Origin of the sequence: Pannonibacter indicus (assembly GCF_001418225.1) — a bacterium.
Lineage (GTDB): Bacteria > Pseudomonadota > Alphaproteobacteria > Rhizobiales > Stappiaceae > Pannonibacter > Pannonibacter indicus.
Genome location: NZ_LIPT01000020.1, coordinates 1 through 41622 on the forward strand (window position 1 = coordinate 1; position 41622 = coordinate 41622).

At 64.1% G+C, this 41622-nt stretch carries 34 protein-coding genes and 1 pseudogene; 23 read left to right on the top strand and 12 right to left on the bottom strand.

What is annotated here, in order from left to right; all coding sequences use genetic code 11:
* Positions 1–16 precede the first annotated feature (16 nt).
* The 4 genes and pseudogenes from ASC48_RS17990 to ASC48_RS18005 form a co-directional block, all read right to left on the bottom strand.
* A pseudogene (locus tag ASC48_RS17990) lies at positions 17–286 on the bottom strand (transposase); the annotation flags it as partial.
* 60 nt (positions 287–346) lie between these two features.
* Positions 347–700 carry a hypothetical protein gene (locus tag ASC48_RS17995; protein WP_244270106.1) on the bottom strand — a complete coding sequence of 118 codons (354 nt, stop codon included), beginning with the start codon at positions 698–700 and terminating at the stop codon, positions 347–349.
* A gap of 110 nt (positions 701–810) precedes the next feature.
* Entirely contained in the window at positions 811–2043 is a 1233-nt protein-coding gene (locus ASC48_RS18000; protein WP_244270107.1) for an ABC transporter substrate-binding protein, read from the bottom strand.
* A 249-nt stretch (positions 2044–2292) separates the two neighbouring features.
* Positions 2293–3312, bottom strand: coding sequence for a LacI family DNA-binding transcriptional regulator (locus ASC48_RS18005; protein WP_055457066.1), 1020 nt, complete (start codon positions 3310–3312; stop codon positions 2293–2295).
* 269 nt (positions 3313–3581) lie between these two features.
* On the opposite strand from ASC48_RS18005, the gene ASC48_RS18010 reads away from it, so the two are divergent.
* Positions 3582–4652 carry a sugar phosphate isomerase/epimerase family protein gene (locus ASC48_RS18010; protein ID WP_055457094.1) on the top strand — a complete coding sequence of 357 codons (1071 nt, stop codon included), beginning with the start codon at positions 3582–3584 and terminating at the stop codon, positions 4650–4652.
* Between the two features lie 14 nt (positions 4653–4666).
* Positions 4667–5839: a Gfo/Idh/MocA family protein gene (locus ASC48_RS18015; RefSeq protein WP_055457067.1), complete on the top strand. Its 1173-nt coding sequence runs from the start codon at positions 4667–4669 to the stop codon at positions 5837–5839.
* 178 nt (positions 5840–6017) lie between these two features.
* Here ASC48_RS18015 and ASC48_RS18020 read toward each other — a convergent pair whose 3' ends face one another.
* The gene (locus ASC48_RS18020) at positions 6018–7133 is read right to left on the bottom strand and encodes a Gfo/Idh/MocA family protein (RefSeq protein ID WP_055457068.1); all 1116 of its coding nucleotides are present in this window, start codon (positions 7131–7133) and stop codon (positions 6018–6020) included.
* Between the two features lie 98 nt (positions 7134–7231).
* Between ASC48_RS18020 and ASC48_RS18025 the strand changes: the two genes are divergently transcribed.
* The 10 genes from ASC48_RS18025 (at position 7232) to iolB (ending at position 18133) form a co-directional block, all read left to right on the top strand.
* The gene (locus tag ASC48_RS18025) at positions 7232–8053 is read left to right on the top strand and encodes a MurR/RpiR family transcriptional regulator (protein WP_055457069.1); all 822 of its coding nucleotides are present in this window, start codon (positions 7232–7234) and stop codon (positions 8051–8053) included.
* Between the two features lie 117 nt (positions 8054–8170).
* Complete coding sequence (locus tag ASC48_RS18030; RefSeq protein WP_055457095.1) at positions 8171–9112, top strand: sugar ABC transporter substrate-binding protein; 942 nt, start codon at positions 8171–8173, stop codon at positions 9110–9112.
* Between the two features lie 96 nt (positions 9113–9208).
* Complete coding sequence (locus ASC48_RS18035) at positions 9209–10306, top strand: ABC transporter permease (RefSeq protein ID WP_055457070.1); 1098 nt, start codon at positions 9209–9211, stop codon at positions 10304–10306.
* Entirely contained in the window at positions 10306–11085 is a 780-nt protein-coding gene (locus ASC48_RS18040; RefSeq protein ID WP_055457071.1) for an ATP-binding cassette domain-containing protein, read from the top strand. Before ASC48_RS18035 ends, ASC48_RS18040 begins: the two co-directional genes overlap by 1 nt.
* Before the next feature lie 31 nt (positions 11086–11116).
* Positions 11117–12121, top strand: a complete 1005-nt coding sequence (gene iolG / locus ASC48_RS18045; protein WP_055457072.1) for an inositol 2-dehydrogenase — start codon at positions 11117–11119, stop codon at positions 12119–12121.
* A gap of 13 nt (positions 12122–12134) precedes the next feature.
* Entirely contained in the window at positions 12135–14045 is a 1911-nt protein-coding gene (locus ASC48_RS18050) for a bifunctional 5-dehydro-2-deoxygluconokinase/5-dehydro-2-deoxyphosphogluconate aldolase (protein ID WP_055457073.1), read from the top strand.
* Entirely contained in the window at positions 14042–15868 is a 1827-nt protein-coding gene (iolD, locus tag ASC48_RS18055; protein ID WP_055457074.1) for a 3D-(3,5/4)-trihydroxycyclohexane-1,2-dione acylhydrolase (decyclizing), read from the top strand. The genes ASC48_RS18050 and iolD overlap by 4 nt, the downstream gene beginning before the upstream one ends.
* A 3-nt stretch (positions 15869–15871) precedes the next feature.
* On the top strand, positions 15872–16774 hold the full coding sequence (gene iolE / locus ASC48_RS18060; RefSeq protein WP_055457075.1) for a myo-inosose-2 dehydratase: 903 nt from the start codon (positions 15872–15874) through the stop codon (positions 16772–16774).
* Positions 16775–17117: 343 nt separating this feature from the next.
* Entirely contained in the window at positions 17118–17324 is a 207-nt protein-coding gene (locus tag ASC48_RS18065; RefSeq protein WP_055457096.1) for a hypothetical protein, read from the top strand.
* The gene (gene iolB, locus ASC48_RS18070) at positions 17321–18133 is read left to right on the top strand and encodes a 5-deoxy-glucuronate isomerase (protein ID WP_055457076.1); all 813 of its coding nucleotides are present in this window, start codon (positions 17321–17323) and stop codon (positions 18131–18133) included. The genes ASC48_RS18065 and iolB overlap by 4 nt, the downstream gene beginning before the upstream one ends.
* A 21-nt stretch (positions 18134–18154) precedes the next feature.
* Here iolB and ASC48_RS18075 read toward each other — a convergent pair whose 3' ends face one another.
* The 4 genes from ASC48_RS18075 to ASC48_RS18090 form a co-directional block, all read right to left on the bottom strand.
* Positions 18155–18511 (bottom strand): DUF1850 domain-containing protein, encoded by a 357-nt coding sequence (locus ASC48_RS18075; protein ID WP_055457077.1) that lies wholly within the window; start codon positions 18509–18511, stop codon positions 18155–18157.
* Positions 18508–20619 (bottom strand): TRAP transporter permease, encoded by a 2112-nt coding sequence (locus tag ASC48_RS18080; RefSeq protein WP_055457078.1) that lies wholly within the window; start codon positions 20617–20619, stop codon positions 18508–18510. Before ASC48_RS18080 ends, ASC48_RS18075 begins: the two co-directional genes overlap by 4 nt.
* Before the next feature lie 102 nt (positions 20620–20721).
* The gene (locus ASC48_RS18085) at positions 20722–21675 is read right to left on the bottom strand and encodes a TAXI family TRAP transporter solute-binding subunit (RefSeq protein ID WP_082440184.1); all 954 of its coding nucleotides are present in this window, start codon (positions 21673–21675) and stop codon (positions 20722–20724) included.
* Between the two features lie 210 nt (positions 21676–21885).
* The gene (locus tag ASC48_RS18090; RefSeq protein ID WP_055457079.1) at positions 21886–23031 is read right to left on the bottom strand and encodes an ROK family transcriptional regulator; all 1146 of its coding nucleotides are present in this window, start codon (positions 23029–23031) and stop codon (positions 21886–21888) included.
* A gap of 225 nt (positions 23032–23256) precedes the next feature.
* On the opposite strand from ASC48_RS18090, the gene ASC48_RS18095 reads away from it, so the two are divergent.
* From ASC48_RS18095 to ASC48_RS18110, 4 genes are all read left to right on the top strand, one after another.
* Complete coding sequence (locus tag ASC48_RS18095; RefSeq protein WP_055457080.1) at positions 23257–24396, top strand: CobW family GTP-binding protein; 1140 nt, start codon at positions 23257–23259, stop codon at positions 24394–24396.
* A gap of 3 nt (positions 24397–24399) precedes the next feature.
* Positions 24400–24672 (top strand): hypothetical protein, encoded by a 273-nt coding sequence (locus ASC48_RS18100; RefSeq protein ID WP_050475242.1) that lies wholly within the window; start codon positions 24400–24402, stop codon positions 24670–24672.
* 89 nt (positions 24673–24761) lie between these two features.
* Positions 24762–27371, top strand: coding sequence for an ATP-binding protein (locus ASC48_RS18105; RefSeq protein WP_082440185.1), 2610 nt, complete (start codon positions 24762–24764; stop codon positions 27369–27371).
* A complete protein-coding gene (locus ASC48_RS18110; RefSeq protein WP_055457082.1) occupies positions 27371–28057 on the top strand; it encodes a response regulator transcription factor in 687 nt (228 codons plus the stop codon). The genes ASC48_RS18105 and ASC48_RS18110 overlap by 1 nt, the downstream gene beginning before the upstream one ends.
* A 51-nt stretch (positions 28058–28108) precedes the next feature.
* On the opposite strand, the gene ASC48_RS18115 is transcribed toward ASC48_RS18110, so the two are convergent.
* Together ASC48_RS18115 and ASC48_RS18120 are read right to left on the bottom strand one after the other, a co-directional pair.
* The gene (locus ASC48_RS18115; protein ID WP_141659013.1) at positions 28109–29086 is read right to left on the bottom strand and encodes a hypothetical protein; all 978 of its coding nucleotides are present in this window, start codon (positions 29084–29086) and stop codon (positions 28109–28111) included.
* 39 nt (positions 29087–29125) lie between these two features.
* Positions 29126–30082 carry a GNAT family N-acetyltransferase gene (locus ASC48_RS18120; RefSeq protein ID WP_055457084.1) on the bottom strand — a complete coding sequence of 319 codons (957 nt, stop codon included), beginning with the start codon at positions 30080–30082 and terminating at the stop codon, positions 29126–29128.
* 262 nt (positions 30083–30344) lie between these two features.
* On the opposite strand from ASC48_RS18120, the gene ASC48_RS18125 reads away from it, so the two are divergent.
* The gene (locus ASC48_RS18125; RefSeq protein ID WP_055457085.1) at positions 30345–30692 is read left to right on the top strand and encodes an NHLP leader peptide family RiPP precursor; all 348 of its coding nucleotides are present in this window, start codon (positions 30345–30347) and stop codon (positions 30690–30692) included.
* Between the two features lie 168 nt (positions 30693–30860).
* Here the strand turns inward: ASC48_RS18125 and ASC48_RS18130 are convergent, their stop codons facing one another.
* Positions 30861–31874, bottom strand: coding sequence for a hypothetical protein (locus ASC48_RS18130; RefSeq protein ID WP_055457086.1), 1014 nt, complete (start codon positions 31872–31874; stop codon positions 30861–30863).
* Between the two features lie 435 nt (positions 31875–32309).
* On the opposite strand from ASC48_RS18130, the gene ASC48_RS18135 reads away from it, so the two are divergent.
* The 6 genes from ASC48_RS18135 to ASC48_RS18165 form a co-directional block, all read left to right on the top strand.
* On the top strand, positions 32310–33848 hold the full coding sequence (locus tag ASC48_RS18135; protein WP_167345156.1) for an efflux transporter outer membrane subunit: 1539 nt from the start codon (positions 32310–32312) through the stop codon (positions 33846–33848).
* Between the two features lie 15 nt (positions 33849–33863).
* Positions 33864–35168, top strand: coding sequence for an NHLP bacteriocin system secretion protein (locus ASC48_RS18140; RefSeq protein WP_055457088.1), 1305 nt, complete (start codon positions 33864–33866; stop codon positions 35166–35168).
* Positions 35169–35176: 8 nt separating this feature from the next.
* Positions 35177–37351, top strand: coding sequence for an NHLP family bacteriocin export ABC transporter peptidase/permease/ATPase subunit (locus ASC48_RS18145; protein ID WP_055457089.1), 2175 nt, complete (start codon positions 35177–35179; stop codon positions 37349–37351).
* Positions 37352–37358: 7 nt separating this feature from the next.
* A complete protein-coding gene (locus ASC48_RS18150; protein ID WP_055457090.1) occupies positions 37359–40055 on the top strand; it encodes an ATP-binding cassette domain-containing protein in 2697 nt (898 codons plus the stop codon).
* 17 nt (positions 40056–40072) lie between these two features.
* On the top strand, positions 40073–40594 hold the full coding sequence (locus ASC48_RS18155; RefSeq protein WP_055457091.1) for a cyclic nucleotide-binding domain-containing protein: 522 nt from the start codon (positions 40073–40075) through the stop codon (positions 40592–40594).
* A gap of 750 nt (positions 40595–41344) precedes the next feature.
* A partial coding sequence (locus ASC48_RS18165) for an IS3 family transposase (protein WP_017998925.1) occupies positions 41345–41622 on the top strand: 278 nt, incomplete at its 3' end.

A 41622-nucleotide genomic window follows, 5' to 3' on the forward strand; every position in this document is an offset into this window, starting at 1 on the left:
GAGGGGCTCAGAAGTTTCCCCGCGCAGCCTCCGTCAGGATCAGCTTGTCCAGCGTCAGATCCGCCACCGCCTTGCGAAGCCGTTCGTTCTCCTTCTGGAGATCCTTCAACTGCCGAAGCTGGTCACGGCTCATGCCGCCATATTGCTTACGCCACCGGTAGAACGTCAGCTCGGAAACGCCGATCTGGCGAACGGCATCCGCCATCGCCATGCCTTGGCCGCGCAAAACCTCAACCTGCCGAAGCTTCGTGACGATCTCGTCGGGCTTGTGTCGCTTGTTTGCCATTGTGGTCCTCCTTCAGGGTCAAAACCATACTTCAAGGTGGACCCGTTCAATGGGGGTGGATCAGGTGCGGAACACCGCCTCGCCACGCACATTCTGGTCGATGAAAATCGCCAGCAGAAAGCCGAGGATCAGGCAGCCGGCGATGAAGAGCAGGCCGAAGACGGCGATGTTTTCGACCGAGAGCAGGAAGCGTTCGTTGGCGAAGAGGCGGAAATATTGCTGCAGACCCACCCAGTCCAGCACAGGCAGAAGCTTGGAACTGGTGAAGGACAGGCGGATGGTCCAGAGCAGGCAGCCCACAAAGACCACCAGAACGATGAGTGCCGTGGGAACGAGGGCCAGCGTGGCTGCCAGATTCCGCCGCCTGCGCATGCGCACCCGTTCCGGCCGGCTGGCCGGTAGAGCTATGGTCATGACGAGTACCCCTTGATGGGCTCCGGTTCACGGCTCCGGAGGATGGGCTCCGGCAGTGTCAGGGTGACATGCCGGAGCCCTGGCCGGGAGCCTTGGGAGCCTGTGCCGGTTCAGCCGGCGGATTGCATCGCGGAAATGAACCGGGCGATGAAGTCATCCGGGGTCATGGACGGGGTGCTCCAGAACTGGGTCACCACATCGCGGGTCGCGCCGACAAGGTCGGGTGATGCGATGAAGTTGATGCTGGGCACCTGCTGCTCGGGATCCTTCAGGGCGGCCATGCCGGTCTGTGCGCAGCTGTCCATGCCGCTCACATCCACATCCAGCCGCACCGGAACCGAGCCTTTTTTCATGTTGAAGGTGATCTGGGTTTCGGGATCCAGCATCAGCGCGGCCATGACGGCCTGTGCTTCCTGGGCGCCCTTGTCACTGACCTTGGGGAAGACGAAGACGTCGCCGCCCATGACATAGCCGCCGGGCATGACTGTGCAGCCGAAGTCCTTGCCAGCTGTAAGCCCTGCGGCCGTGAATTCACCCTTGGCCCAGTCGCCCATGACCTGCATGGCTGCCTTGCCGGTGATCACCATGCTGGTGGTGTCGTTCCAGTTGCGGCCCGGGCTGCCTTCGTCAGTCAGTGCGCGCAGGGCGGCGAAGGTTTCAGCTGCCTTGCGGAAGCCTTCGCTTTTGGCGGCCTCCGTATCGCGGTCAGCATAGACCTTGTGGAACACGTCCTTGCCCGCTTCCGCCACCAGGACGGCATCGAACAGCAGATGGTCCTGCCAGTTCTGGCCGCCATGCCCGAAGGGGATGATGCCTGCCTCGCGCAGCTTGGGGCCCGCTGCAATGACTTCGGCGAAGGTCTTCGGCGGTTCGACGCCGGCCTTGGCGAGAGCTTCCGGATTGTACCAGAGCCAGTTCTGGCCATGGATATTGACCGGGACAGCATAGAAACTGCCATTGCGCGTCGTCGCGGTGACAATGTCCGGCGGCAGCACGTCGCGCCACTTGTTGGCTTCCGCGACCTCGTCCATCGGGCGCAGCATGCCGGTTGCGACCAGCTCATCGAACTGAAGGCCGGTGTTGAACTGCATCACGGTCGGAGGATTGCCGCCGACAATGCGGTTGATGCCGGCAGTGCGGGCATTGGGGCCGCCGGCAATGGCGGAATCAATCCACTCACCGCCCTTGGCCTTGAAAGAATCTGCAAAAACCTTGATGGATTCGGACTCTCCCCCCGATGTCCACCAATGCAGCACTTCCGCCTTCATCTCGGCGGCCTGACCGGCCGCGGGCATAACCAGGCACATCGCCGTGGCCAGAAGGGCATGACGAAACTTTTTCATATGGTCTCCTCCCAGTGAAACGATTTCATGGCCTCTTTGGATCTTTTGTAATCGTTTACATTGAAATTCATAGCACAGGCTTACGGCGCTTGAAAAGGGTAAATTTTCGGAGGGCAACCGGGAGGGCTGCGGGGCAGGAAGGACGTAGCGCCGATTTCCCGGGTGCTGCCCTGATGCGCCCTCGTGCAGAGACAGCCTCTGCGCGGATGGAGGTCTGGGGCCCCTACATGAGCCTGCCTGCTTGCGCGCTCACCTTGTGCCGGCGGGCATCCCCGTGCTGCCGCGTACGACAAGTTCGACCGGCAGGAGCCGGTGAAGGCTGGGCGGGGTGCCGGTTTCGATCAGGTCCAGCAGCACGCCCATGGCTTCCTCGCCGATTTCGCGGCGGGGCTGGCGCACGGTGGTCAGCGGCGGAGTGGTGCAGCTGGAGAACTGGATATCGTCAAAGCCCATTACGGCCACATCTTCCGGCACCTTCAGGCCGCGCCGGGTCAGTTCCATAATCACGCCGATGGCCATTTCATCATTGGCGCAGAAGAAGGCCGTCGGGGGCTCCTCCATGCCATCCATGCTGGCTGCGGCCCTGACACCGCTTTCGATGGAAAAGTCGCCGGGCAGCAGCAGGCCCGGGTCGAGCGGAATGCCCGCTGCCGCTAGCGCAGCAGCATAGCCGTCCTGCCGCTGGCGCGTCAGGATGTTGCGCGCCGGGCCTGCCACATAGGCAATGCGGCGGTGGCCGGCGGCGATCAGATGTTCCGTGGCGAGCCGTGCCGCGGCCTGATTGTCGATGCCGATGAAGGGCAGCCCGGGCATTTCGATTTCCTCGCAGACCGAAATCATCGGCGGCGGATTGGCCGGAATGCTGCCCGCGGGCCAGGGCAGGCGGCCCGAAAGCAGCACCAGCCCGTCCACCTTGCCCGAGCGCAGGTAGGAAACATAGGTTTCCTCGATGGCTGGATCATTCTCGCTGTTGCCGATGAGCAGACCATAGCCGCGCTGCTGGGCCACGGCCTCCAGCCCGCGCAGGATGCTGGCGAAGAAGGTGTTGCCGATATCAGGCACGATGACGAGAATCATGCGCGTGCTTTTCAGCCGCAGGCTCTGCGCCATGGCGTTTGCGGTGAAGCCAGTGCTGTCGATGGCCGCCAGCACTTTCTTGCGCGTGGCCTCCGCCACCTTCGCCGGATGGTGCAATGCGCGGCTGACGGTGGCGATGGAAACACCGGCGAGGCGCGCAACGTCCTCGATCGTGGCGGTCTTGCTCTGCATGCTGTTCCCTGTCTCTGCCTTGATGCAAGCCTATATGCAACCTCTGACCTATGCCTTGCCAAGCTGTGTCTGTAAATGTTTACATCAACAGTAAAAAGGTTTACATATGCCATGTAGGCCGTCTGGAGCATGATAATCCACGGCTTGCATCCGCGTTACCCCTGCCGGATGAAATGCAGAAACATGTTCCAGCACGCCAGACCCGGCGCCTCTCCTCGCAGCAGGAGAAGCCCGGACCAGGGGATTTTGTCATCGCTCGGGAGGTGCGCATGAAAACGATGAAGGGTCCGGGACTGTTTCTGGCCCAGTTCGCCGGGGATACGGCGCCGTTCAACTCGCTCAGGTCCATGGTGACCTGGGCGGCGAGCCTCGGCTATCGCGGGGTTCAGATTCCAACCTGGGACATCCGCCTGTTCGATCTGGACAAGGCCGCAGACTCTGCTGGTTATTGCGAGGACGTTGCCGGCATCTGCCGGGAAGCGGGTGTCGAGATCACCGAGCTTGCAACGCATCTTCAGGGCCAGCTCGTGGCCGTTCATCCGGCCTATGACGCGCCATTTGATGGATTTGCCCCGGCGGCGGTGCATGGCAATCCGGCTGCGAGGCAAGCCTGGGCGGTGGATCAGATGCTGAAGGCGGCCAAGGCTTCGCGCCATTTCGGCCTCAATGCCAGTGTCAGCTTCTCCGGTGCGCTGGCCTGGCCCTATGTCTATCCCTGGCCGCAGCGGCCTGCGGGCTTGATCGAGACGGCCTTTGATGAACTGGCCCGGCGCTGGCGGCCGATCCTTGATGCCTATGACGAGGCGGGCGTTGACCTGTGCTACGAAATTCATCCCGGCGAGGACATCTTCGATGGTGCAAGCTTCGAGATGTTCCTGGAGCGCGTTGGCGGCCATCCGCGCTGCTGCATCAACTATGACCCCTCGCATTTCGTGCTGATGCAGCTCGATTATCTGGCCTTCATCGACATCTATCACGAGCGTATCCGCGCCTTCCATGTGAAGGATGCCGAGTTCAATCCGGACGGGCGGCAGGGTGTCTATTCCGGCTATCAGCCGTGGATCAACCGCGCCGGGCGTTTCCGCTCGCTGGGCGACGGACAGGTGGATTTCGCCGGTGTCTTCTCCCGCCTCACGGCCCATGGCTATGACGGCTGGGCCGTGCTGGAATGGGAATGCTGCATCAAGCACCCGGAAGACGGCGCGGCCGAAGGGGCGCCCTTCATCGCGGATCACATCATCCGGGTGACGGAAAAGGCCTTTGACGACTTTGCCGCCAGCGGTGCGGATGACGCTGCCAACCGGCGGATGCTGGGCCTTGCCCCGGCTGCGGCCGGCTGAGGGAGGACGGGAACATGGCAATTGAAGCAAGGGGCGATGCGGGGCAAGGCGCCCGCGTGCGCCTTGGTATGGTCGGCGGCGGGCAGGGCGGCTTCATCGGCGCCGTCCACCGCATGGCCGCGAGGCTGGATGGTGACTTTGACCTCGTGGCCGGCGCCTTCTCTTCGGATCCGGAACGGGCACGCCAGTCCGGCCTTGAGCTGGGCGTCGATCCGGCCCGCTGTTATGACAGCTTTGACGCGATGGCGGCGGCGGAAGCGGCCAGGCCGGACGGCATCGAGGCGGTGTCCATCGTCACGCCCAACCATCTGCATTTCCCTGTGGCCCGCGCCTTTCTGAACGCTGGCATCCACGTGATCTGCGACAAGCCGCTGACCTCGACGCTGGAGGATGCGGAAGAGCTGGTGAAGCTGGGTGAGGCCAGCGGGCGGCTGTTCGTGCTCACGCATAACTATTCCGCCTATCCCATGGTGCGGCAGGCGCGGGAAATGATCGCCAGTGGCGAGCTCGGCACCTTGCGCCTGGTTCAGGTGGAATATCCGCAGGACTGGCTGACCGAGGCGGTGGAGGAAAGCGGCCAGAAACAGGCCGCCTGGCGTACCGATCCGGCCCGTTCGGGCGCAGGCGGCTGCATTGGCGACATCGGTACTCATGCCTTCCAGCTGGCCACCTTCGTGACGCAGCTTGCCCCTTCGCAAGTTCTGGCCGATCTCAGCACCTTCGTTCCGGGCCGCCGGGTGGATGACAATGTCAACGTGCTGCTGCGGTTTGCCGGCGGGGCGCGCGGCATGCTCTGGGCCAGTCAGGTTGCACCGGGCAACGAGAATGGCCTGCGCCTGCGTGTCTATGGAGACAAGGGCGGGCTTGAGTGGGAGCAGGAGAATCCGAACCATCTGTGGTTCACCCCCTTCGGCGAGCCGCGCCGCCGCCTTACACGCGGCGGGGCAGGCACGGGGCCGGCGGCCGCAGCCGTAACGCGGGTGCCCTCGGGCCATCCGGAAGGCTATCTGGAGGCCTTCGCCACGCTCTACCGAGAGGCGGCGGGTGCCATCCGCACGGCACGCGACGGCGGACCGGTGGCCCTGCCGGAGCATCTGCCGGGCCTCAGCGACGGGCTTGCCGGCCTGCGCTTCATCGATGCCTGCATCCGCTCGTCCTCTGCGGGCGGGGTGTGGACGGAGCTGTAAGCCGTTGAAAAATAGGGGCCGGAACATCTGCTGTTCCAGTCCACGCTGGAGGAAAAACCTCTCCTTCGCCATCCCGGCTCGCGCCCCGCTTGGCCGGAAGACGACGGAGAGGGGAGGGGCGGAAAGATCGCATCCAAGCAAGGCCGGAGCAGGTGTTGCTCCGGCCTTCTTGCTGATCTTAGACACGCACCCGCGTGCCGCTGCGGGCGGCTTCTGCGATGGCGTGGATGACCTTTTCGAATTCCAGTGCCGCTGCGAAATCTGGCCAGGGACGGGTGCCGGTTTCGATGGCGCGCAGGAAATCGGCGGCCTCGATGATCTTCAGGTCGTTGAAGCCGATCTGGTGGCCGGGGGCGGGGCAGAAGGCGCCGTAACCATCGTGATCCGGCCCAGTGAGGATGGTGCGGAAGCCCTGTTCGGCCTTCGGGCCCTCGTTGACGAAGAGCTGCAGCTCGTTCATCCGCTCCTGATCATAGATGATCATGCCCTTGGTGCCGTGGATCTCGAAGCCGAGGCGGTTTTTGCGGCCCCAGGCGGAGCGTGAGGCGGCAAAGGAGCCCTGTGCGCCATTGGCAAAGCGCAGGATGGCCGTAGCCGTATCCTCGTTTTCCACCTTCCCCCGGCCGGTGCCATCAGGCAGGGGGCGGGTTTCATGCACGGTCTGCATGTCGGCGATGAGGCTTTCGATGGGGCCGCAGATGCCGCAGAGCAGGCTGATCAGATGGCAGCCGATATCCCCCAGCGCGCCAAGACCTGCTTCACCCAGCTTCGCCCGCCAGGTCCAGGGCAGGTCCGGGTCGGCCTGATAATCCTCGTCCACCGCGCCGCGCGCATGCACGATGCGGCCAATGCGGCCTTGCCTCACCAGCTTCTGCGCATGACGGTAGGCGGGATTGCGGGTGTAGTTGTAGCCGGTCATGGTCAGCTTGCCGGTGCGGGCGGCGGCCTCGGCCATCTCTTCGGCTTCGGTCAGCGTCAGCCCCATCGGCTTCTCGCACCACACGTGCTTGCCCGCTTCAAGAGCGGCGATGGCCATCTCCTTGTGGAAACGGTTCGGCGTGGTGATCGACACCACATCAACTTTCGGGTCAGTGACCAGCGCCTGCCAGTCTCCGGTGGAACGGGCAAAGCCGAACTGGCTGGCGAAGGCGGCGGCCTTGTCTTCCGGCGTGTCGCACAGCACCTCCAGCCGCACGTCCTGCACATCACCCATGACGGCACGGGCATTGCGCCAGGCAAGCGCATGCGCCTTGCCCATGAAGCCTGTTCCGATCAGGCCAATCCCCAGGGTCATTGATTTCCTCCCGAAATCAAATAGAATTTTTATTCCATTATTGTCATCCTGCGGCTATCCTGTTTTGTCAAGCAGGATCAACGAACTGGCAAACCGCAATGTCGCACCTCTCCGCCCCGCGCAACATCGAAGCCTTCCATGCCCGTCTGCTGGAGGCGGCGGAAACCCTGCCGAAACGCCTGCGCCAATGCGCGGAATATCTGGCGGCAAACACGGACCGGATCGCGGTTTCGACGGTGGCCGAGATGGCGCTGGCGGCCGGAGTGCAGCCCTCGGCGCTGATGCGATTCTGCAAGATCCTCGGTTTTTCCGGCTATTCGGAGATGCAGCGCCTGTTCCGCGATGCTTATGCGCAGGGCTGGCCGGACTACGCGACACGGCTCAGAAACCTGCGGGAAAGCGGTGCTGGCAGCCCCTCTGCCTTGCTGGCGGAGTTCATCGATGCGGGCCGCATGTCGCTGGAAAATCTCGCCAGCAGCGTCGACAGCCGTAATCTGGACAGGGCGGTGAAGATCCTTTCCGGGGCTGGAATGGTGCATCTCGTGGGTCTGCGCCGTGCCTTCCCGGTGGCGTCCTATCTCGCATATGCCTTTGAAAAAATGGATGTTCCGGCGTTTTTGCATGATGGGGTGGGCAAGCTGGATCACCGCCATGCCATCCGTCCGGGCGATGCGCTGGTGGCCATCACCTTCTCGCCCTACAGCGGGGAAACGGTGGAACTGGCGGAGTTTGCCCGCAGCCAGGAGGTTCCGGTCATCGCCATCACCGACACGGTGATGAGTCCGCTGCAGAAACTGGATGCCACAGTGCTGAGTGTGGCGGAAGTTGACTTCGGTGCCTTCCGTGCGCTGTCGGCGACGCTCTCGCTTGCCATCACGCTGGCGGTGGCCGTTGGTGCGGGACGAAAAGCCGCGCCATAAAAAAACTGTTGCATCAAACTTAAAAATGGAATAAATATTCCATACCCGAAGTCCGGACATATCCGGGCCGGGTGGCCGCCGGGGGGAGCCGGCGGATCCGCACTCTGGGAGGTTATGATGAGAAAAGCGCTTACCGCCGTCGCCGCTGCGGCCATCGCCGTGGCAGGCCTGTCTGCTCCGGCTTCTGCCGAAGGTGAAAAGTTCGTCCTGGTCAGCCATGCGCCGGACAGTGACAGCTGGTGGAACACGATCAAGAATGCCATCGCCGTTGCCGGCGAGCAGATGAAGGTCAGCGTCGAATACCGCAACCCGCCGACCGGTGATCTCGCCGACATGGCCCGCATCGTCGAGCAGGCGGCTGCATCCAACCCGAATGGCATCATCGTCACCATCGCTGACTATGACGTGCTGTCCGGCCCGATTTCCAGCGCTGTGGCCAAAGGCATTCCGGTCATCACCATCAACTCCGGCACCGTCGAGCAGTCCAAGAAGCTTGGCGCGCTGCTGCATGTGGGCCAGCCGGAATATGACGCAGGCTTCGGCGCGGGCGAAAAGGCCAAGGCAGCCGGTGCCAAGTCGTTCCTGTGTGTGAACCACTACATCACCAACCCGGCCTCCGTGGAGCGCTGCCAGGGCTTTGCTGCCGCGCTCGGCGTGGAGCTCGGCAACCAGATGATCGACGCCGGTCAGGATCCGTCCGAAATCCAGAACAAGGTCTCGGCCTATCTGCAGACCAACCCGGACACGGGCGCCATCCTTGCCCTCGGCCCCACCTCGGCGCATCCGACTCTGGCGGCGCTGGAGCAGTCGGGCAAGGCTGGCCAGATCTTCTTCGGCACCTTTGATCTGTCGCCGGAAATCGCCAATGCCATCAAGGCTGGCACCATTGCCTTCGCCATCGACCAGCAGCCCTATCTGCAGGGCTACCTGCCGGTCGTCATCCTCACCAACTACGCCCGTTATGGCGTCGTGCCGGGCAACTCGATCAACTCGGGCCCCGGCTTTGTCACCAAGGACAACATCGAACTGGTTGAGAAATACGCCGGTCAGTACCGCTAAGCGCCTGACTCGAGCTGAAATTCCAGCCCCGGCCGGGGCGGTGTGAAAGCGCCCCGGCCCCTTGCAACTGACGTTTCCTGAAAATCGAGGCAACTCATGACGGACGAGCGCATCAAGCAGGTCTCGGCCCTGCGCCGTGCCATGATCCGGCCCGAGCTGGGTGCGACCACCGGCACCGTTCTGGTCTTCCTTTTCTTCCTTCTGATCGCGGGCAACTCCGGCATGTTCGCGCCGGAAGGCATCTTGAACTGGACCGTGGTGTCCGCCCAGTTTGCCATCATCGCCGTGGGCGCCTGCCTGCTGATGATCTCCGGTGAATTCGATCTTTCCGTCGGCTCCATGATCGGCTTTGCCGGCATCGTGATCGCCATTCTCAGTGTCAAGATGGGCTGGCCTATCTGGCTGGCCATCATCGCTGCATTCGTTATCTGTGTGTCGCTGGGCTGGCTCAATGGCATGCTGGTGATCAAGACCGGGCTGCCATCCTTCATCGTGACGCTCGCCTTCCTCTACATTCTGCGTGGCCTCACCATCTGGCTGTCGATCCTTACCACCCGTCAGACCATCATCGGCGGCGTCAAGGAACTGGCCGCAAACGACTGGCTCGCCTTCCTCTTCGGCGGCGTCATTCTGAAGGATCTCTTCGTCTGGTTCGCGGATCTCGGCCTTGTTGGCAAGTTCGTGGCCGGTCCCAAGGCCGGGCTGCCAGTGGTTGAAGGCGTGCCGATGCTGGTGGTCTGGGCGATGGTTCTGGTCGCCTTCGGTCACATCCTTCTCACCCGCACCAAGTTCGGCAACTGGATTTTTGCCTCCGGCGGAGATGCGCAGGCGGCCCGCTATGTGGGCGTGCCGGTCAACCGTGTGAAGGTACTGATGTTCATGTTCACCGCCTTCTGCGCCACCGTGTTTGCCACCTGCCAGGTGATCGAATTCGGCTCGGCGGCGGCAGACCGTGGCCTGTTGAAGGAGTTCGAGGCGATCATCTGCGTGGTCATCGGCGGGGCGCTGCTCACCGGCGGCTATGGCTCGGTCATCGGCGCGGCGCTGGGCGCCATCATCTTCGGTGTGGTGCAGCAGGGTCTGTTCTTCTCGGGCGCTGAAAGCTCGCTCTTCCGGGTGTTCCTCGGCACGATCCTGATCCTCGCCGTGATCCTCAACACCTACATCCGACGCATGATCACGGGAGAACGCTGATGTCCGCCCCGCTCATCGAACTGCGCAACATCGAAAAGCATTTCGGTCCCGTGATCGCGCTGGCAGGCGTCAGCTTCGACGTGAAGGCCGGAGAATGTCACTGCCTGCTGGGCGACAATGGCGCCGGCAAGTCCACCTTCATCAAGACCATGGCTGGCGTGCACAAGCCGACCAAGGGCGAGATCCTGGTGGATGGCAGGGCTACGGCCTTCAACAGCCCGCGTGACGCGATGGGCGCAGGCATTGCCACGGTCTATCAGGATCTGGCGATGATCCCGCTGATGTCGGTCACCCGGAATTTCTGGATGGGCCGCGAGCCGGAGAAGAAGTTCGGCCCGTTCCGCTTCATCGATTTCGAAAAGGCCAACCGGGTGACTCTGGAGGAAATGGCCAACATGGGCATTCACCTGCGCGAGCCGGAACAGGCGGTCGGCACGCTTTCGGGCGGCGAGCGCCAGACGGTGGCCATCGCCCGTGCGGTTTATTTCGGCGCGAAGGTGCTGATCCTCGACGAGCCGACGTCCGCGCTCGGTGTGCGTCAGACCTCCAACGTACTGGCAACCATCGACAAGGTGCGCAAGCGCGGGATTGGTGTCGTCTTCATCACCCACAATGTGCGCCATGCCATGGCGGTGGGGGACCGGTTCACCGTGCTGAACCGCGGCAAGACGCTGGGCACCGCAAAACGCGGGGAAATCAAGCCGGAAGAATTGCAGGACCTCATGGCAGGGGGCAAGGAACTGGCTGAACTAGAGGGTTCGCTCGGCGGCACGATCTAAGGTGTTGCGGGTTAATTTAGGAAAGACCGACATGACAATGCGTTTCGCAGTATTGGGGGCAGGGCGGATTGGCCGCGTCCATGCCAAGGCGATCGCTGCGACGGAAGGAGCCACGCTGATTGCCGTGGCCGATCCCGTCGCTGCGGCGGCTCAGTCGCTGGCGGCGGAGCATGGCTGCTCCATCCGCACCATCGGCGAGATTGAAGCGGCAAAGGATGTGGATGCGGTCATCATCTGCACTCCGACAGACACCCACGCTGACCTGATCGAGCGCTTTGCCCGCGCCGGCAAGGGCATCTTCTGCGAGAAGCCGGTGGATCTGAACGTCCAGCGCGTCAAGGACTGCCTGAAGACGGTGAAGGAAACCGGCGCCACGCTGATGGTCGGCTTCAACCGCCGCTTCGATCCGCATTTCGCCGCGCTCAAGGCCACCATCGACAGCGGCCGCATTGGCGATGTGGAGATGGTGACGATCACCTCCCGCGATCCTTCGCCCCCTCCGTATGAGTATATCTCCCGGTCGGGCGGCATCTTCCGCGACATGACCATCCATGACTTCGACGTGGCCCGCTGGCTGCTGGGCGAGGAAGTGGAAACGGTGATGGCCTCTGCTTCCGTTCTGGTCGATCCGGAAATCGGCAAGCGCGGGGATTTTGACAGCGTCAACATCATCCTGCGCACCGCGTCGGGCCGTCAGGCGATCATCACCAACACCCGCCGCGCGGTCTATGGCTATGACCAGCGCATCGAGGTGCTGGGGGCCAAGGGCATGGTGGCTGCTGAGAATCTGCGCGAAGCCAACATCGAGGTGGCTGATGCCAGCGGCTATCACAAGCCGCCACTGCTCGACTTCTTCATGACCCGCTACACGGCAGCCTATGCCGCTGAAATCACCGCCTTCATCAAGGCCGTGACGGACAAAACCGTGCCGCCGACCACGGGCGAGGACGGGCTGAAGGCACTGGCTCTGGCGGAAGCGGCGTTGAAGTCGGTTGCGGAAGGGCGGGCCGTGCGCCTCTCGGAAATCACGGGCTGAAGGACCAACGCGGATGAGCAAGACCCTCGATCTCATCACCATCGGCCGGTCCTCGGTCGATCTCTATGGCTCCCAGGTGGGTGGCCGTCTCGAGGATATGGGCAGCTTCCAGAAATATATCGGAGGCTCGCCAACCAACATTGCCGCCGGTTCCGCGCGGCTTGGCCTCAAGGCTGGCCTCATCACCCGCGTGGGGGATGAGCACATGGGCCGCTTCATCCGCGAACAGCTGGTGCGCGAGGGCGTGGATGTGACGGGCGTGAAGACCGACCCGGAACGCCTCACCGCCCTCGTGCTGCTGGGCATCCGTGACGACAAGCAGTTCCCGCTGATTTTCTACCGTGAGAACTGCGCGGACATGGCGATCTGCGAGGACGACATCGACCCCGCCTTCATCGCCAGCGCAAGGGCTATTGTGGCCACAGGCACGCACCTGTCCCATCCGCGCACTGAAGCTGCCGTTCTGAAGGCCCTGCGCCTTGCCCGCGAAAGCGGCGGCCAGACGGCGCTCGACATTGATTACCGCCCCAACCTCTGGGGCCTGTCCGGCCATGGCGATGGCGAAAACCGCTTCATCGCTTCGGCCAAGGTGACGGCCCGCCTGCAGCAGCACCTGCCGCTGTTCGACCTGATCGTCGGCACGGAAGAAGAGTTCCATATTGCAGGCGGCTCCACCAACACCATCGAGGCGCTTCGTGCTGTGCGGGCGCTGACGGGGGCCACGCTGATCTGCAAGCGCGGCCCCATGGGCGCAGCTGCCTTTGCCGGGGCCATTCCCGATACGCTGGATGAAGGCGAGGCGGGGCCTGGCTTCCCCATCGAGGTGTTCAACGTGCTGGGCGCGGGCGACGGCTTCATGGCGGGTCTGCTGAAGGGCTGGCTCGACGGTGAGACCTGGCCGCGTGCGCTGACCTATGCCAATGCCTGCGGTGCCTTTGCCGTGTCGCGCCACGGCTGCACGCCGGCCTATCCGTCGTGGGAGGAGCTGCAGTTCTTCCTGAAGCGCGGTGTCGTCACGCCTGCGCTGCGCAAGGATGCGGAACTGGAACAGGTGCACTGGTCTACCAACCGCTCCTATGACTGGCCGTCGATGCATGTCTTTGCCTTCGACCACCGCCGCCAGATGGAAGAGCTGCCGGGGGCAACGCCGGAGAAGATCGGCGCCTTCAAGAAGCTCTGCCTTGCTGCCGTGGAAGAAGTGGCCGCCGGCAAGACCGGGTACGGTCTTCTGTGTGACAGCCGCCTGGGCCGCGATGCGCTGTATCAAGCGGCCGGCAAGGGGCTGTGGATTGGCCGTCCGGTCGAGTGGCCCGGCTCGCGTCCGCTGACGCTGGAGCCGGAGTTGGGGCCGGATTATGGCGGGCTCACCGAATGGCCGCTGGAGCATGTGGTCAAGGTGCTCTGTTTCTGCCACCCGGAGGATGACGCGGGGATGTGGGCCGAGCAGGAAGCCGTGATCCAGCGCCTGTTTGCTGCTGCCCGCCGCAACCGGCTGGAATTCCTGCTCGAGGTCATCCCTTCCAAGGTTGGCCCGGTGGATGATGACACGACCGCCCGCATCATCGAACGTTTCTACAAGCTCGGGATCTATCCGGACTGGTGGAAGCTGGAGCCAATGCGCTCGGATGCCGCCTGGAAGCGCACCTGTGACATGATCAAGGCCTATGATCCGCGTGTGCGCGGCATCGTGGTGCTGGGTCTTGATGCGCCGGAAGACGAGCTTGCGGCCTGCTTTGCCACGGCGGCGCAGCATGATCTGGTCAAGGGCTTTGCCGTGGGGCGCACCATCTACAGCGAGGCGGCACGCGGCTGGCTTGCCGGAACGATGACGGATGCTGAGGCCATCGCGCAGATGGCCGGAAAATTCGCCCGCCTGTCCGCCACTTGGGATGCGGCACGCGGTTCAACGGGAGTTGCGGCATGAGCAAGGTAAGACTGACCGCCGCCCAGGCCATGGTGCGCTGGCTTTCCAGCCAGATGACCGAAGACGGTGTGCCCTTCATTGCCGGGGTCTGGGCCATCTTCGGCCATGGCAATGTGGCCGGCATTGGTGAAGCGCTGTACGGTGTGCGCGATACGCTGCCCACGTGGCGCGGCCACAACGAGCAGGGTATGGCCCATGCGGCCATCGCCTATGCCAAGCAGCTTGGCCGCCGCCGTGCCATGGCAGTGACTTCTTCCATCGGCCCCGGTGCCACCAACATGGTGACGGCGGCAGCGCTCGCCCATGTCAACCGCCTGCCGGTGCTGTTCGTGCCGGGCGATGTCTTCGCCAATCGCGGGCCGGACCCGGTGCTGCAGCAGATTGAGGATTTCGGCGACGGCACCATCAGCGCCAACGACTGCTTCCGCCCAGTCTCGCGCTATTTCGACCGCATCATGCGGCCCGAACAGCTGCTGACGGCCCTGCCGCGCGCCATGGCGGTGATGACCGATCCGGCCGATTGCGGCCCGGTGACGCTGGCTTTCTGTCAGGATGTGCAGGCGGAAGCCTATGACTGGCCGGAAGAGTTCTTCGCCCCGCGTGTCTGGCGCCAGCGCCGCCAGCGCCCGGACGAGGCGGAACTGGCCGAAGTGGCGGCCCTGATCCGCGCCGCGAAGAAGCCAGTGCTGATCGCAGGCGGCGGCGTGCATTATTCCGGCGCCACGGAAGCGCTGAAGGCCTTTGCCGAGGCGCATCAGATTCCGGTGGTGGAAAGCCAGGCGGGCAAGTCGGCCTTGCCGTGGGATCATCCGCTCAACCTTGGGCCCGTCGGTGTTACCGGATCGGAAAGCGCCAACAGCACCGCGAAGGATGCCGATCTCGTCATTGGCGTTGGCACGCGCTTTCAGGATTTCACCACCGGCTCCTGGGGCCTGTTCCGCAATCCGGCGCGCAAGCTCGTCTCCATCAACGTTGCGGCCTATGACGCCATGAAGCATGGCGCAGTGCCGTTGCAGGGCGATGCCCGCGTTTGCCTTGGCGAGCTGTCGGCGCAGCTGGGTGCCCACAAGGGCCCGGCCATTGCCGCAAGCCTCAAGGCGGACTGGTTCGCCAAGGTCGATCCGCTGACGGCTGCTCCGGAAGCGGATGCAAACGGCCTGCCCACGGATCAGCAGGTCATCGGCGCCGTGCAGCGTGCCGCTGGTCCTGATACGGTGGTGATGTGCGCCGCCGGCACCATGCCGGGCGAACTCCACAAACTCTGGAAGGCGAGCCGCCCGATGTCCTATCACATGGAATACGGCTTCTCCTGCATGGGCTACGAAATCGCCGGGGCGCTGGGCATCAAGATGGCGGAGCCGGAGCGCGATGTCATCTGCATGGTCGGTGACGGCAGCTACATGATGATGAATTCCGAACTCGCCAGCGCCGTGATGCTGGGCCAGAAGATCACCGTCGTCATCACTGACAACCGGGGCTACGGCTGCATCAACCGGCTGCAGATGGGCACCGGTGGGGCCGAGTTCAACAACCTTCTCGACCACACCAACCACACCAACCCCAGCCATATCGACTTCGTCGCCCATGCAGGCGCCATGGGGGCGAAGGCGGTGAAGGCTGGGTCTATCGCCGAACTTGAGGCAGCTCTTGCCGAAGCGAAGACGGCGAGCGGCCCGTTTGTGGTGGTCATCGACACCGATCCCTACCCCTCCACGCCCCATGGCGGCCACTGGTGGGATGTGGCGGTGCCGGAAGTTTCCGCCCGTGCCGAAGTGCGGGCGGCGCGCGAGTCCTACGAACGTTCGCTTCAGGAAAGAAACTGAACCATGATCCTCTACGGCACCAACCCCATTGCCTGGTCCAACGACGACGACCAGACCCTCGGCGCCCATATTCCGCTTGAGCAGTGCCTCGACGAAGCCGCCAAGATCGGTTTCGACGGTATCGAGAAGGGGCACAAGCTGCCCGCGACGCCGGAAGGCATCGCCAGGGAACTGGGCGGGCGCGGCCTGAAGTATATCTCCGGCTGGCATTCGCTGAACCTTCTGACCAACTCCATCGAGGACGAGAAGGCCGCGATGCAGCCCTTCCTCGACCTGCTGAAGGCGGTCGGCTCGAAGGTGATCATCACCTGCGAAACCTCCAATGCCATTCATGGCAATGACGGCGTGCCGGTGAACAACAAGCCGGTGCTGGCCGCCTCCGAGTGGGCTGACTTTGGCCGGGGCGTCGAGGCGCTGGCGGCCTTTGCGGCAGAGCAGGGCATCACGCTGGTCTATCACCACCACATGGGCACGGTGGTGGAGAGCGAGGCGGAAATCGATCTGTTCATGCAGCACACGGGACCGGCCACCAAGCTGCTGTTCGACACGGGCCACTGCTATTTCGGCGGCGGCAATCCGGCAGCCGTGGCCGAGCGTCACATGGCACGGGTGCGCCATATCCATGCCAAGAACGTGCGCCCGGACATCATGCGTCAGGTGCGTGAGGAAAACCTCTCCTTCCTCGAAGGCGTGCGCCGCGGTGTCTTCACCGTTCCGGGCGATGCGGAAGGCGGCGTGGATTTCCTGCCCGTGCTGAAGAGCGCAGCGGCACAGGGCTACGAAGGCTGGCTCGTCATCGAGGCCGAGCAGGACCCGAGCGTGCGCAATCCTTTCGAATACCAGAGCATGGGCTTCAACGCCCTGCGCAGCTTTGCCCGCGAGGCTGGTCTCGACAAGGGAAGGTGATGGAGGGGGCGGATCTACATATCAGGTCCGGGGATTGCCCGCAGTGATGCGTTTGATCTATGGCAGGGCCTCTCCGCCCCCCCCCCCCCCCCCCCCCCCCCAAGGGGGAGCGGAGAGGCCCCGCCTGAGTGATCAGGCTTCAGACTTTCACCGAAGTTACCTTCGGCTTCAGGTACGATGTGTGCATGCAGTAAAAGGGGGGAGAGGGGTGCTGCGGCAAAAGGCAGAGCGAGGGAAACATGGCATGAAGCTCCGGACGGGATATGTTTCAGCACAGGCCCCGGACATCTGCTACCCTCGGCGCACCCGCTTTCCCCTGATCCCAGGCAGCAAAGAGACCTTGATGAAGATTATCGACCCGACCCATTCCTTCTATGGTCCGCTGTGGCGGCGTATTGCCATTGTCGTTGTCACGGCTGGTTGGGCCGGGTTTGAATACTGGAACGGCTCCACGGGCTGGGCGCTGTTCTTCACAGCCATTGCGGTCTATGCCGCGTGGGCTCTGATCATCACCTACAAGCCGCAACAGGGCGGAGACGGAACGGCATGAGCAAGCTTCTGAGAAAGCCGCAAGGCACCCACGGCAAGACCCACGCCATCACGCCGGAAAGCGCCGGCTGGGGCTATGTGGGATTTGATCTTTACCGCCTGAAGGCGGGCGAGACTGTTGGCGAAGCGACCGGCGGACGTGAAGTCATTCTTGTGCTGGTCGAGGGCAAGGCCCGTCTTTCCGCATCGGGCAAGGACTTCGGCGCGATGGGCCTGCGCATGGACGTGTTTGAGCGCCTGCCGCCCGCCTGTCTCTATGTGCCGGACCAGTCGGACTGGTCCGCCACCGCCACCACGGACCTGACGCTGGCCGTCTGCTCGGCACCGGGCAAGGGCACTCATGAAGCGCAGGTGCTGGGGCCGGATGGCATCCAGCTCGATCAGCGCGGGCAGGGCACCAACACCCGCTACATCCACAACATCGCCATGGAAGGGCGGGATGTGGCCGGCAGCCTGCTGGTGACGGAAGTCTTCACCCCCTCCGGCCACTGGTCGTCCTATCCGCCGCACCGGCATGACGAGGACAACTATCCGGACATGACCTATCTGGAAGAGACCTATTACCACCGGCTCAATCCGGCGCAGGGCTTCGGCATCCAGCGTGTCTTCACCGAAGACGGCTCCCTCGACGAAACGATGGCCGTTTCCAACCACGACGTGGTTCTGGTCCCCAAGGGCCACCATCCCTGCGGCTCGCCCTATGGCTACGAGATGTATTATCTCAACGTCATGGCCGGCCCCTTGCGCAAGTGGCGCTTCAAGAACCACCCGGACCACGACTGGATCTACCAGCGCGACATGGTGAAGTGAGGAATAGGGGGGCAGCCGCTCCTACTCACACGGCGCAATTCTGACCGGTTCCGACGCATCTGCCCCGATCACGTGGCAGGTGCCGTCTGCGCAGAGGGTCCAGCCGGAGACGGTGGCGCCGGAGGCGGCGAGCAGGAGTTCCGGTTGCGGTGGCAGGGTGGGTGTCCAGATCCACCAGCCGTCCTGAAGCCGGGCGCCATCGCCCGGTTCCATGCCCGCGCCCGAGCCGCGCACACGGGCCTCCTGAAGTTTGAGGCCGTCCTGCGTCACCACCCAGGTTTCCTGCCACTGCGTTTTCTCGACGGAGTGGGTCCATTCCAGCGTGAAGGGGCCGGAGAGGCTGAGCGTCAGCGCTCCGGCCAGAAGGCAGGCGCTCATGCGCCTGCGTTCGGGGTGGCCTTGTTGCCTGCCGCCATGTTGGCCCTCCAGACGAGGAAGGCGAAGAGGGCGAAGAGCCCCAGTCCCACTTCATCCGTGACCGGCAGGGCCGCCACCAGCGTGAAGGCGGAAGCCATGGCAAGTGCGCGCATCCACAGGGGCAGCGGCACGCCGAGCCAGCCGATGACGGCTGCGCCCCACAGGCTGATGGCGATGGCGACCTTGAGGACGATGTAGACCACCGCCGGGACATAGCCGATGCTTTCTGCCAGCGCCCCGCCATCCTGCAGCATCAGGGCCGGGGTATAGACGGCCATGAAGGGGATGACGAACCCGGCTGCCGCCACCTTCACCGCCTCGAAGGAGATCTTCAGCCCGCTTTCCTTGGCAATGGGGCTTGCGGCAAAGCAGGCGAGCGCCACGGGCGGGGTGAGGTCGGCGAGGATGCCGAAATAGAACACGAACATGTGGCTGACGATCAGCGGCACGCCGAGTTCCAGCAGGGCAGGGCCTGCGATGGACGAGGTGATGATGTAGTTCGGGATGGTCGGGATACCCATGCCCAGCACGATGCAGGTGATCATCGTCAGAAGCAGCGAGAGGAACAGGCTGTTCTGGCCGACGCTGACAATGAACTGGCCGAAGGTGGTGGCTGCACCCGTCAGCGTCATGGTGCCGATGATGATGCCGACGAGGGCACAGGCGACGCCGACGGGCAGGGCGGTGCGGGCGCCTTCTCCAAGGCTGTCGCGGCACAGGGCCAGCGTGTTGCGCCCGCCCTTGGTGAAGATGTTGAGGAGAATGAGCGCCGAGATCGCGATCAGCAGCACCTTGATGCCGAGGGAGAAGAAGGCAGCCCCCGTCAGCCCGAGGCCGATCCAGAAAATCGTGCGGATGACACCCTGCGGCAGGCCGAGGGCAACGGAGCCGCCGAGGATCAGCAGGACGGTCAGTCCCAGACCAATGGTACCGGCAAACAGCGGCGTGTAGCCGCCGAAGAGGAGATAGACCAGCACGCCGAGCGGCAGCAGCAGGAACCAGCCTTCCTTCAGCGCCTTCACGGCGGAGGGCAGTTCGTCCTTCGGCAGGCCGCGCAGGTTCCGCTTGCCCGCTTCCAGATGCACCATCCAGAAGGCAGAGGCGAAATAGAGCACGGCAGGAATGAGGGCCGCCTGCACCACCTCGTAATATTCGACGCCCAGCGTTTCGGCCATGATGAAGGCCACCGCACCCATGACCGGCGGCATGATCTGACCGCCCATGGAGGAGGTGGCCTCCACACCACCGGCAAAGGCCGGGCGGTAGCCGAAGCGCTTCATCAGGGGAATGGTGAACTGGCCGGTGGTGACCACATTGGCAACGCCCGAGCCGGAAATCGTGCCCATCAGCCCGGAGGAAATGACCGACACCTTGGCGGCCCCGCCCGTGGCATGGCCGACGAGGCCGAGGCTGACATCGGTGAAAAGCTTGATCATCCCGGCCCGCTCCAGGAAGGAGCCGAAGAGGATGAACAGGAAGATGAAGCTGGAGCTGACATAGACCGGAATGCCGTAGATGCCTTCCGTGCCATAGGTCATGTGCTCGACAACCTGCGCAAAGTCATAGCCGCGATGGTCCAGCGGCGCGGGCAGATACTGGCCGAAGAGGCAGTAGGCGAGAAACAGCCCTGCAATGATGGGCAGCGCCAGCCCCATCATGGCCCAGGCGGCGGCAAATACCGTCACAAGCGCGATGACACCCATGACCAGATCCCGCGGCAGCGGGTCACCGGAACGGATCAGAAGGTCCGTATAGTCCCACCACTGATAGGCCGCGACGGACACTGCCGCAAAAGCCATGAGCCAGGCCAGAACGCGCACCGGCAGCTTGTCGTGCCGGGCGGCGGCGATCAGGGGAAAGGTGAGCAGGCCGAGAAAGCCGACATGGACAGCGCGCACGATCTGGCTCGGCAGGTCGATCACATGGGCGGCCGTGGCGATCTGGAAGGCGGAAAAGGCAAAGGCGATCCAGAACAGCAGGCGGCCCTCGAAGCCTTCCTGAAAACCGGCACCATGCGGGTCTTCCTGAGGGGGGGGAACCTGTGTCTGCGGTGATGGGGCTGTGCTCATGCGCGGCTCGAACTTTCGCGGAGGGGCGTTAAGGCAACGGGATAAAGGGGCAATAAGAACGAAAGGGAGCGCAGATGCTGCGCTCCCCCGTCAGCCGGGGCCTTACATCAGGCCCTTTTCCTTGTAGAAGCGCTCTGCACCCGGATGCAGCGGAACGGGCATGCCGGTCAGCGCCTTGTCGAGGCTGATGGCCTTGGCAGCCGCATGGGCAGCGACCATTTCCGGCAGATTTTCGAACAGCTGCTTGGTCATCTGGTAGGCGGTCTCTTCCGGGACATCCTCATGGGTGATGAGGAAGTTGACGACCGCGACCGTCGGCACATCGGCGCTCTGGCCGTCATAGGTGCCTGCCGGAATGGTGGCGGCGATATAGGGGGCACCCAGTTTTGCGACCACGTCTTCCGGGACGGCCACCATGTTGACCGGAACCGAGGTGGCAAGGTCCTTCAGCGAGGCAACGCCAAGGCCTGCGGACTGCAGGGTGGCGTCGAGCTGGCGGTTCTTCATCAGTTCCACGGACTCGGCGAAGGGCAGGTATTCTGTCTTGGACAGATCCGAGTAGCCCATGCCTGCGGCGGCAAAGATGGCGCGGGCGTTCAGCTCGGTGCCGGACTTGGCTGCACCTACGGACAGGCTCTTGCCCTTCAGACCGGCCAGATCGGTGATGCCGCTGTCCTTGGAGGCAACGATCTGGATGTAGTTCGGATAGATGGCGGCAATGCCGCGCAGCTTGGTCAGGGGCGCCTTGAAACCGGCCTCGGCATCGCCTTCCCAGGCGAGCTTGACGGAATCACCGAGGGCAAAGCCGATCTCGCCCTTGCCCTGCTGCAGCAGATTGAGGTTTTCGACCGAGGCCTTGGTGGCCTGCACCTGCGGGCGGGCGCCTTCGATCTTGTCGCCATAGATTTTCGACAGGGCAACGCCCAGCGGATAGTAGACGCCGGATGTGCCGCCCGTGAGCACGTTGATGAATTCGGCCTTGGCCGGGGCCATGGCAACGCCCATGGCGGTGGCAGCGATGGCAGCAGCGCCAAGCGAACGCTTGATCAGGTTCATGAATATGCCTCCCTTTTGGTTCCGGTCTTTTCGTCCGGCATGCAGCGCGGCTGGGGCCGAAACTGCCTTCTGGCTCATGGCCACACGGGCACAAGGTCTCCTCCCGTGAGCCTTACCGGCAGCAAACGTAGCGGGGGAAACGGCGCAAGAGCAACCGTGTTTATACCGAGACCATCCGGGGGAGGGTGCCTGTGGAACGAGGTGCGTTGCTCAGCCGCCGAGGGCTGTCTCGATCAGCCGGGGAAGGCCCAGCCTTGCGGCGCCTGTCAGCGGGGCGACGCCGCCGAGCTGCGAGCGGCGGATTTCCGGCGGAGCCGGATGACACAGCGGCAGAAGCATGCTGACGCGGGCGATGAAATCCGGCCTTGCGCCGATCGAGCCGCCCAGCACCACAAGGGCGGGGTTGGTGATGGCGGCAAGGGCGGCGATGGCGCGGGCGGCCAGCCGGGCCGTTTCGTCCAGAACGGCTTCGGCGGCGGCATCGCCTTGTTCTGCCCGGGCGAAAATCTCCGGCACGGTGATGTCTTCACCGCTCAGCGCATGGTAGCGGCGGCGCATGCCGTGCGAGCCTGCTTCCTGCTCCAGCGCACCGCAGTCCCGCGAGTGCGGGTCGAACGGATCAGCGCCGAAGGGCAGGAAGGCGATTTCTCCGGCCGCATGCGCGGCGCCGCGCAAGAGACGGCCATCGCAGATGAGGCCGCAGCCGATGCCGGTACCGATGGAGACATAGGCCATGTCCAGAACAGGAGCGGCGGCGGACAATGCCCACCGCTCGCCTTCGGCGGAGAGGTTCACGTCATTTTCCAGTTGCACGCTGCACCCAAGCGCTTCGGCAAAGGCGGTACGCACGTCGAATGTATCGAAGGCCGGAATGTTGGGGGCCATCATCACCCGGCCGGTCGTGAGGTCCGGTGCGCCGGGCACACCGATCACGGCATGGCGCACCCGGCTCCAGTCAAGCCCTGCAGCCGCAGCCGCTTCCCGGCACAGGCGGGCGATCTGGGTGATGACGTGCTGGCCGCCCCGCCCATCCGTTGGCTCCGTCATGCCGGGCAGAAGCTTGCCGGCGAGGGTTGAGAGCGCAACCGCCACCTTGGTGCCGCCCAGATCCACCACGGCGCAGCAGGCTGCGTCCGCAATGGGCGCGAAAACGCAGGCGCGCCGCCCGATATGACCTTCGGTCTCGCCGGTCTGGCAGATGAGGCCTGCGGTCTCCAGCGCCCGGCAGATGAGCGTCAGCGTCTGTTTCGACAAGCCGCAGCGGCGCGCCAGTTCAGCCCGGGACATGGGGCCATCCGAGAGAAGCTGCCGGAACACGGCGTGATGCGTGGCCGGATGTTGCGGGAGTGGTGACATATTAGGTGCTTTTTAGTTCGTCAGGCTGACGAACTAAATTCCTGCGCTTCCTTGTTGTCAAGCGCCTGACCGTCTTGCAGCGCTGGAACGCATGTAATAATGTAACGCCGTCGCGCGCGCTTGCCAGCACGTTCCAGATGCTTATCTCTAACCGGGTTCTTGGCCGATTGCCTCAAGGCAGGACAGGATAAAGTGCAGCCGCCGGTGCGAGGAATTGGGGACGGAATGCCAAAGATCACGCAGAAAATCCCCGTCATCGTCCTCACCGGCTTTCTGGGCTCAGGCAAATCCACGCTCTTGCAGGAGTTGCTGACCCGGGAGAACGGGCAGGACACGGCGGTCATCATCAACGAATTCGGCGAGGTGCCGATTGACCATGATCTGGTCCGGGTGGGCCGGGGTGAGCTGATGCGCACCTCCACCGGCTGCCTGTGCTGCACCGCCGGGGCCGATGTGCGCGCAACCCTTTATGAGCTGTATGAAGCGGTGGAGAGCGGTGATGTCGGCCCGTTCTCCCGCGTCATCATCGAAACCACCGGCCTTGCCGATCCCGCACCGCTGGTCAACCAGCTGGTGGCCGGGGCCATGCCTGCCATGGGGCTGCGTGATCATGTGGTGGCGCGGCACTTCGTGCTCGCAGGTGTCGTCACCACGGTAGACATCATCACCGGCGAAATCACGCTGGAGAACCATTTCGAAGCGGCCAAGCAGGTGGCCTTTGCCGACCGGATCGTGCTGACCAAGACGGATCTGGCGCAGGATCCGGCGAGCAAACACGATATCGCTCTGCTGGCAGAAGGCCTGCGGCAGCTGAACCCTGCGGCTGAACTCATCGACCGGCACGGGGAGGGTGTTGATCCCGGCAGCCTGTTCGTGCCGCGCAACTATCAGCCGGCCAGCCTTGGCGAGGATGTGCTGGGGTGGCTCGCCATGGATCAGGCGGTCAGCGCCGAAGGCGGCCATGCGCATGGCAAGAGCGGCCTTTCCCGCCACGCCGCGCGGGTGAACAGCTTCGTGCTGACCTCCGATACCCCCTTTGCCGAGGCCAATTACAGGCGCTTCATGGATGTGCTGGTCAAGGCAGCCGGGCCGCGCCTCCTGCGCGTCAAGGGGCTGATCGCGCTGGAAGATGCGCCGGACAAGCCGCTGGTCATCCATGCGGTGCAGCATGCGGTGTTTCCGGCCGTGCGGCTGGAGGCCTGGCCGAGCGAAGACCGCCGCGGGCGGCTCGTCTTCATCACGGATGAGCTGGAGGAAAAGCCCGTCCGTGAGTTGTTTGAAGCGGTGCTCGTCGGCCGTCCCTCGGCCATGGAGCGACTGCGCAATGCAATCGGGCTGGGGCCCAAACCAACACGGGACGCCTGACACATGACGGCATTCATCAATCCGCTCAAGCCGCGTTCGCGCGGTATTCCGCAGAAGATCGCCGAGATCAAGGGCTGGGTCCGCACGGCCTTTGCCCTTGAGGAGGGCGTGGCCATTTCCTTGTCTGAGCTGAGCTGCCGCGATGAGGGCTGTCCGGATGTGGAAACGGTCATTGGCCTGTTGCGCGAGGGGCATCCCATCGAAGTGCACCGTCTGCACATGCCGCTGACGGAGGTGAGCGAAGCGGATGTGCTGAAACTGGCGGCAGGTGGCTGAACTTCCGGCGTTTTTCGGGTTGACGTCGCACGAGGGCGAATAAGGCGGTATGTCTTTGGGAAACCAAAGACCTGCGCAGGCTCGATTCGATGAGTACGCAACCCGCCCACGGCCTTCCTGCATCACGGCTGTTCAGATGGACCGGTGAATTCCGGAACCGTGAGCAGGAAGACGCCTATTGCACGGCGTCTCTCCGCGAGACGCTGGGGACGGCCAAACTCTGCGTCGGGGCAACAACGATAGCCAGTCTGGCCTTCGCGCCGATGGATATCATGATGCTTGAGGAGCCGCGCCTGCTGCTCTTTCTTGGCATCCGGGCGGTTCTGGGCGTGCTCTGTGTCGTGGTGCTCTACTTTCTGGTCAAGGCGGAAAACCATCACCGGATCGTTGTGCTGACCTATGCGCATATCCTGCCGTTCTTCTTTCTCAATGCGCTGATTTTCGACCATCCGGCGCTGACCCGCCATGGCGGTCTGCTGCTGCCGCTGATCGCCATGTCCATGGCAATGTATCTGCCTGGGCGCTTCCGGGTTGTGGCACTGACCAGCGCCTATGCGCCGCTGGTCAGCCTGCTGTTCTGGGGCGTGTTGCGGCCGCAGCCTGAAACGCCGCTGGATCTGGCCTCCATCGTCCTGGTGATCACGGTGGCTTACGTGGCGGGCAGCGTGGCCAGAGTGCAGCTGAACAGGATGCGCCGCGAGGAGTTTCTGCATATCGAGCGGGAGCGGCAGATCAATGAGGAGCTGCGCCAGGCCAAGGACGCGGCGGAGGCCGGTGCCCGTGCAAAGGCTGACTTCCTTGCAGTCATGAGCCATGAGATCCGCACGCCTCTCAATGGCGTGCTTGGCATGGTGCGGCTGGCGCAGGCCGAAGAGTTGCCGCCGGTCGCCCGCACGCGGCTGGAAATCCTGCAGCAATCCGCCGAGGCTCTGGCCACCATTCTGGATGACGTGCTGGACCTGTCCAAACTGGAGACGGGAACGGCGGAACATGAAAATGTGCCGCTGGACCTGCATCAGATCCTCAAGGATGTGGTGACGCTGGTCAGTTCCAAGGCGCAGGAGAAGGGGCTTTCCGTCCGTCTGGATTTCCATCCCGATGTGCCGCGCAAGGTGATGGGGGATCCGGCAAGGCTGCGCCAGATCCTGCTCAATCTGGCCGGCAATGCGGTGAAGTTCACGGAGCAGGGCTTTGTCACCATTACGGTGGACCTGCAGGGGCAGCTGTCCGGCGGAACACAGGCGGGCTGCGGGATTCTGCCGCTGCGCTTTTCCGTCCGGGATACGGGCATCGGCATTTCGGAGGAAGAGATGCCTCGCCTGTTCCAGCCCTTCTCGCAGGCCGATGCTTCGATCCGCCGCCGCTATGGCGGCTCGGGGCTGGGCCTTGTCATCTGCCGCCGGCTGGCCGAGGCCCTGGGCGGCAGCATCTCAGTGACCAGTATCAAGGGAGAGGGCAGCTGTTTTCAGCTCAATCTGCCCATGGCACGGGCGCCTGAAGGAGCGCTGGAGGCAGCGGCAGCAGAGCTGGGTGCCGGCACTCATGCCGGGCTGGTGCCGCTGCACAGCCTGGCGATCCTTCTGGTGGAGGACAATCCGGTGAACCAGCTGGTCGCCAGCGGGTTGCTGGAACGCGAGGGGCATGCCTGCACTGTGGCAGACAGCGGCGAGGAGGCACTGAAGCTGGTGCAGGCACGGCCCTTTGATGTGGTGCTGATGGACCTGCAGATGCCGGGCATGGACGGATATGAAACCTGCCGCGCCATCCGGGCGCTGGGCGGGGCCTTCCGCCATCTGCCCATCATCGCGCTGACGGCCAATGCGCTTCCGGAGGACCGCCAGCGGTCGCAGGAGGCGGGCATGGACGGGCACCTGGAAAAGCCAGTGCGGCCGGAGATTCTGAACGATACGCTGCACCGGGCCGCCAGCCGCAGACAGGCGCAGGAGCGCTCCTTGGCGGAGCGGCGGCCCATGCGGCCGCTCAACATCCTGCCGGGTGCCGATATTCTGATTGCAGGTGACGTTCCCCCCGGCCTGCCCGAGGGCCTCACGGGCCTTGGTTACCGCGTGTTTCCGCTCCCGGACATCAAGGCAGCCCAGCATATCCTGGCTGTCCGGCCGTTTCCTGTGATGATCCTCTTCCCATGCCGCATGGGCGATGTGGCGGCGGCGCAGAAGCTTTGTGAAGGCGGCATGCAGCTGGTTATCTGCGCTTGCGGGCCTGCGGCGCTGGATGAACTGCAGCGGCTTGGGGCCGACGCGGTCTTCGATTGCGGCCGTGCGGAAGGCAAGCGCGTGCAGAATCTGGCTGAAGACCTGGGGCAGATGCTGAGCGGCCCTGTGGTGTCCGGGGAGGCGGAACATATGGTCACAGCCCCAGCCCAGCTTCTGGGGCCTGACCGGCTTGCGCAGCTCAAAATCCTGTTCCTTGAGAACTTGAAGGAGCAGCTTCAAGCTTTGCGTAAGGCGGATGGTGATAGCGTGAAACTGCAGCGTGTTGCTCACCGCGTGAAGGGCAGTGCGGCCAACATGGGTTACACTGGCCTTCAGCATGCTGCCGGGCTCTTGTTGACAGAAAGAACCGCGCCAAGTAACGGCGCTATTGAGAAGCTTTCAACTGCACTTAGTGCGGCGATTGCAGAGCTTGAAACGAATACAGGCGCCAAGGCAACTGAAGCGCCCGGGAAGACAGCACGCTGATGACCGCAACAGTCCTTGTCGTTGAAGATGCCCCCGAAAGCCTAGAGATGATTTCCGGCTTCCTCAAGGATAATGGCATGACGGTGATCGCTGCGCGCAGCGGTGCAGATCTGCGGGCCCGGTTGCAGGGTTTGCAGCCGGATATCATCCTGCTCGATGTCAATCTGCCAGACGAGGACGGCATCGAACTGGCGCGGCAGCTGCGCCTCGGCGAGCGGTTCGGTCTCATCTTCGTCACGGGGCGGGATTCCGATGATGATGTTCTGGCCGGGCTCGATGCGGGCGGGGATGACTATGTCACCAAGCCGATCAACCTGCGCACGCTGCTGGCCCGCATCCGCAGCGTGCTGCGCCGCTCGCGCGAGCCGGTGATCACCTTTGACGGGTGGATCCTGGACGTGGTGCGCCGCGAATTGTTCCGCCCCAACGGTCAGCTGGTGGAGCTGACGGCCGGTGAGTTCAATATTCTCGTGGCGCTGGCCTCCCGCCAGATGCAGCCGCTGAGCCGTGATTTTCTGCTGGATGTGATTTCCAACCGCGACCCGCGCGATATCAGCGGCCATACGGTGGATAATCTCATCGCGCGCCTGCGCAAGAAGATGCAGCATGAAGGAAAAGACGCGCCGATCGTCACCATCCGCGGTGTCGGCTATGCGCTGATGCCCTCGCAGCACAAGGTGGACTGAGGGAAGACGGGCCTCCTTGCAGAGTTCCGTGCTGCGTTGAGACCCGCCCGCTCAATCGAGCAGAGGCTTGTGGCTTTCCAGGATGCTGTCGGCCCACATGGCATAGGGGCGGAAGCGGCGGTCGAGAAGGCGGCAGACCTTGGCGCCTTCCGTTGTGGTGGGCTGCAGGATGAGGCTGGACTGGGGGCCGCGTATCTCTTCCAGCCGGGCCAGAAGCTCACCCATCCCGGCAATCAGAGCAACATGCCAGTGGACGGACGGCGACAGCCAGCCGCAGGGCAATGTCCAGCGCCCGGGCGCCGAATGATGTTGCGCCAGAAGCCAGCCCAAAGGCTCTCCGGCGGTATCGAGCAGGACTTGCGAAACTTCCCGGTCCAGCCCCTCCTGCCACAGCTGCGGATCGGCCCAGGCGGGCGGGGCGTGCAGGGCGGTGAGCCGGGCCGTGGCGGCGGAAAGGCCTGCCTCCTCGCGAGCGTCCAGACTGGCCAGAGATTTCAGAACGAGGCCCCGGCGCTGAAGCTGCTGCATCAGCAACCCGTGCTGCGGCAGGGCATCGTGCCTTTCGCCTACGTGAAAGGCCATGCGCAGCCGCGCCTTGGCCGCAGGCTGCCAGCCGGAGGCGGTCAGCAGACCGGCGAAGGCCTCGCCCTGCGGCAGCCGTTCGGACCATTGGGTGGCGAGCTGCGTGCGCCCTTCCGCCTTCATTCTTGCGGCAAAGGCTTCCAGCAGGCGGAGCGCCAGATGCCGGCGGCGCAGAAGCGGCAGCACCATCACGGACAGAAGCTCCTGCTCGCCGGGCACCATGCTGCTGCGCCGGGACAGTAGCAGTCCTGCGGGAATGTCGCCCAGCCACAGGCCGAGATGGCAGTAGCGGTCCTGCTCCGCGCCGGTGATCCCGTCACGCAGCGCCGGCGAAAGGCCCTGCGCCGTCAGCGGCGCGAAGCGGGGCAGGTCGTCCGGCCTGCAAGGTCTGATCTCAATCGGCTCCGTCAGATGCATCGATGGGGGCCTGGCTGGTGTCGGGGACATGCACGTGCTCACAGTGGTGTTGTACGGGCTCCGGAGCATTCAGTCTGCGCTGAATATGTATTCGCTCTCGAAGAGATAATCGGTGGAAGCTGTGTGGCTGCCGAAGTGCTTGTAGAGCATCTGCTCCATGCCGCCGGGCACATCGGCGGGCGGTTGGCAGATGAGGAGGGTGTCGGGCCCGGCCTCTTTCTCCAGCACCTGCACCAGCCGGGCAATGCCGCCCAGAAGCCAGCCCTGCTGGATCCGCTCGGGCACGACCCAGCCCTGCGGAATATACCAGCGCTGGAAGGCGGATTGCTGCACGCACACAAGCCAGCCCTGCACCGCGCCCGTTCCATCAAACAGGATCTGGCTCAGGCCTGCCCCTTCGCTTTGCGCCCAGTATGCGGGATTGGACCATTCCGGGGCGCGTCCCTGCGCAATCAGGTCCTGCCCCTCCTGCACAAGCTGCCGGCGTCCGGCGTCATCCAGAGCGTCGAGGCGGGTGCAGCGCAGCCCCTTGGCCTCCAGCCGCGTGAGGATACGGTCGCGCGAGGGAAAGCCTTTGGGCCAGTCACGAATGCGCCAGGACATGCGGCGGCGCGAGACTTCGGGCTGGCCCCATCCGGAGGAGGCCAGCAGCCGGGCAAATTCGGCTGCGCGCGGCAGGCGGCTGGACCAGCGGGCATAGATGCCGCGCCGCCCGCCCTTGCGCAGGATCTGGCTCAGCCGGGCCAGCAGCATCATGGCGATGCCCCGGCCACGCCACTGTGGTGCCACCATGATGGAGGTGAGCTCCTGCAGGCCGCCTTCGCCAGCACAGGAGAGGATCAGTCCGGCGGGCTCATCGCCGATGAAGGCGGCAAGGCGCAGCACACGCATGTCCTCCACGGGTGCGGCAAGCATCCACTGCAGCGCGCCTGCGGTCAGCGCGGCAAGGGCCGGTGCTTCTTCGGGTCTGGTTTCGCGGATCTGCGGCACATGCGTCTCCAGATCCTGTGCTGTCATGGTGTCCATTCGGGCCTGCCGCCATAGACCGGCCGCCCCGCGGCAGCCCGGTTTGTCTGCCCTCTTACTAGCGCAGGCGCGGCGGTTTGTTTTGGCACTTTTGAGGTCCAATCCGTCTCTGTGCCATCCGCCGCGCCTATAACAGCGATCAGATGATTTCTGCACTCTGGGCGCCTTCCGAGGGCCCTGAAGCCCGGCATGCAGGATGACTGCTTGGCCCGCCGCAACGGCAGGCCCCTGATTGTCTTTCCAACGCAAAGGCGGAGTGAAAATGTCCCACGTTCCCGATCCCATGACGCAGGCCCGTCAGCATATCGAGCGCGCGCTGATCGAGCAGGCGCAGTCCGACGAGGCCTTCCGCAAGCTGTTGCTGCAGGACCCGCGCGCGGCGCTGAAGCAGCTGATCGGCGTCGATCCGATCCCCGGTTTCAAGATCCGTGTGCTGGAAGAAGTGCCGGGCGAAGTGGTTCTGGTGCTGCCGCGCGCCATCGCGCAGGACGAGCTTCCGGATGAAATGCTTGACTATGCAGCCGGCGGCTCCGAGGGCAACCCCTGCCCGGACCCGCGCGGCGGACAGCGCGGCACCATCGTCAAGATCCGTCCTGCGTCCAGCAACTGACGGAAGCTTTCTTCTCCTTCGTTATGGCCGGGCTTGTCCCGGCCATCTGCAAATCATTGATTTGTGTAGATCCTCGGCACAAGGCCGAGGAGGACGATGGAGAGGCTGAAGGGTTGTCAGCAAACTCAGGCGCCGGCCGTCTGGCTGGCGCCCTTTCTATGTCTGGAATCAGACAGTGGCGAGCAGGTAAGCAAAGTTGCCGGTCAGCCAGATGTCCATCGCGTCCCAGGCGCTCTGCCGGACTTCGATGTCGCGGCCGCCGCGTGCGTGCAGCTGAACGAGGCCCAGCGTTTCGGCCTGTTCCATCAGCAGGCGGGCGTGGGTTCTGGAAATGCCGGCATGCTCGGAGATGGATTCATAACCCATCTGGATGCGGCTGCTGCCGGTCTGGGCAGCCTCATGCAGCAGCATCAAAAGTGTAAGGTAGCCGCCGTCCCGCTCTGCCAGCGCCGAAATGGACCGGTGCTGCATCCGCATGCCGAAGTAATCCTGCAGCAGGGGGGCAAAGCTGCGGCGCCAGTTGCGGTGGCCTGCCGTTGCCGGGGCGATGCTGCGCTCCGACCAGGCCGGTGCCATCGGGTCGGCATGCTGGTGCAGGCTGCCATTTGCCTCGCCACTATGGCTGAGACGTGCCAGAAGCTGGCTGGCTCCAGCAGACGTTTCTTCCTGGCCCTGCTCCCGGCACAGGGGAGACAGGTGCATTTCAGTGAAAAGCGCATCGGCGGACCACATGCGGGCTGTCGGCATCAGGATGCTGATCCGCAGATCCTCTTCAGCCTTGCGCCGCTCGATGAAGCCATAGCGCTCGAAAATGGCCACCAGCGCTTCGATCCGGTTGCGGCTTGTCAGGCCCGACGAGGAGAGGCGCGCCTGAAGGCGCCCGAGTGTCAGCCAGCTGTCCCGGTCTTCCGGGTTCTGGGCGGCGCTCAGGCACAGGATGGCCTGAAACACCATGAAGCGGCCTTCCTCCAGCATCAGCCGTGCCAGCAGATAGTCACCGCGGAAGAGGGACACGAGGTTCTGGATAACGGCGTCGCGGACGGGGGGCGTGATGACCTGCTGCCCGGCGTTGAGGATCTCAAGAGCTGCAGCGTTCTGAGGCTCCGTGCCCTCCCACAGGCATCCAGCCGCGGCACGGATCGTGCCCGGAACAAGGTGCTTGAGAGGGGCTGCAGCATTCATCAGGTGATCTCCAGACCGGCTTCCGCTGATCAGCACCTTGCGCTTGGCAAAGGCTTCGACGATCGCACGTACTCTGTCCGATATTGATACCACGTAATTTGATGTGCTGAAGTAGTGGAATATCAATGGCCGTTGATCTATGGCTTATTCGATTTTATTTCATATATATCTATTCTTGTGATCTTTGATATTCTTTTGTATCTAAGTATTTTTTATTTGTTTTTGTTCAATTTTCAGATGATTTTTTGCCGACTTTAATAGTTTTTCCTGCTTGTTTTCGATGTGTGTTGAACGCCGCCGGGATTGCCAGTGCCTGCTCTTTGATGCTGGATGCGGCTGGCGTTTTTTGGGTGCTTTCGGGGTTGCTCCGCCGCCGGGTGTTACGTGTTTGGGGAATGTGGGGCTGGTATGTGGCGTGTCGGGCGGCTTGGAGTGATGCATAAGGGGATTTCGCTCCCGCTTGCCGGGGTGAGGCGCGCAGGGGCTGTGGGGCTTCTGGGTGCTCTGCTGTCCGGCTGCGCGCTGGTGGGCAATCCGCTTGTGCCGTCCGATGATTTTTATCCAGCGATGCCGTCCGCCTATATCCATCAGGACCCGCGCAGTCAGGCGCTGATGCGTGCACCGGTTGCCGCGCCTGCGTTCTGGGCGGCCTTTGGCTCGCCGGAGCTTGCCGCGTTCGTTTCCCGTGCCGAAGAGGGGAGCAAGGATATCGCAGCTGCGATTGCCCGCGTCCGTCAGGCAGAATGGGGTGCGCTGCAGGCCGGAACGGGGCTGCTGCCGTCGGGAGCGCTCAGCGGAACGGCAACGGCCTACCGGTCATCCGCCACGGCGGCGGGGCTGGAAAGTGGACGCCTGCCGCAGCAGCAGCTGCGCCGTGCGGGCCTGTCTGCTTCCTGGGAACTGGACTTCTGGGGCAAGAATGCCGCGCTCTACTCCGCCGCCGCCCGCCGTGAGGAGGCGGGTGTCTTCGCGCTTGCCGCAACACGCTTGGCTGTGACGGCGGAAACGGCGCAGACCTATGTGACGGTGCTCTCCCTGCGTGACCGGCTGGCGATTGCGCGGCAGAACCTCACGCTTGCCCGCAAGGTGATGGACAGCATCCGCGAGCGGGTGGAGGCAGGTTCTGCCACACAGGTGACGCTGGCTCAGCAGGAAACCGTGGTGCGCCAGCAGGAGGCCGCGATCGTCAGCCTCAGAAGGTCGGCGTCGCAGGCGGAATTGTCGCTGGCGCTGCTCGTGGGCACCCGACCGGGGGAGGTCCGCCTTGGCAAGGGCGGGCTGAAGGGCCTGAAGCTGCCGCCTCTGACCGCCGGGCTGCCCTCGGATGTGCTGAGCCGCCGGCCGGACGTGCGTCAGGCCGAAGCGCAGATTCTGGCTGCCTCGCAGGATGTGGGTGCTGCCCGGGCGGCGATGCTGCCCAGCCTCAGTTTCTCGCTGCAGCGCGGCTTCGAGAGCTTGACCACGAGCACGCTGATCTCTCCCGCTTCCGGCGTTGCCAACTTCACCAGCCAACTGACCCAGCCACTTTTCGATGCGCCCCGGCTGGCGGCGCAGATGAAGGGGGCCGAGGCCCGGCGGGAGGAGTTGATTGCCACCTACGAACAGGCGGTTCTCTCCTCCCTGTCCGATGTGGAGAAGGCGCTGGTGGCGCTGAACACGAGCGGGGAGGAGCTGGCAATTGCCGGAAAGGCCGTGGATGCGGCGCGCCGGGCCTATGAGCTGACACAGGAGCAGCTGGAGGCGGGGCAAGTGGACATGACGACGGTGCTGAACACCCAGCGGGAATATTTCTCCGCCTCTGACAGTCTGGAACAGCTGCGCCTTGCGCGCTTCCAGGCCGCAATCGCGCTTTACCGGGCGCTGGGCGGGGGATGGTCGCCGGAAGATGCAAGGCTGCTGATGCAGCCGAAGGAAACGCCGTCCGCAAGCGGAACGAAGACCGTAGCCGCCGCAAGTGCGGCTGCGGCGCAGTAAGAGAAGGCAGGGGCCATGTCATCGCAACCGAGCCCGGCGCCGCAGGAAGGCGCGCCCAATCCGGCAAACCGTCTGTTCCGGCAGGCCGCGCTCGACCGGCTTTCTTCTCCCGAGCAGCTGGACCAGCTGATCTCGCTGACGCGCCCGCGTGATCTTCTGGCCATGCTGACGCTGTTTGCCCTCATTGCGCTGGCGATTGGCTGGTCCATTCTGGGGCGTGTGCCCGAACGGGTGAAAGGCTCCGGCATTCTGATCGCCACGGGCGGACGTGTTGTCGATGCGGTGGCAACGGGCGATGGCACGCTGACGGATATTCTGGTGGAGGTCGGCGGCGGCGTGCAGCAGGGGCAGGTGGTGGCGCGGGTGATCCAGCCCGCCCTGCGCCAGCAGCTCGACAACATCAACGCGGTGATTGCGGAGCGCAAGGCGCTTCTGGAGGAACTGAAGGGGCAGGTGGCGGAGCGCACCCGTGCCGCCGATCAGACGCAGGCCGCCCGCGTCAACGCCCTGACCATGCGTGTCAGCGATGCGCAGGAGCGGGTGCGGGTGCTGGACGAGCAGGAAAAGCGCGATACGGCGCTGTTCGACCGGCGGCTCATCACCTGGCAGCAATTGCTGGAAACCCGCAGGGCGCTGGCCGAGGCGCGGCAGAGCGAGCTCGAAGCGCGCAGCCAGATCTCGCAGGTGGAAAGCGACGCCATCGTGCAGCGCAATTCCAACGACCGGGACATCCGCTCCTCCGAGGAGCGGCTGGCAGATGCAGAACGGCAGAAGGCCGAGCTGGAAATCCAGCTGCGCCAGCAGGAAACCATCACCAGCCCGGCAAGTGGCCGCGTGGTGGAATGGAAGGCCGTGCCCGGCACCCGCATCGCGCCGGGGCAGGCGCTGCTGAGCATCGAGAGCGGGGCGGCCGGGCTGGAGCTTCTGCTGTACCTTCCGCCCAATGATGGCAAGCGCGTGGTCTCCGGCATGCCGGTGCAGATTGCACCCTCCACGGTGCGGCGCGAGGAATATGGCATGATGGAAGGCACGGTGGCAGCGGTCTCCGACTTCCCCACCACGGCACAGGCGATGCAGGCCATCCTGCGCAATGACCAGCTGGTGCAGAGTTTCTCGTCCAAGGGCGCGCCCTTTGCCGCGCGGGTGCTGCTGACACCGGACGCCAATACGCCGAGCGGATTCGCCTGGAGCGGCGGTTCCGGGCCTGAGCAGCAGTTCAGCAGCGGCTCGATGGCGGAAGCGGAAGTGACTGTCGCCTGGCGGCGCCCGATCAGCTACGTCATTCCCTGGCTGCGCAAGGTCTCGGGGCTGGCAGGGTGAGCGGCCGCATGAGCACGGATACGCCCCCCAAACCCGCAAAGCGCCGCCGCAAGGCCACGCCGTCCATCCTGCAGATGGAGGCGGTGGAATGCGGTGCGGCCAGCCTTGCCATGATCCTGGCTCACCATGGTGCCTGGATTCCGCTGGAGCAGCTGCGCGTTGCCTGCGGCGTTTCGCGCGATGGCTCCAAGGCCAGCAGCCTGCTGAAAGCTGCCCGGCAATATGGCTTCACCGCCAAGGGCTTCCGCAAGGAGCCGGAGGCGCTGACCGATCTGCCCTGGCCCGCCATCCTGCACTGGAACTTCAACCACTACGTGGTTTTCGAGGGCATGACGGAGACCCATGCCTATATCAACGATCCGGCGCTGGGGCCGCGTGTCATCACCCGTGAGGAGCTGAGCGAAGCCTTCACCGGTGTGGTCCTGACCTTCGAGAAGACGGATGCCTTCCGCAAGACGCGCAAGCCCGAGGGGCTGCTGTCCGCCTTCCGCGCGCGTGTCTCGTCGTCCCATGGGGCGCTGTGGCTGATCGGACTTCTGAGCCTTGCGCTCGTCATCCCCGGTGTGGTGCTGCCGGTCTTCGCCAAGATCTTCGTCGATGGCATCCTGATGCAACAGCAGGAGCATCTGACGCGCCCGCTGCTGATTGCGCTGGGTCTGACGGCCCTGATCAAGACTGGCCTCACATGGCTCAGATCCTCGCTGATCCTGAGATTGCGCACCAAGCTGACGATTTCCGGCGCGGGCGCCTTCGTCTGGCGGGTGCTGCATCTGCCCATGTCCTTCTTCTCCCAGCGCAGTGCCGGTGAGATTGCGTCCCGCGTCGAGGCGAGCGAGCGGGTGGCGGAGGTCATCTCCGCCGACATGGCCAATGCGGTGCTGAACTGGGGCACGCTCGTCTTCTTTGCCGTGGTATTGGTCAGCTACGATCCGGTGCTGGGTGCGCTGACCATTGCGCTCAGCCTTCCGAATCTCGTGGTGCTGCGCGTGGTGCAGGAGCGGTTGAAGCAATCCTCCATCCGCCTTGCCGTGGAGCATGGTAAACTTGGCGGCACTACGGTTGGCCTGATCTACAACATTGAGACCATCAAGGCCTCGGGCCTTGAAACCTCCTCCTTCGGGCGCTGGGCCGGCATTCATGCAAGGCTGCTCAATGCGGTGCAGGAATCGGGCTCGCGGGCGCTGATCACCTCGCTGGCCCCGGCGCTGCTCACCGGCCTGGTGGATGTGGCCATTCTGGGGGCTGGCGCCTTCCGCGTGATGCAGGGCGCGATGACGCTGGGCGATCTCGTGGCCTTCCAGCTTCTGGCCGCCAGCTTCTCCGCGCCGCTCGTCAGCCTCGTGGCCCTGTCGCCGAAGCTTGCCAACATCCGGGCCGATCTCAACCGTGTCGATGATGCCATGCGCAACCAGCCCGATCCGCTGACGCAGAGCCCGGCCGGTGGCGCCTCCCGGCTGATGAGCGGCGCGCTGGAAGTGGATGCCATCCGCTATGGCTACAATCCGCTGGATGAGCCGCTGTTCGAGCGCATTTCTCTGTCCGCCCGTCCGGGGGAGCGCATCGCCCTTGTCGGCCGCTCGGGCTGCGGCAAGTCCACGCTGGGGCGGCTGATCTGCGGGCTTGTGGCGCCCTGGGAAGGGGAAATCCGCCTTGATGGCGTGCCGCTTTCCCAAATGGACCAGTTTCAGCGTGCAGCCAACATTGCCTATGTGGATCAGGACATCTTCCTCTTTGAAGGCACCGTGCGCGAAAACCTGACGCTCTGGAACCCGGATGTGCCGGATGATGCCATCACCCGGGCGCTGGAAGACGCGGCGGTCCTCGATGACATCGTGTCGCGCCCCGGTGAACTCGATGCCCATGTCGAAGAGGGCGGGCGCAACTTCTCCGGCGGCCAGCGCCAGCGGCTGGAACTGGCCCGTGCCCTTGTCGGCGACCCGGCCATTCTGGTGCTGGATGAAGCCACCGCTGCCCTCGATCCGCAGACGGAAAAGGCCATCGATGACAACCTGCGCCGCCGCGGCTGCACCTGCATCATCATCGCCCACCGGCTCAGCACCGTGCGCGATTGCTCGGAGATCATCGTGATGGAGCGGGGCGAAATCGTCGAGCGCGGCACCCATGACAGCCTGATGGCCGCCAATGGTGCCTATGCGGATCTCATCCAGACGGGGGCGCAGTGAGGCGGACATGACGCAAGGCTCCCATCCCGCTCTGACCTCTGGCGCTTACCTGCCCTCCGGCAGTGCCCATCCGCATGTGCTTGATGACCCGGCACAGTGGATCCTCATCGAGCGCGGCTATCTCGACGTGTTCGCCGTCTTCGGCGCGCCGCTGGAAGGCCGCCGCCTGTTCCTGTTCCGGCTGGAAGAAGGGGCGCTTGCGCGTGGCATCGCCGCTGCTGCGCTGAGCGATGGCCGCAGCCTGGCCCTTGTTGGCGTTGGCGGTGCGGACAGTGCCTTGCGCCTCTGTGCCCCCGGCGAGCCGGTGGCCGCAGAAGCGGTGCAGCGCTGGCAGGAGGTTCTGGCCCAGACTGCGGACCTGCCGCCGGTGCCTGATGACGCCGCAGACGGCGTTGAACGCTGCGACGCCGTGCTGCTGCTGGCGCTGGCCAACAGCCTTGCCGAACGCGAAGCCTTGCGCAGCCAGCACGACTGGCGCAGCGAAAGGCGCAAGCTGGGCGAAGCGCGCAAGACGCAGGCTCTTTCCGAACTCGCCTCTGCTGCTGCCGGGCACGCAATCGAGGCGGCCGTTACTCCGGCCGCCGCCGAAGATCCTGATCCGCTGCGCTCCAGCCTGTTGCGCATCTTTGGCGCCTTGAAGGTTGCGCCGAAGCTGGAGGCCTTCGAGACGCCGGGCGGGCTTGAGGAGGGGCGCAGCCGCCTCGACATCATCGTCTCGCGCCACCAGATGACCCGGCGCACGGTGCTGCTGCGGCCCGGCTGGACGCTGCTGCCCGGCCTGCCGCTGATCGGCTTCATGGGGGAAGAGCGCCGCCCCGTGGCGCTGCTGTTCCGCAAGGGGCGCTGGCATGTGCATGACGGCCCGCGTGTGACGCCGATTGCCAGCGACGGCGCGGAAGGCAGCGGCACCACCGGCCTTGCGGCCGATGCCGTGCAGATCTATCCGGCGCTGCCCGCCAGATCCCTGCGCTTCCGTGACCTCTTTGCCTTCGGCTTCGCCAGCCTTGCGGTGGACCGGGTGCGGCTGGTGCTGCTGATGCTGGCCGCCGCCATTCTGGCAACGCTGGTGCCCTATGGCTCGCGCTTCCTTGTCAGCGACGCGATCCCCTATGCCAATCTCAACCTCACCTGGGTGATCATCGGCGGTTTGCTGGCCGCAGCGCTGGCCCGGGCGGTGTTTGATGCGGGCAAGGGCCTGACCATGCTGCGCTCCGAACTGGGCTTTGAAAGCCGGCTGCAACCGGCGATGCTGCTGCGTCTGCTGCGGCTGCCGCCCGCCTTCTTCCGCCGCTATGCGGTGGGCGACATTTCCGACCGTGTGCTCGGCATTCAGGCCGCACGCGAGGTGATCACCTCCAGCTTTACGAGCGCGGCGGCGAGCAGCGTGTTCTCCATCATCAGCCTCGTGCCGATCCTCACGGTGGACAAAAGGCTGGCGCTGATCGTGCTTCTTCTGGCGGTGTTCATCGGGCTTATCAACGTGGCGATCAGCTACCGCGCGCTCATTCACGAGCGCCAGCGCATGGCGCTGAAGGGGCGGATCGAGAGCCTCGTGGTGCAGATGCTGATGGGCATCACCAAGCTCAAGGCCTCCGCCAGCGAGGCGATGGGCTTTGGCCGCTGGTCGGGCCTTTTCGCGCAGAACATGCGCCACTCGGTGAGGGCCGGGCGCTGGACCAATCTGCAGGGCGCAGCCGATGCCCTCCTGCCGCAACTCGCCACCATCGTGCTCTATGCCATGATCCTCTATTTCCTGAAGGCGGACATGGAGAAGGCAGCGAGCGGCGGCGATGCTGGCAAAGGCTTCTCGCTGGCCGATTTCATCACCGTCTCGACGGCCTTTGCCCAGGTGCTTGGCGGCATTTCGGCGCTGGCCGGGGCGCTGATCCAGTCGCTTTCTGCGGTGCCGCTGATCGAGCGTGCCGGGCCGATCATCGAGGCCGTGCCGGATGCTCCGCCGCCGGAAAGCCGCCCGGTGAAACTGTCTGGCGCCATCGACATCCGCAATGTCTCCTTCCGTTATTCGGAGAAAGCCCCGCTGGCGCTCAACGAGCTGAGCGTGCGCATCGGCAAGGGCGAGTTCGTTGCCATCGTCGGGGCATCGGGCTCCGGCAAGTCTACGCTCCTGCGGCTGCTGCTCGGCTTCGACCGGCCGGAGCTGGGCGACATCTTCTTTGATGGCCATTCCCTCAGCCGGCTGGATCTGGCGCAGGTGCGCCGCCAGATCGGCGTGGTGCTGCAGCATGGCCGCATCATGGCCGGCAGCATCCATGACAACATCTCCGGAGAGAGCGGCCTCGGCATGGATGCCTCGCTGGAGGCGGCGAAGATGGTCGGCCTCGACAAGGACATCGAGCAGATGCCCATGGGCCTGCACACGGTGATGCTGGACGGCGGCGGCACGCTGTCGGGCGGCCAGCGGCAGCGCATTCTTCTGGCGCGGGCGCTGATCAGCAAGCCGGCGGTGCTGTTCCTCGATGAGGCGACAAGCGCCCTCGACAACCGCACGCAGGCCATCGTCACCGAAACCCTGCAGCGGCTGCCGGTGACAAGGCTCGTCATCGCCCACCGGCTCAGCACCATCGAAAGCGCCGGCCGCATCATCATGCTGGACAAGGGCCGGGTGGTGGAGACCGGAAGCTACGCCGAACTCATGGCACTCAATGGACATTTTGCGGCGCATGCCCGCCGCCAGCTGGTTTGAACTGAGGACGGATTTTCATGCGCAAGGTTCTTTACATACTGGGTCAGCTGGATGACGCGGACATCGCCTGGATGGCCCAGACCGGCGAGCGCCGGACCGTGGCTGCGGGCGCCGTGCTCATTCAGGAAGGCCGCGCCACGGCCGATCTCTTCATCGTGCTGGACGGGCAGGTGGATGTGCAGGTGACCGGTGTCGGCACCGTCGCCAGCCTGTCGAGCGGCGAAATCCTCGGCGAAATGTCATTCGTCGACAAGGCGCCGCCCTCGGCCACCGTCGTGGCCGCCCGCGACACCCGTGTTCTGGCACTTGAGAAGCGCAGCATCGAGCAGCGGCTGGAGGAGAATGCAGCCTTTGCCGCCCGCTTCTACAAGGCGCTGGCCGTGTTTCTGGCCGACCGCCTGCGCACCACGACCCTGCGCGGCAAGGGCGGCGGCGGCCAGGCCGAGGACGAGCTGGACGACATGGTGCTGGACGGGGTTTCCATGGCCGGGCTCCGTTTCCAGCACCTTCTGGAAATCCTGAACGGCGGCAACGGCTGACATCAAGCCCTTGGCACCCTCAGAAAAAAAAGGCCGTGCAGAGGTGGGTCTGCACGGCCTTTTTGGTGATTGGAATGGTGTTGGAGGGAGGCAGGCTTTCCGTTTGACTGCGTGCGGGACAGCAGTCTTGCAAAGTTTGAACTGTAAGCCTCTCTAACAGGTCCCGGCACGGAGGCCGGGACGGCGCGGAGAATGTGACTGGTTTGGAAACCAACGGACGCAGTTATAAAGCTCTGCCAGAACATCCCCCCACGCTGTCCCGGCCTCCGTGCCGGGACCTGTCAGGGACTAGCTGCCTTCCCGTTTTCCAGGTCTCACCCTTTCCAATATCCTGCTCTTTGGAGACCTGATGCAGGTTGTTTGGTTTGGCCTATCAAAATCAGGTGAGCCCAATTTGGATAACGTCGGCCTGCTCACCTGCCGCGCCGCCCGTTTTTGCCATCAGTCAGGCCTATGTCTTGCTGCAGGTGCTCCGGCAAGGCATCCTTGCGGGGAACCCAGACCCTGTGCTGGTCTTCCAGTCGTGCGGATGTGGCGGCTTCCTGTGTGGAAGAGGCGGACAGAAGCTTGAGAACAAGACGGAAAATCAGGTTTCCTGCGCTGCCGTGGAGCGTCATTTCGGTTCATGTCCCGGTTGAAGTTGCCCGCACCATACGTTTGATGCATTGTTCCGATCCAATCAAAGCTTGATCCACCCCCATTGAACGGGTCCACCTTGAAGTATGGTTTTGACCCTGAAGGAGGACCACAATGGCAAACAAGCGACACAAGCCCGACGAGATCGTCACGAAGCTTCGGCAGGTTGAGGTTTTGCGCGGCCAAGGCATGGCGATGGCGGATGCCGTTCGCCAGATCGGCGTTTCCGAGCTGACGTTCTACCGGTGGCGTAAGCAATATGGCGGCATGAGCCGTGACCAGCTTCGGCAGTTGAAGGATCTCCAGAAGGAGAACGAACGGCTTCGCAAGGCGGTGGCGGATCTGACGCTGGACAAGCTGATCCTGACGGAGGCTGCGCGGGGAAACTTCTG

What these genes read in the sequence shown, in the direction of transcription:
- ASC48_RS17995 (WP_244270106.1), bottom strand. Translation starts at nt 700, where the DNA reads ATGACCATAGCTCTACCGGCCAGCCGGCCGGAACGGGTGCGCATGCGC.
- ASC48_RS18000 (WP_244270107.1), bottom strand. Translation starts at nt 2,043, where the DNA reads ATGAAAAAGTTTCGTCATGCCCTTCTGGCCACGGCGATGTGCCTGGTT.
- ASC48_RS18005 (WP_055457066.1), bottom strand. Translation starts at nt 3,312, where the DNA reads ATGCAGAGCAAGACCGCCACGATCGAGGACGTTGCGCGCCTCGCCGGT.
- ASC48_RS18010 (WP_055457094.1), top strand. Translation starts at nt 3,582, where the DNA reads ATGAAAACGATGAAGGGTCCGGGACTGTTTCTGGCCCAGTTCGCCGGG.
- ASC48_RS18015 (WP_055457067.1), top strand. Translation starts at nt 4,667, where the DNA reads ATGGCAATTGAAGCAAGGGGCGATGCGGGGCAAGGCGCCCGCGTGCGC.
- ASC48_RS18020 (WP_055457068.1), bottom strand. Translation starts at nt 7,133, where the DNA reads ATGACCCTGGGGATTGGCCTGATCGGAACAGGCTTCATGGGCAAGGCG.
- ASC48_RS18025 (WP_055457069.1), top strand. Translation starts at nt 7,232, where the DNA reads ATGTCGCACCTCTCCGCCCCGCGCAACATCGAAGCCTTCCATGCCCGT.
- ASC48_RS18030 (WP_055457095.1), top strand. Translation starts at nt 8,171, where the DNA reads ATGAGAAAAGCGCTTACCGCCGTCGCCGCTGCGGCCATCGCCGTGGCA.
- ASC48_RS18035 (WP_055457070.1), top strand. Translation starts at nt 9,209, where the DNA reads ATGACGGACGAGCGCATCAAGCAGGTCTCGGCCCTGCGCCGTGCCATG.
- ASC48_RS18040 (WP_055457071.1), top strand. Translation starts at nt 10,306, where the DNA reads ATGTCCGCCCCGCTCATCGAACTGCGCAACATCGAAAAGCATTTCGGT.
- iolG (WP_055457072.1), top strand. Translation starts at nt 11,117, where the DNA reads ATGACAATGCGTTTCGCAGTATTGGGGGCAGGGCGGATTGGCCGCGTC.
- ASC48_RS18050 (WP_055457073.1), top strand. Translation starts at nt 12,135, where the DNA reads ATGAGCAAGACCCTCGATCTCATCACCATCGGCCGGTCCTCGGTCGAT.
- iolD (WP_055457074.1), top strand. Translation starts at nt 14,042, where the DNA reads ATGAGCAAGGTAAGACTGACCGCCGCCCAGGCCATGGTGCGCTGGCTT.
- iolE (WP_055457075.1), top strand. Translation starts at nt 15,872, where the DNA reads ATGATCCTCTACGGCACCAACCCCATTGCCTGGTCCAACGACGACGAC.
- ASC48_RS18065 (WP_055457096.1), top strand. Translation starts at nt 17,118, where the DNA reads ATGAAGATTATCGACCCGACCCATTCCTTCTATGGTCCGCTGTGGCGG.
- iolB (WP_055457076.1), top strand. Translation starts at nt 17,321, where the DNA reads ATGAGCAAGCTTCTGAGAAAGCCGCAAGGCACCCACGGCAAGACCCAC.
- ASC48_RS18075 (WP_055457077.1), bottom strand. Translation starts at nt 18,511, where the DNA reads ATGAGCGCCTGCCTTCTGGCCGGAGCGCTGACGCTCAGCCTCTCCGGC.
- ASC48_RS18080 (WP_055457078.1), bottom strand. Translation starts at nt 20,619, where the DNA reads ATGAGCACAGCCCCATCACCGCAGACACAGGTTCCCCCCCCTCAGGAA.
- ASC48_RS18085 (WP_082440184.1), bottom strand. Translation starts at nt 21,675, where the DNA reads ATGAACCTGATCAAGCGTTCGCTTGGCGCTGCTGCCATCGCTGCCACC.
- ASC48_RS18090 (WP_055457079.1), bottom strand. Translation starts at nt 23,031, where the DNA reads ATGTCACCACTCCCGCAACATCCGGCCACGCATCACGCCGTGTTCCGG.
- ASC48_RS18095 (WP_055457080.1), top strand. Translation starts at nt 23,257, where the DNA reads ATGCCAAAGATCACGCAGAAAATCCCCGTCATCGTCCTCACCGGCTTT.
- ASC48_RS18100 (WP_050475242.1), top strand. Translation starts at nt 24,400, where the DNA reads ATGACGGCATTCATCAATCCGCTCAAGCCGCGTTCGCGCGGTATTCCG.
- ASC48_RS18105 (WP_082440185.1), top strand. Translation starts at nt 24,762, where the DNA reads ATGAGTACGCAACCCGCCCACGGCCTTCCTGCATCACGGCTGTTCAGA.
- ASC48_RS18110 (WP_055457082.1), top strand. Translation starts at nt 27,371, where the DNA reads ATGACCGCAACAGTCCTTGTCGTTGAAGATGCCCCCGAAAGCCTAGAG.
- ASC48_RS18115 (WP_141659013.1), bottom strand. Translation starts at nt 29,086, where the DNA reads ATGTCCCCGACACCAGCCAGGCCCCCATCGATGCATCTGACGGAGCCG.
- ASC48_RS18120 (WP_055457084.1), bottom strand. Translation starts at nt 30,082, where the DNA reads ATGGACACCATGACAGCACAGGATCTGGAGACGCATGTGCCGCAGATC.
- ASC48_RS18125 (WP_055457085.1), top strand. Translation starts at nt 30,345, where the DNA reads ATGTCCCACGTTCCCGATCCCATGACGCAGGCCCGTCAGCATATCGAG.
- ASC48_RS18130 (WP_055457086.1), bottom strand. Translation starts at nt 31,874, where the DNA reads ATGAATGCTGCAGCCCCTCTCAAGCACCTTGTTCCGGGCACGATCCGT.
- ASC48_RS18135 (WP_167345156.1), top strand. Translation starts at nt 32,310, where the DNA reads ATGCATAAGGGGATTTCGCTCCCGCTTGCCGGGGTGAGGCGCGCAGGG.
- ASC48_RS18140 (WP_055457088.1), top strand. Translation starts at nt 33,864, where the DNA reads ATGTCATCGCAACCGAGCCCGGCGCCGCAGGAAGGCGCGCCCAATCCG.
- ASC48_RS18145 (WP_055457089.1), top strand. Translation starts at nt 35,177, where the DNA reads ATGAGCACGGATACGCCCCCCAAACCCGCAAAGCGCCGCCGCAAGGCC.
- ASC48_RS18150 (WP_055457090.1), top strand. Translation starts at nt 37,359, where the DNA reads ATGACGCAAGGCTCCCATCCCGCTCTGACCTCTGGCGCTTACCTGCCC.
- ASC48_RS18155 (WP_055457091.1), top strand. Translation starts at nt 40,073, where the DNA reads ATGCGCAAGGTTCTTTACATACTGGGTCAGCTGGATGACGCGGACATC.